Annotated in this window: 52 protein-coding genes; 23 read left to right on the forward strand and 29 right to left on the reverse strand. The window is 60.3% G+C overall.

Annotated elements, in window-relative coordinates:
• Positions 1–139: 139 nt before the first annotated feature.
• The 3 genes from DC522_RS14020 to DC522_RS14030 all read right to left on the reverse strand — a co-directional run bounded on the left by DC522_RS14020 (position 140) and on the right by DC522_RS14030 (position 3,832).
• A complete protein-coding gene (locus DC522_RS14020; RefSeq protein ID WP_116529303.1) occupies positions 140–1,459 on the reverse strand; it encodes an amino acid ABC transporter permease in 1,320 nt (439 codons plus the stop codon).
• A 9-nt stretch (positions 1,460–1,468) separates the two neighbouring features.
• A complete protein-coding gene (locus tag DC522_RS14025; RefSeq protein ID WP_116529304.1) occupies positions 1,469–2,671 on the reverse strand; it encodes an amino acid ABC transporter permease in 1,203 nt (400 codons plus the stop codon).
• A 141-nt stretch (positions 2,672–2,812) separates the two neighbouring features.
• Complete coding sequence (locus DC522_RS14030) at positions 2,813–3,832, reverse strand: amino acid ABC transporter substrate-binding protein (RefSeq protein ID WP_116529305.1); 1,020 nt, start codon at positions 3,830–3,832, stop codon at positions 2,813–2,815.
• Between the two features lie 226 nt (positions 3,833–4,058).
• Between DC522_RS14030 and metC the strand changes: the two genes are divergently transcribed.
• Positions 4,059–5,243: a cystathionine beta-lyase gene (metC, locus tag DC522_RS14035; protein WP_116529306.1), complete on the forward strand. Its 1,185-nt coding sequence runs from the start codon at positions 4,059–4,061 to the stop codon at positions 5,241–5,243.
• Here the strand turns inward: metC and DC522_RS14040 are convergent.
• The 5 genes from DC522_RS14040 to DC522_RS14060 form a co-directional block, all read right to left on the reverse strand.
• Positions 5,240–5,584, reverse strand: coding sequence for a lipid-A-disaccharide synthase N-terminal domain-containing protein (locus DC522_RS14040; RefSeq protein ID WP_116529307.1), 345 nt, complete (start codon positions 5,582–5,584; stop codon positions 5,240–5,242). The two genes, metC and DC522_RS14040, sit on opposite strands and share 4 nt — an antisense overlap.
• A complete protein-coding gene (locus tag DC522_RS14045) occupies positions 5,584–6,315 on the reverse strand; it encodes a glycosyltransferase family 2 protein (RefSeq protein ID WP_116529308.1) in 732 nt (243 codons plus the stop codon). The genes DC522_RS14040 and DC522_RS14045 overlap by 1 nt, the downstream gene beginning before the upstream one ends.
• A gap of 41 nt (positions 6,316–6,356) precedes the next feature.
• Positions 6,357–8,072, reverse strand: coding sequence for a glycosyltransferase family 39 protein (locus DC522_RS14050; protein WP_116529309.1), 1,716 nt, complete (start codon positions 8,070–8,072; stop codon positions 6,357–6,359).
• A 143-nt stretch (positions 8,073–8,215) separates the two neighbouring features.
• Positions 8,216–9,625 (reverse strand): M10 family metallopeptidase, encoded by a 1,410-nt coding sequence (locus DC522_RS14055; RefSeq protein ID WP_116529310.1) that lies wholly within the window; start codon positions 9,623–9,625, stop codon positions 8,216–8,218.
• Positions 9,626–9,743: 118 nt separating this feature from the next.
• Positions 9,744–11,123: a M10 family metallopeptidase gene (locus DC522_RS14060; protein ID WP_116529311.1), complete on the reverse strand. Its 1,380-nt coding sequence runs from the start codon at positions 11,121–11,123 to the stop codon at positions 9,744–9,746.
• 282 nt (positions 11,124–11,405) lie between these two features.
• Between DC522_RS14060 and DC522_RS14065 the strand changes: the two genes are divergently transcribed.
• Positions 11,406–12,569: an RtcB family protein gene (locus DC522_RS14065; protein WP_116529312.1), complete on the forward strand. Its 1,164-nt coding sequence runs from the start codon at positions 11,406–11,408 to the stop codon at positions 12,567–12,569.
• A 21-nt stretch (positions 12,570–12,590) separates the two neighbouring features.
• On the opposite strand, the gene DC522_RS14070 is transcribed toward DC522_RS14065, so the two are convergent.
• Complete coding sequence (locus tag DC522_RS14070) at positions 12,591–13,013, reverse strand: hypothetical protein (RefSeq protein ID WP_116529313.1); 423 nt, start codon at positions 13,011–13,013, stop codon at positions 12,591–12,593.
• Positions 13,014–13,203: 190 nt separating this feature from the next.
• Positions 13,204–13,917: a sigma-70 family RNA polymerase sigma factor gene (locus tag DC522_RS14075; protein WP_116529314.1), complete on the reverse strand. Its 714-nt coding sequence runs from the start codon at positions 13,915–13,917 to the stop codon at positions 13,204–13,206.
• Positions 13,918–14,094: 177 nt separating this feature from the next.
• On the opposite strand from DC522_RS14075, the gene DC522_RS14080 reads away from it, so the two are divergent.
• On the forward strand, positions 14,095–14,589 hold the full coding sequence (locus DC522_RS14080; RefSeq protein ID WP_245444156.1) for a YidB family protein: 495 nt from the start codon (positions 14,095–14,097) through the stop codon (positions 14,587–14,589).
• Here the strand turns inward: DC522_RS14080 and DC522_RS14085 are convergent.
• Both DC522_RS14085 and DC522_RS14090 read right to left on the reverse strand, forming a co-directional pair.
• Positions 14,586–14,834: a PGPGW domain-containing protein gene (locus DC522_RS14085; RefSeq protein WP_116529315.1), complete on the reverse strand. Its 249-nt coding sequence runs from the start codon at positions 14,832–14,834 to the stop codon at positions 14,586–14,588. The genes DC522_RS14080 and DC522_RS14085 overlap by 4 nt on opposite strands.
• A gap of 79 nt (positions 14,835–14,913) precedes the next feature.
• Positions 14,914–15,312 (reverse strand): response regulator, encoded by a 399-nt coding sequence (locus DC522_RS14090; protein ID WP_116529316.1) that lies wholly within the window; start codon positions 15,310–15,312, stop codon positions 14,914–14,916.
• Positions 15,313–15,613: 301 nt separating this feature from the next.
• On the opposite strand from DC522_RS14090, the gene DC522_RS14095 reads away from it, so the two are divergent.
• Positions 15,614–17,890, forward strand: coding sequence for a CDC48 family AAA ATPase (locus tag DC522_RS14095; RefSeq protein ID WP_116529317.1), 2,277 nt, complete (start codon positions 15,614–15,616; stop codon positions 17,888–17,890).
• 257 nt (positions 17,891–18,147) lie between these two features.
• On the opposite strand, the gene DC522_RS14100 is transcribed toward DC522_RS14095, so the two are convergent.
• Positions 18,148–19,350 carry a glycoside hydrolase gene (locus tag DC522_RS14100; RefSeq protein ID WP_116529318.1) on the reverse strand — a complete coding sequence of 401 codons (1,203 nt, stop codon included), beginning with the start codon at positions 19,348–19,350 and terminating at the stop codon, positions 18,148–18,150.
• Between the two features lie 22 nt (positions 19,351–19,372).
• A complete protein-coding gene (locus tag DC522_RS14105) occupies positions 19,373–20,686 on the reverse strand; it encodes a family 1 glycosylhydrolase (protein ID WP_116529319.1) in 1,314 nt (437 codons plus the stop codon).
• Positions 20,687–21,128: 442 nt separating this feature from the next.
• Here DC522_RS14105 and DC522_RS14110 point away from each other — a divergent pair, with 442 nt between their 5' ends.
• Positions 21,129–23,003 carry a glycoside hydrolase family 2 protein gene (locus DC522_RS14110; protein WP_116529320.1) on the forward strand — a complete coding sequence of 625 codons (1,875 nt, stop codon included), beginning with the start codon at positions 21,129–21,131 and terminating at the stop codon, positions 23,001–23,003.
• Positions 23,004–23,078: 75 nt separating this feature from the next.
• On the opposite strand, the gene DC522_RS14115 is transcribed toward DC522_RS14110, so the two are convergent.
• Positions 23,079–25,886: a calcium-translocating P-type ATPase, PMCA-type gene (locus DC522_RS14115; RefSeq protein WP_116529321.1), complete on the reverse strand. Its 2,808-nt coding sequence runs from the start codon at positions 25,884–25,886 to the stop codon at positions 23,079–23,081.
• 922 nt (positions 25,887–26,808) lie between these two features.
• Entirely contained in the window at positions 26,809–26,946 is a 138-nt protein-coding gene (locus DC522_RS34795) for a hypothetical protein (protein WP_165820154.1), read from the reverse strand.
• A 1,055-nt stretch (positions 26,947–28,001) separates the two neighbouring features.
• Here DC522_RS34795 and DC522_RS14125 point away from each other — a divergent pair.
• Positions 28,002–28,478: an opioid growth factor receptor-related protein gene (locus DC522_RS14125; protein ID WP_116529323.1), complete on the forward strand. Its 477-nt coding sequence runs from the start codon at positions 28,002–28,004 to the stop codon at positions 28,476–28,478.
• A 142-nt stretch (positions 28,479–28,620) separates the two neighbouring features.
• On the forward strand, positions 28,621–29,856 hold the full coding sequence (pepT, locus tag DC522_RS14130) for a peptidase T (RefSeq protein ID WP_116529324.1): 1,236 nt from the start codon (positions 28,621–28,623) through the stop codon (positions 29,854–29,856).
• A gap of 39 nt (positions 29,857–29,895) precedes the next feature.
• Here the strand turns inward: pepT and DC522_RS14135 are convergent, their stop codons facing one another.
• The 3 genes from DC522_RS14135 to DC522_RS14145 form a co-directional block, all read right to left on the reverse strand.
• Entirely contained in the window at positions 29,896–31,782 is a 1,887-nt protein-coding gene (locus tag DC522_RS14135; RefSeq protein ID WP_116529325.1) for a bifunctional sugar phosphate isomerase/epimerase/4-hydroxyphenylpyruvate dioxygenase family protein, read from the reverse strand.
• Positions 31,783–31,847: 65 nt separating this feature from the next.
• Positions 31,848–32,516 (reverse strand): GntR family transcriptional regulator, encoded by a 669-nt coding sequence (locus DC522_RS14140; RefSeq protein WP_116529326.1) that lies wholly within the window; start codon positions 32,514–32,516, stop codon positions 31,848–31,850.
• Between the two features lie 5 nt (positions 32,517–32,521).
• Positions 32,522–33,190 (reverse strand): GntR family transcriptional regulator, encoded by a 669-nt coding sequence (locus DC522_RS14145; RefSeq protein WP_116529327.1) that lies wholly within the window; start codon positions 33,188–33,190, stop codon positions 32,522–32,524.
• A gap of 179 nt (positions 33,191–33,369) precedes the next feature.
• On the opposite strand from DC522_RS14145, the gene DC522_RS14150 reads away from it, so the two are divergent.
• The 9 genes from DC522_RS14150 to DC522_RS14190 all read left to right on the forward strand — a co-directional run bounded on the left by DC522_RS14150 (position 33,370) and on the right by DC522_RS14190 (position 41,674).
• Entirely contained in the window at positions 33,370–34,362 is a 993-nt protein-coding gene (locus tag DC522_RS14150; protein WP_116529328.1) for a sialic acid TRAP transporter substrate-binding protein SiaP, read from the forward strand.
• 127 nt (positions 34,363–34,489) lie between these two features.
• Positions 34,490–35,008, forward strand: coding sequence for a TRAP transporter small permease (locus DC522_RS14155; RefSeq protein ID WP_116529329.1), 519 nt, complete (start codon positions 34,490–34,492; stop codon positions 35,006–35,008).
• Positions 35,005–36,306 (forward strand): TRAP transporter large permease, encoded by a 1,302-nt coding sequence (locus tag DC522_RS14160; protein WP_116529330.1) that lies wholly within the window; start codon positions 35,005–35,007, stop codon positions 36,304–36,306. The genes DC522_RS14155 and DC522_RS14160 overlap by 4 nt, the downstream gene beginning before the upstream one ends.
• A 27-nt stretch (positions 36,307–36,333) precedes the next feature.
• On the forward strand, positions 36,334–36,783 hold the full coding sequence (locus tag DC522_RS14165) for a type II 3-dehydroquinate dehydratase (RefSeq protein WP_116529331.1): 450 nt from the start codon (positions 36,334–36,336) through the stop codon (positions 36,781–36,783).
• 5 nt (positions 36,784–36,788) lie between these two features.
• The gene (locus tag DC522_RS14170; RefSeq protein ID WP_116529332.1) at positions 36,789–37,688 is read left to right on the forward strand and encodes a shikimate dehydrogenase; all 900 of its coding nucleotides are present in this window, start codon (positions 36,789–36,791) and stop codon (positions 37,686–37,688) included.
• Positions 37,689–37,897: 209 nt separating this feature from the next.
• On the forward strand, positions 37,898–39,070 hold the full coding sequence (locus DC522_RS14175) for an alpha/beta hydrolase (RefSeq protein WP_116529333.1): 1,173 nt from the start codon (positions 37,898–37,900) through the stop codon (positions 39,068–39,070).
• 483 nt (positions 39,071–39,553) lie between these two features.
• Positions 39,554–39,760 carry a hypothetical protein gene (locus DC522_RS14180; protein WP_116529334.1) on the forward strand — a complete coding sequence of 69 codons (207 nt, stop codon included), beginning with the start codon at positions 39,554–39,556 and terminating at the stop codon, positions 39,758–39,760.
• Between the two features lie 135 nt (positions 39,761–39,895).
• Positions 39,896–40,762, forward strand: coding sequence for a hypothetical protein (locus DC522_RS14185; RefSeq protein ID WP_116529335.1), 867 nt, complete (start codon positions 39,896–39,898; stop codon positions 40,760–40,762).
• 84 nt (positions 40,763–40,846) lie between these two features.
• Entirely contained in the window at positions 40,847–41,674 is an 828-nt protein-coding gene (locus tag DC522_RS14190) for a lytic transglycosylase domain-containing protein (RefSeq protein WP_116529374.1), read from the forward strand.
• Positions 41,675–41,797: 123 nt separating this feature from the next.
• Here the strand turns inward: DC522_RS14190 and DC522_RS14195 are convergent, their stop codons facing one another.
• From DC522_RS14195 to DC522_RS14205, 3 genes are all read right to left on the reverse strand, one after another.
• Positions 41,798–42,625 (reverse strand): carbohydrate ABC transporter permease, encoded by an 828-nt coding sequence (locus DC522_RS14195; protein WP_116529336.1) that lies wholly within the window; start codon positions 42,623–42,625, stop codon positions 41,798–41,800.
• Positions 42,622–43,500 (reverse strand): carbohydrate ABC transporter permease, encoded by an 879-nt coding sequence (locus tag DC522_RS14200; RefSeq protein ID WP_116529337.1) that lies wholly within the window; start codon positions 43,498–43,500, stop codon positions 42,622–42,624. The genes DC522_RS14195 and DC522_RS14200 overlap by 4 nt, the downstream gene beginning before the upstream one ends.
• A 68-nt stretch (positions 43,501–43,568) precedes the next feature.
• Entirely contained in the window at positions 43,569–44,825 is a 1,257-nt protein-coding gene (locus DC522_RS14205; protein WP_116529338.1) for a sugar ABC transporter substrate-binding protein, read from the reverse strand.
• Between the two features lie 245 nt (positions 44,826–45,070).
• On the opposite strand from DC522_RS14205, the gene DC522_RS14210 reads away from it, so the two are divergent.
• The 7 genes from DC522_RS14210 (at position 45,071) to DC522_RS14240 (ending at position 51,283) form a co-directional block, all read left to right on the forward strand.
• Complete coding sequence (locus tag DC522_RS14210; protein WP_116529375.1) at positions 45,071–45,763, forward strand: SDR family oxidoreductase; 693 nt, start codon at positions 45,071–45,073, stop codon at positions 45,761–45,763.
• Positions 45,764–45,776: 13 nt separating this feature from the next.
• On the forward strand, positions 45,777–46,850 hold the full coding sequence (locus DC522_RS14215; protein ID WP_116529339.1) for an ABC transporter ATP-binding protein: 1,074 nt from the start codon (positions 45,777–45,779) through the stop codon (positions 46,848–46,850).
• A gap of 2 nt (positions 46,851–46,852) precedes the next feature.
• Positions 46,853–47,734: a MurR/RpiR family transcriptional regulator gene (locus DC522_RS14220; RefSeq protein ID WP_116529340.1), complete on the forward strand. Its 882-nt coding sequence runs from the start codon at positions 46,853–46,855 to the stop codon at positions 47,732–47,734.
• An 18-nt stretch (positions 47,735–47,752) separates the two neighbouring features.
• A complete protein-coding gene (locus DC522_RS14225; RefSeq protein ID WP_116529341.1) occupies positions 47,753–48,814 on the forward strand; it encodes a D-TA family PLP-dependent enzyme in 1,062 nt (353 codons plus the stop codon).
• A 106-nt stretch (positions 48,815–48,920) separates the two neighbouring features.
• Positions 48,921–49,355, forward strand: coding sequence for a hypothetical protein (locus tag DC522_RS14230; protein ID WP_116529376.1), 435 nt, complete (start codon positions 48,921–48,923; stop codon positions 49,353–49,355).
• A 39-nt stretch (positions 49,356–49,394) separates the two neighbouring features.
• Positions 49,395–50,996: an amidohydrolase family protein gene (locus tag DC522_RS14235; RefSeq protein WP_116529342.1), complete on the forward strand. Its 1,602-nt coding sequence runs from the start codon at positions 49,395–49,397 to the stop codon at positions 50,994–50,996.
• 62 nt (positions 50,997–51,058) lie between these two features.
• Positions 51,059–51,283, forward strand: a complete 225-nt coding sequence (locus DC522_RS14240; protein WP_133239283.1) for a hypothetical protein — start codon at positions 51,059–51,061, stop codon at positions 51,281–51,283.
• A gap of 147 nt (positions 51,284–51,430) precedes the next feature.
• Here DC522_RS14240 and hmpA read toward each other — a convergent pair whose 3' ends face one another.
• The 7 genes from hmpA to DC522_RS14275 all read right to left on the reverse strand — a co-directional run bounded on the left by hmpA (position 51,431) and on the right by DC522_RS14275 (position 56,983).
• Entirely contained in the window at positions 51,431–52,642 is a 1,212-nt protein-coding gene (gene hmpA / locus DC522_RS14245) for an NO-inducible flavohemoprotein (protein ID WP_116529344.1), read from the reverse strand.
• A gap of 164 nt (positions 52,643–52,806) precedes the next feature.
• The gene (locus DC522_RS14250; protein ID WP_116529345.1) at positions 52,807–53,220 is read right to left on the reverse strand and encodes a response regulator transcription factor; all 414 of its coding nucleotides are present in this window, start codon (positions 53,218–53,220) and stop codon (positions 52,807–52,809) included.
• Between the two features lie 468 nt (positions 53,221–53,688).
• Positions 53,689–54,159: an isoprenylcysteine carboxylmethyltransferase family protein gene (locus DC522_RS14255; RefSeq protein ID WP_116529346.1), complete on the reverse strand. Its 471-nt coding sequence runs from the start codon at positions 54,157–54,159 to the stop codon at positions 53,689–53,691.
• Positions 54,160–54,360: 201 nt separating this feature from the next.
• On the reverse strand, positions 54,361–55,404 hold the full coding sequence (locus DC522_RS14260; RefSeq protein WP_116529347.1) for a medium chain dehydrogenase/reductase family protein: 1,044 nt from the start codon (positions 55,402–55,404) through the stop codon (positions 54,361–54,363).
• Positions 55,405–55,485: 81 nt separating this feature from the next.
• Positions 55,486–56,037 (reverse strand): pyridoxamine 5'-phosphate oxidase family protein, encoded by a 552-nt coding sequence (locus tag DC522_RS14265; protein WP_116529348.1) that lies wholly within the window; start codon positions 56,035–56,037, stop codon positions 55,486–55,488.
• 239 nt (positions 56,038–56,276) lie between these two features.
• The gene (locus DC522_RS14270; protein ID WP_116529349.1) at positions 56,277–56,657 is read right to left on the reverse strand and encodes a YkvA family protein; all 381 of its coding nucleotides are present in this window, start codon (positions 56,655–56,657) and stop codon (positions 56,277–56,279) included.
• Positions 56,658–56,683: 26 nt separating this feature from the next.
• Positions 56,684–56,983, reverse strand: a complete 300-nt coding sequence (locus tag DC522_RS14275; protein ID WP_116529350.1) for a hypothetical protein — start codon at positions 56,981–56,983, stop codon at positions 56,684–56,686.
• Between the last annotated feature and the right edge of the window lie 90 nt (positions 56,984–57,073).

A 57,073-nucleotide genomic window follows, 5' to 3' on the forward strand; every position in this document is an offset into this window, starting at 1 on the left:
ACGCTCAGGTTGATGTCGCGCAGCACGTGAAACTCGCCATACCACTTGTGTACGTCGATCATCTGCACGGCGGCCTCGGCTTTCGGGTCGATTGCGGAGGTCTGAACTGTTTGGGATGTCATTGTCGTTGCCATGAAATTTACCGTTTCTGACCTGCTGCGAGGCGTCGCTCGACCCCGAGCGAGTAACGCGACATGCCGAAGCAGAAGATGAAATAGAACAGAGCCGCGAAGGCGTAGCCCGTAAGACCGATGGTTGGCGCGGCCCAGTTCGGATCGATGCGCGAGGCCTCGATCGTCTTAACCACGTCGAAGATGCCGACGATCGCCACGAGGGACGTATCCTTGAAGAGGCCGATGAAGGTGTTCACGATGCCCGGGATCACAATGCGCAGGGCCTGCGGCAGGATGATGAGGATCATCATCTGCGGATAGTTGAGGCCCAAGGACATCGCGCCCTCGTACTGCCCCTTCGGCATGGCCTGAAGGCCGCCGCGCACCACCTCCGCCATGTAGGCGGAGGCGAAGAGCGCCGTACCGATGAGGGGGCGCAGCAGGCGGTCCACCGTCATGTCGCCCGGAAGGAATAGGGGCAGCATGGTGTTGGCCATGATGAGCACGGTGATCAGTGGCACGCCGCGCACGAATTCGATGAAGATCACCGAGGCCATGCGCACGATCGGCAGCTTGGAGCGACGGCCGAGGGCCAGCAGAATGCCGAAGGGCAGCGAGAACACGATGCCAACAGTTGCCACCAGCAGCGTCACGAGAATGCCGCCCCACAGGGAGGTTGGCACATGACGCAGACCGAAATCGATATCCATCAGGGCGAGCGTGACGCCGATCACGGCGACGATGCCGCCTCCGATGATGAGCGCAGGCCGGAGCGGCGTCTTGAGGATCGCTGCCACGAAGGCAAAGAGCGCAATCAACAGAGCCCCGAAGATCAGGAAGCTGATCCAGAACCGGCTGCTGAAATCCGCATTGCCGCCTGTCAGAAGGATGTAGGAGAGAACCGGGAACAGCCAGAAGAAATAGACTGCACCCAGATCGCGCCGCGGAGCCTTCAGCCACAGAAGCCAGCCCACGCCAATGGCCAGCAATGCGAAGAAGATATCGACCCTCCAGCGCTCCGACACGGTGTAGGAGCCATAGGTGAAGTAACCCATCTTCTCGCGGATGAAGGCCCAGCAGGCCCCCGCCTCGCTGCCGCCCATATCGGCGCGGCAGGCGGCACGGTCCGCGCCGCTCCAGACCGCATCGATGAAGAGAAACTTCACCAGCGGCGGAACGCTGACATAGAGGAGGTAGAACACCACCAGGGTCAGCAGGGTGTTGAAGGGACCCGAGAACAGGTTCTCACGAACCCAGGCGATGGGGCCGCGTGTAAGGTTGGGCGGAGGCAGCGCCTCCACCTGCTTGGCGCGGACGAAACGAGGAATATCGACGGTCGTGCTCATCGGATGTCCTTACCGTTCGACGATCGCCACACGGCGGTTGTAGATGTTCATCAGGGTCGAGGTCACGAGGCTGATCGTGAGATACACACCCATGGTGATGACGACCACTTCGATGGCCTGACCCGTCTGGTTGAGCACCGTGCCCATGAAGACCTGCACAAGATCGGGATAGCCGATCGCAACCGCCAGGGACGAGTTCTTCGTCAGGTTGAGGTATTGGCTCGTCAGCGGCGGAATGATGACGCGCATGGCCTGCGGGATGACCACGAGGCGAAGCGTCTGACCGGGCTTCAGACCGAGCGAACCCGCAGCCTCCGTTTGCCCCTTCGAGACGGCCAGGATGCCGGCACGCACCACCTCGGCGATAAAGGCCGCCGTATAGGTGGTGAGGCCGAGCAGCAGCGCCACGAATTCCGGCAGGATCTGCATGCCGCCCGTCAGGTTGAAGGTGCCCTTCCTCGGAAGCTCGAAGCTGATCGGATTGGCGCCCACAATCGCGAGCACGATCCAGGTGAGGATCGGCAGGCCAAGGACGAGCCCCAGGGTCACGAGACCGATGGGGGACTGACGCCCGGTCCTCTCCTGCTGTGCCTTGGCCCAGCGGCGATAAATGAAGCTGCCGACGAGGCCGATCACCAGCGCCGCCGGAATTGCCCACGCATCCGCCGCATAGACCGGGCGTGCCATGAAGAGGCCGCGCGCGTTCAGGAAGAAGCCCGCACCCATCTCGATGGAGTTGCGCGGCTGAGGCAGTGGCCCGAGCACCGCGATGTACCAGAACAGCAGTTGCACGAGCAGCGGGATGTTACGCAGTGTCTCCACGTAGACCATGGCGACCTTCGCCACCATCCAGTTCCTGGACAGGCGGGCAATGCCGATCAGGAAGCCGAGGATCGTGGTGAAGAAGATGCCGATGGCCGACACAATCAGCGTGTTGAGCAGGCCAACGATGAAGGCGTCACCATAAGTCGATCCGGCCGCGCTGAACTGGACCAGCGTCTGGCTGATGTCGAAACCGGCGGTGTTGTTGAGGAAGCCAAACCCGGAGGCGATCCTCGCCCGCTGCAGGTTCTCGATAGCGTTGGTGGCCGCTATCCAGAACAGATAGCCGACGACGACGATGAGAAGGACCTGATAGAAAACTCCACGGACCTTCGGATCGTAGAGAAACGATTTTTTGGGTGGCGATGTCTGGCTGACAACGGTCTGCACTGAACTCTATCCTCCGACGGCAGGCTCGATTGGCCGTCCTCCCCCGTGTTCATGCAATTGTCGCTGCCATGAACGAGCGGCAGTTTTTTTATTAGGAAGCGTCCGGATTTCCGGACGCTCCCATTCTCGAGAAAGATCCGGTTAGCGGACCGGAATGCCGTACTGCAGGCCGCCCTTCGTCCAGAGAGCATTCTGGCCGCGCTTGATCTTCAGCTTGGAGCCCTCGCCGACGTTCTTCTCGAACACTTCGGAGTAGTTACCCACGTGCTTGATGATCCGGTAGGCCCAGTCGTTGGTCAGGCCGATGGCCTCGCCAAACTTGCCCTCGGTGCCGAGCAGGCGCTTGATCTCCGGGTTCTCGGAGGTCTTCATCTGGTCGACGTTCGCCTTAGTCACGCCGAGCTCTTCAGCGTTCAGCATGGCATTGTGCGCCCAGCGGACGATATCGCCCCACTGGTTGTCGCCGTGACGGACTGCCGGGCCGAGGGGCTCCTTCGAGATGATCTCGGGCAGAACGATGTGATCGTCCGGGGCCGAAGCGCGCAGACGCTCGGCGTAGAGGCCCGAAGCGTCCGTGGTGAACGCGTCGCAGCGGCCGGCGTCATAGGCCTTGAAGGTCTCGTCCGAGGTGGCGAAGGCCACGACTTCGTACTTCATATTGTTGGCGCGGAAGTAGTCGGCGAGGTTGAGCTCGGTGGTGGTGCCCTGCTGGGTGCAGATCGAAGCGCCGTTCAGCTCCTTCGCGGAGGAGACGCCGAGCTTCTTGCGGACCATGAAGCCCTGGCCGTCGAAGTAGTTGATGGCCGGGAAGTCGAGGCCGAGCTGCGTATCGCGCGACATCGTCATGGTCGAGTTGCGGGACAGCACGTCCACTTCGCCCGACTGGAGCGCGGTGAAGCGGTCCTTAGCGGCGAGCGGGATGTAGCGCACCTTGGTCGGATCGTCGAAGATCGCCGCGGCGATAGCGCGGCAGAGGTCCACGTCGAGACCCGTCCAGTTGCCCTGGGCGTCCGGCAGGCCGAAGCCGGCGAGACCGGTGTTCGAGCCGCAGGTCAGGAAGCCCTTCTGCTTTACGCTGTTCAGGGTTGCCTGTGCGGAAGCACCCGTCGCGAGCAGGCTCGCCGTCAGGCCGAAGGCAATCGAGATGAGAGCCTTTTTCATGCTGGTATATTCTCCCAATAGTTCCATTCGGCTCGCCTGTTCTTTTGTCCCCCAGCCGAGCCACGGTCAGACCGTTCCACGCCGCATCGATCGAGGCGGCATCAGATCCATCACATTCCATGATTGATCACCGGTCAAGTCTTGATGGAACGCTTTTTCATCAGAGGGTTGACGCCAAGCTGCGCTCGGCATCAGATCAAGCCTCCTTCAGCAAGCCCTTGAACCGATGTCCAAACTTCCTTCAAAGCCTGCCAACCTCGCCGAACGCACCCGCCTCGTTTATGCGGGCCGCGAGCCCTTTGAGCAACATGGTTTCGTGAATACGCCGATCTATCGCGGCTCCACGGTCCTCTACCCTACGACAGACGATCTCTTGCATCGGCGGGGCCGCTATTCCTATGGAACGAAGGGGACTCCGACCACCGAAGCGCTCGAAAAGGCCTGGACGGAGATTACCGGTGCGGCCGGCACGGTGCTCGCTCCATCGGGGCTTGCTGCCGTCACGGTTGCCCTCATGTCGTGCCTCAAGGCCGGCGACCACTTGCTGATCGCCGATTCCATCTACCTGCCGACCCGGCAATTCTGTAACGGGATGCTCCAGAAATTTGGTGTGGAAACCACCTACTACGATCCATCTATCGGCGCCGAAATCGAATCTCTGATGCGCCCGAACACGGCAGCTGTCTTTACAGAAGCGCCCGGCTCCCAATCCTTGGAGATGCAGGACATCCCCGCCATCGCCGAGGTGGCGCACCGTCACGGGGCAGTCGTTCTCATGGACAATACCTGGGCGACCCCCCTGCTCTTCCCGCCCCATGAGCGTGGGGTCGACATCGCCATCGAGGCGGGCACGAAGTATCTCAGCGGCGGCTCGGACCTTCTGCTCGGCATGGTCTCGGCCAACGAGCGCTGCTTCAAGGACCTGCGGGCCACCTACGACGCCTTCGCCATGTGCCCGGGCCCGGAGGATGTGTTCTTGGGGCTTCGCGGCCTCCGCACCATGGCGCTCCGTCTGCGCGAGCATGAGAGGCAGGCTCTCGAGATGGCCCGTTGGCTCGCCGCCCGCCCCGAGGTGGCGCAGGTACTGCACCCGGCGCTTGAAACCTACCAGGGCCATGACATCTGGAAACGAGACTTCAAGGGCTCGTCGGGCCTCTTCTCCGTCATCCTCAAACCCTGCTCGGACAAGGCTCTGGCGGCGATGCTCGATGGCCTCGCCCTCTTCGGCATGGGCTATTCCTGGGGCGGCTTCGAGAGCCTCGTGATTCCGTTCAACTGCGCCAGCTATCGCACGGCAACGAAGTGGGAGCCGGGCGGCCACGCTCTGCGTTTCCATATCGGCTTCGAGGATCTCGATGACCTCAAGCGCGATCTCGATGCGGGCTTCACCCGCCTGCGGGAGGCGGATTAGGTCGGCAGTTCCACCTCAGCCGCCTTCTTCCGTGCCTCCCTCGCGATCAGCATGAGATTGCGGACATAGATAAAGACCGAGAGGGCCTGGCCCGAGATGATGACGATGTCGCGTCGGACGAATCCGTAAATGAGCGTCATCAACCCGCCCGCGATGGACAGGAACCAGAAGCCCATCGGGATGACGCTCTTTTCCGCCTTCTCGCTCGCGATCCACTGCACGATGAAGCGGGCGCCGAAGACGAACTGCGCGAGCACGCCGAAGGCGGCCCAGAGGTCGAAACGGGCGATGACGATATCGTAGAAGTACAATCCGATATCGTGGGACAGGCGCATCAGCATCAGAGAACTTCCTGGGCAACGGGCACGCGGCGGCGGCGCCGGATCAGCCACCACACGCCGACGAGATCGAGGATACCGACCCACAGGCGGTCGAAGAGGCCATAATTGGACTGGCCCGCATGACGGGGCCGGTCAACCACGTCCGCATGGGCGACAGAAAAGCCTTCGCGCTTGACCAGCGCGGGCATGAAGCGGTGAAGAGCATCGAAATACGGCAGGCGCAAATAGACGTCGCGACGGAAAACCTTGAGCCCGCAGCCGGTATCACGCGTCCCATCCTTCAGAACGCGGCCACGTACTCCGTTGGCAATGCGGGACTGCCAGCGCTTGGCGGCACCTTTGCGCCCGACGCGCTGACCGGCGACGAGACCGACAGTCGTGTCTTCAAGAACGGCGGCCATCTGGGGGATGAAGGCCGGATCGTTCTGACCGTCCCCATCGAGCGTCGCGATGATCGGCGCTCGCGCTGCATGGACCCCGGTCCGCACCGCAGCGCTCTGCCCGCAGCTTACCTCATGACGAACGAGGCGCAGCCAGGGCCGCGTGGCACGAGCCGCAAGCACTTGGTTAGCGGTGTCATCAGTCGAGCCGTCATCCACGTAGATCACCTCGAAGGGGGAAAGGGGCGCGCAGGCGCGCTCGATCTCCTCCACGAGGGGCAGGATGTTCAAGGCTTCGTTCTTGACGGGCACCACGACGCTCAATCGCGGAACCGTGTTTAAGTCGTGCATCGGTCAAGGGCCCTTTCAGGGCCCCCTCTTGAGAGAAGAAATCATGGGCAGCCGGTATCGACGGAATAGACGCCGATATCCACACGCTTTCCGCTGTTGATATTGAAACCTGAGACACGGGTCGAGAGCGCAGGAACGAGACCGTTCCGCTCATTCTCGGCCCGGAAGTCGCCTTCGAAGCGCTTGTCCACGAAGGCCATGGCGCAGCTGTTTTCCTTCAGGAAAGCGGAGGCTTCACGCCCTGTATCGAGCATTTTCAAATTTGTGCCGACCAGGAAGACAAGGCTCGGCTCACGATAGCCGAGGGTCGCAACAAACGATTTGCCCCCGATTCTGTGCGCCTCCTCTGCAAGACGCTCCGAAATCTTCAGCGAGCGCAGGTCGAGCTGGACGAAGCCGAACACACCGATCGACAAGCAGATTGCCGACAGGAACCCCGCCCAGAGGCAGCTCAGCATGCGGTTCTTGATGAAGAGCCACCACGCATAAAGTGCGATCACCGAGGCGATTATCATGAACGGCAGGCCCCGATAAGGCAGCGTTCCGTCGAAGGACCAGTTCGCTGCCGACAAGCCGATGGTCAGCCCCACCGGAATGAAAGGAAGAAGGATCGTCGCCAATTTCGCGGCAGGCCGGTGCGGCCCGACGAAGTGGCGGGAGATCGCCATGACGGTCACGATCGCCACCGCCGGAAGCAGCGGCAGGGTGTAGTGCGGCAGCTTCGTCGGAACCGCCTCGAAGACGAGCCAGGAGGGAACGATCCAGGCGAGCGCGAAGGCGACCGGCTCCTCCTTGCGGTGGATCCAGGCGAAGGGCACCGCGATGGCGGCAAGAATCGCGCCGGGCCAGAAGGTGGCGAAGAAGGAGAGCAGATAGAAGCCGGGGGGAGCCCAATGGTATTTCTGGGCCGTGCCGACCTTGCCCAGCATGTCGTGCCCCACCGCCTGCGAGTAGAAGGCGCCGCCGCTCTTGATGGCGATGGCAACGAACCAGGGCAGCACCACCGCCAGGGTGAAGGCGAGACCGAGCCAGGGTCTTAGGGTGAGCAGCCAGCGGGTCGAGCGCTCCTTATAGGAGAGAACGGCCGCCGCGAGGCCGGCGAACATCAGGACCAGAGGTCCCTTGATGAGGATGCCGAGGGCAAAGCCCGTCCAGAAGATCAACAGGGCGCGGCGGGGCAGGACTCCGGCGCCCCGGCTTAAGTAAGCGCGCGCCAAGCCGCCCATGACCGCCACGGAGCAGGCGGCCAGCATGGCATCCGTCTTGGCGAGCCGCGCCTCGACCATGAGGATGACGCAGGTGGCCATCAGCGCCGCTGTCAGGAAGGCTCCTCGCCTCCCGAAGAAGGCCAGGGCCGCCCAATAGGTCAGGAGAACCGTCGCGACGGCGCCGAACAGGGACGGTATACGATAATAAGCAATTGTCTTATGTGCTTGGGGGTCGCCGAGGGCTTTGGCGACCAAAAGGCTGGCGCTCTGCATCCAATAGATGCCCACCGGCTTCTTGTACCGCGCCTCGTCCTGGAAGCGGACATCGACAAAATCCCCCGTCTCCAGCATCTGCTTGGAAGCCTGGGCGTAGCGCGGCTCGTCCCGGTCCATGGGCTGGAGGGAGGTGAAGCCTGGCAGGAAGCAGGCCAGCGACAGCAGCACGAGCACGGCGCAAAGCCTGGCATGGCTGCGCTCCACGAAGCTTGTCAGCTGCTCCGCCGAGAAGCGGCGCAGGGACAGATTCTGCTGGGCGACGGTACCATCCATCAATAACTCCGGAGGCGGACAAGCCTTTGCCGACAGGAAACCGGGCGGGATTTCCCACAAGGGCGCTGATGTCCCCCAAACCCGACGGGAAGTCAAATTGACGGATGGTAGCGGCAAGCGGAAGGCGCTTTGGAGGCCTCTCCTCAGGTGATCCAGAAGTCTCCGGCCGTGATCTTGAGCCCCTTCGGGAGCCATCCGATCAGGACCTGTGGCGCCTGTCCGGTTCCATCGGCATCGTAATAAAGCGTCCCCGAAACCTTGTTGTAGATGATCCGGTCGGAGAGATCGTGAGCCTTCGGCCCGGCCCAGAAGGCCGAGGTCGGAAGCCTGCCGGGCATCCCCAGCTTCGTGAAAACCGCATTCTCCAGAAAGATCGTATCATCGACCGCCGAGAAATCGCCAAGGCGTTCCAGGTTGGTTGTCCGGCTCGGCCGCGTATTGAACAAAAAAACGTCTCTGCCTGTCCCGCCCAGGAGGGTATCCATGCCCGCACCGCCAACCAATGTGTCGTTGCCTTCGAGGCCGGACAGGCGGTCGGGACCGCCTCTGCCTTTGAGAACGTTCGCGATCATGTTGCCGATGATAATGTCGCTTCCGGAGCCGCCGATCGCGTTCTCGATCAGAGAACGCAAGTCGCCTTGATAAAGCAGGCTGTTGGCGATGTTGCCGCGCGCAAACCGGAGAAACCCAAGTTGCGCAGTCTGGGCGAGTGTCAGAGATGACCATTCGCCCGGGCGCAGGTCTACCTCCAGGCCGGTGGTGTAGTTCGAGAAGTCGTATGTATCGATCCCGCCGCCGTCCCAAATGGTCGTGAAAATCCGATTACCGCCCGGAGCGGCCTGCCCCGCACCATTGATGAATTGCTGCCCGGTCAGCGGATTCCAGCGGTAAACCGTGTTGCTGCTGTTGGTGGTGAAATCCGCTCCGTACATGTGCTGGACGGCGGCGATGTCGTACATCATCAGCGACTGGGCATAGCCCCAGGTCTCGTTCTCCATGATCGTACCGGCTGCTCCTACGTAGGAGCGGTACGTCATGACGGAGTATTCCATGGAATCCTGCTCCGGCGCCAAGGCTCCGAAGCCGTAAGGCTCATGTCCGTGCTTCATGCCGAGCGCATGCCCGATCTCATGCATGAAGACATAAAACCCATAACTTCCGGCCCTGACATCAGCGAATGAGCTCGAAGATGCTCGAAACCACGCGTCACCGCCATACTCTGCCTCTGCCGGATAATAGGCCCATGCCGAAGCCGAAATGTTTGCCGACGCGAGGCGCACATCCGCATGGTTATTCTCGTCCTCCTGTATCTCCGTAAGGTCCAGGTTTGTGAATGATGCAATCATCGCGAAGATGTTGCGCGCCGCCGTGGATTGCGCTTCGTTCAGCGGCAGAAAGCCATTTTTCGGCTCACCGCCAACATAGCTGGAGCCGTAATGTGAGGAACTCTCAGGAAAGCTGAATGTGAGGCTCAACGTGCCCCAGCGAATGCCTGACAGAAGAGCATCTAGATTTTGATCGCCACTTTCTATGACGGATGCAGTCGTCGCCATACCTGATCTCCCCGCAAGGGTTCGATCAGGAAGCTTGGCGTTTGCGAGGCTTATTGAACTATTCGCCCGAGGTACCTAGTCTTCAAATAGGTATAAAAGCTTACACCTCGGAATGGTCCTACACGATGGTGAAATCGGCAGAGGTCATCTTCAGGTCCGTTGAGACCTGGGCGAACTGGACGGAAGCCGTCTTCCCTGTTCCGTCAGCATCGTAATAGAGCCCGCCTTGAGCGGCATCGTAGACGATGCGGTCCGTTGAATCGTGCGCCTTAGCGCCTTTCCAAAAGGCTGCTGCCGGGAGCTTTCCGGCGTTTCCCAACTTCGTGAACACCGCGTCTTCCAGATAGATCGTATCGTCCGCGACGGAGAAATCGATAAGCTGATCGCGGTTAGAGCTGCTCGGTGCGGTATTGAAGAAGAAGATGTCTTTCCCCGCACCACCCCAGAGCATGTCATTGCCCTCACGCCCATAAAGGCGATCGGCGCCATTCCCCCCTTTGAGCTTGTTGGCTGCGGCGTTTCCCGTGATCACGTCATTGCCCACGCCACCATTGGCATTTTCGATCAACGACCGGGGATCGCCTTGATAAGTTAGTGCGTTCGCGATGTTGCCGCGCGCATAATGCCCCTCACCCAGTTGGGCGATTTGCTCTGTCGCGAGACGGGACCACTGGCCGGGACGCAGATCCACTTTGAGGTTCGCGGCATAATTGGAAAAGTCGTAGGTGTCGTTTCCACCGCCATCCCAAACAGTCATGAAGATGCGATTGTCGCCTGGAGTCTCCTGTCCGATCCCGTTGATGAATTCCTGCCCGGTTGTTGGGCTCCAGCGATAGACCGTGTTGCCGGCATTGCTGGTGAAATCCGCCCCATACAAGTGTTGAAGGGCAGCGATGTCGTACATCATGAGCGACTGGGCATAGCCCCAGGTCTCGTTCTCCACATACTCTCCGGCTGCGCCAACGTACGACCTGTAGGTCATCACTGAGAATTCCATGGAGTCATGGGCAGATGTCATCGCTCCGAAGACATCGGTCTCGTTTCCATGCTTCAGGCCAATGGAGTGAAGGATTTCATGGATGAAGCCATAATAGTCATAGCTTCCCAGCACCGGATCATCGAACAAGCCGTTGGAATTGCCGAACCAAGTATCCCCGCCTTCGTCAGCCGGTTCCGGCATATATGACCAAGCCGTCGATGGCGCATCCGACTTGGCAAGCCGTAAGGTTGCGTGAGTTGTGGATGTCTCCGTCATCTCGGTGAAGGTCAGGTTGGTGACCGCGGCGATCATCGCGAAGACCTGGCGTGCAGCCTCACGCTGGTCCTCACTCAGGGCGGCAAAATTATCCTGGGGCTCCCGAAACCTGTAATCCTCGCCGTAAAATGATGCCCTGGTCGGGAAGCTGTAGGTGAGATTCAAATCACTCCAGCGCGAACTCCAAAGAACGCCATCGATATCCTGATTGCCTGTCCGCGCGACTGAAACTGTAGCTGCCATGCTTATCCTCGAAGAAACCGTCTTTTTTAGAGCATGGCTTGGGGGGCAGATTGATATCTCATAAGGGGTAGAAGCGGATTTTTGCTAGAATTAAATTCAGAGTCTTAAGCAAATTTGCGCAACGCCTTAGCTTAATAGCTTACGGTGTGAAATTTACTGCTCCCGACGCATCACCCAAATGCCAAGCTAATACTTCCTCTTGCCCGAGGATCGGAGCAGAATTCTCGCAGGAACGTGTCCTGGGCCATTCGGTTGACAGCAGAGGCGTACCTGAGAGCTCACATGAACACCCGCATCTATGGCGAGCATGACGAGAAGACAATTCAGCAGCTGAACCGCTGCATGCAGGCTGGGAGCGCGGCCAAGGGCGTGCTCTGCGCAGATGGACACCTGGGCTATGCGCATCCCATCGGCGGAGTGGTGGCCTACGAGGAGCACATCTCCATCAGCGGCGTGGGCTTCGATATCGCTTGCGGCAACATGGCGGTGCGCCTCGATACCCGGTACGAGGACATTGCCGGACAAGCCGGGAAGATCCTGAGCGATATCGTAAAGACCATCAGCTTCGGCATCGGGCAGAAGAATGCTGTCGCGGTCGATCACGAACTGTTCGATTCTCCCCTCTGGGATGAGGCGGGTGTCCGCGACGTGAAGAAGATGGCGTCCCAGCAATTGGGCACGGTTGGCTCGGGCAACCACTACGTCGATCTGTTCGAGGATGAGGAGGGCTTCGTCTGGATTGGCGTGCATTTCGGCTCCAGGGGCCTTGGGCACAAGATCACGACCAAGCACCTGGCGCTTGTCGGCGCGAAGAACGGCATGGAGGTCGACCCCGCCCTCGTTCACCAGGACAGCGAGATCGGGCGTAGCTATCTCGCCGGTGTGACACTCGGCGGTCTCTATGCCTATGCCGGACGTGAGTGGGTGGTCGAGCGCGTACGCCAGATCATCGGCGGCACAGTCACGGATTCGGTCCACAACCATCACAACTTCGTCTGGCGGGAGAACCATGGCGGACGCGATTACTGGGTCGTACGCAAAGGCGCGACGCCGGCTTTTCCCGGACAGCGCGGGTTCGTCGGCGGCTCCATGGGCGACGATGCGGTGATCCTGAATGGCGTGGAAAACGAGCAGAGCGCCGACAGCCTTTACTCTACCGTGCACGGTGCGGGCCGTCTCTTCGGGCGCATGGAGGCGAAGGGCAAGAAGAACAAGAAAGGCGAATGGGTTCGCCCTCCCCGCTTCACCCGCGAGGAGATGGATTCATGGCTGCGAGAAAAAGGCGTGCTGTTGCGCGGCGGAGACGTGGACGAAAGTCCCATGGTCTACCGTCGTCTCGAAGACGTGCTCGCCTATCACGGCGACACGATCGAGGTCGAGCACACCTTGCGCCCCTTCGCTGTGGCCATGGCAGGCCCCGGCGAGTTCGATCCTTACAAGGATTGAAAACGCGCCGAGGCCTTGCCCTTATCGAAGCCAGCCGAAGTAGAGTGACCACAGGCTCGGAGAGCGGATGCCGCGCACCCGACGCGCTGCCTCTTCGGCTCGCATGAATTGACCGCCATGGCACGAGCAGAGCACGATATGCGCATCATGTTCGGAGATCTGGAAGAAGTTCACCGCGTCGCCGAACCGGTCGCTCAGCAGGCCTGCCGTCCGAAGCACCGGATCGGTGAAAGCGACCGTCAGAGCGGAATTATCGGCGCGCATGGCAAGGCGCACCGCCTTCGGCTTCCACTCGATCTCGTCAAGGGTTCTGAGAAGGCGATCGGGCTCCCGTTCGAGAAGCTCCGCCCAGCGATCCAGGCGTTCTCGCTTCGACAGAACAGGAACTTCCGAGGGTTTCAGATCGGCAACGTGACCGAGTTCAGACAGAGGTCTGTGTTCCATGCTCCCCTCCTTGGCAGAGAAGCGTTTATGAGCACCCACCAGCTGTCAGCTCAACCATGAAACCTTAGGAAAAGTTCAGGAGCACAACCGTTCTAGCCGCTGATATTTTAGGCAGTCGAAACAGATGCTCCGCGCAGGCATGGGCGAGACCACCCATGCCAATACGCGGAGCATCTTTGAAAATTCAAGATCAAGCGTCGGCGGCATGGCTATGAAGCCGATCCCCTGCGACTCCCATCAATTCAGCCAGGCGGTTTCGAGCGCGGTTCACACGGCTCTTGATGGTGCCGACCTTCACGCCGAGAGCTTCTGCCGCATCCTCATAGGACATGCCTTCCGCACCGATCAGGATGATCGCCTCCCGCTGCTCCTGCGGCAGCTTGTCAAGAGCGGTGGACAGATCCTGCAGCGCGAGCTTGTCCTCCTGATCCGGGATCGCAATCATGCTCGCGGCATGCGCGCCATCTCCATCCTCGACCTCGCGGCTGGTCTTGCGGTGGGTCGAGTAGAAGCCGTTGCGCAGAATGGTGAAAAGCCAAGCCTGAAGATTCGTGCCAGCCTCGAACGTCTCCTGCTTCGTCAGCGCCTTGAGTACGGTATCCTGCACCAGATCCTCGGCCTGGTCGAGCTTGCCGGTGAGTGACAACGCGAAGGCGCGGAGATTCGGCAAAGCCTCCATGACACCATCGATAAAAGCCTGATCCACAGGCTCCGTATGCGCGCGGATGACCTGCGCGACGCGCTCGGCAAGCTTGGCCAGATCGCGCGGCAGCTTGTCCTCGGCCGGGTCGCCATAAAGCGCACGGAGCTGCTTGCCGAGATGAAGGCGCACAGCCGCGCTCAAGGCCGCACCGGAGGCGGCCGAGGGGGTGTTCTGAGAAAGAGTTTTGGTCTTATCGGGCATGACCGACTATCTGGGGCGGCCGCGGCGTATTTAAATATCCGAGCGACAATTCGACCGGTGAATTTTTGCGTCACGACGTAACTCCGAAACTGGTTCTGCCTCGGCTCCACGAAGCAATCTCGGCCGGAACCCTTTTCCCGTCCGGGCTGTTCATGTTCGATCATCAGGAGCAATCACATGAGCAGCCGTGGCTTTCCTTCCATGACCGCCCTTCTGGGCCTTCTTGCCATCGCCGGTTATCAGAATCGGGATAAAATTGCAGAGATGCTGCGCGGCGGGCAGCAGCCAGGCGCCCCCGGGCGACCGGGCCAACTGCCGGGACAACAAACAGGTGGCCTCGCAGGTGGCCTCGGTGGTCTTGGAGGCCTCGGAGGATTGCTGGGTGGCATCGGAGGTGCCGGTGCAGGTGGCCTGCTGAGCGGAGGCCTTGGCGAACTCGTCGACCGCTTCCGGCAGAATGGCCAAGGCGACGTCGCCGATTCCTGGATCAGCACCGGCCCGAACAAGGAGATCGCGCCGCAGCAGCTCGAGCAGGCTATCGGGCCCGATGTTCTGGCGACGCTGACACAACAGACTGGCCTCTCGCGAGAAGAGATTCTGGCCCGCCTGTCGCGTGATCTGCCTAACGCCGTCGATCAGTACACGCCAGAGGGTCGCATTCCGACAACCTAAAGCCGTTCCTGTCTTGCACGCTGGCGGCGCCCCCACCAGACAACAACGCGGCGGCGCAGCCGGCGTGCGACCGGCAGGTCGATGGACAGCACGATGATCCCAAGCGGGACCATCCAGAAGCCGAGCACGGGCAAGAACCCGACAATTCCTCCCACCACCAGCGCAGCGCCGAGGCTGATCCTGAGGACCTTTGATCGCGGCAGGGCAACATGACGCCCAGCGAAAGCAACCCGCGGCTTGGTCATGCACAGCCCTCCTCTCTCATGAAGCCATCGGGAGAGATGAAAATTTCTTGGGTCAAGTTGCTTGGGTCAAGTCGAGCTTTCACGCTTCCAAGGTCCTCGGGACCATGGCTTCTTTCAAGGCCTTAACGAGAGCCTCGGAGCGGATCGGTTTTTGCAGGAAATGTGTGCCCTCCGGCAGATCGCCGGGCTTTGGCGCCACTTTGCCGGAAATCACCAGAACACCCACGTCTGGCCACGCCTGCCGGACGAGCCGGGCGAATTCAAATCCATCAATGGAACCCGGCATGTTCACATCGGTGAGCACGACATTGATGTCCGGGCGTTTCTTAAGGAGATCGAAGGCCTCGTCCGCGTCCTGCGCCTCAACGACCCAAAACTCGGCGTCGCGCAGGATTTCCACCTGCGTCAGGCGCACGAGAAGCTCGTCCTCCACCAGGAGAACGACAGGCCTGTTCAGGATCTCGCGGCGCGGCTTCATACTGCTGGAAACGGGCGACTCAATTCCAGGTTCCCGCCATCTGCTCACGACGGAGCGAGTTCGGAATAATGCCTTGCCTGGCACAATTGTTTCCCTCGCACTCAGAACCTGAGACCTATCAACGCCTCCCGGCTGGCCATACCCGCAACAAATCGAGTGATGTGGCGTTTGACCTGCGGATTCATCGGCAAAGGCAGCCCGGGACATTTCCAACGCGCGGTTCCTCGATGAACCGATGTCTCGCGCAATGTGATTGCGCCTATCCCGCCTGACCGGCCACTCGGATGACAGGAACGAAGCTATGACAGACGATGGGCAGATCGTACGCCTTCAAGTCGCGAATGCCCGCCCGGGCGATGCTGGCCGCGGCATTGCCCGCATGAGCCGCCAAGCTCTTGCAGAGATCGGCCTGCAGGAAGGCCAAGCCATCGAGATTATCGGCAAGAGGCACACGACCGCAATCGCTGTTACGCCCTATGCCGAGGATGAGGGCCTGAACATCGTTCGCCTTGACGGCTTGCAGCGCGTCAACGCCGGCGTCGGCAGCGGTGATTATGTGGAGGTCAAGAAAGCCGAAGTTCGCCCTGCCACCCGCATCGTGCTGGCTCCGGCTCAGAAAGGACTGCGCCTGCAGGGCTCCGGCGACGCATTGCGGCGGACCTTCTACCAGCGTCCGCTGACAGCGGGAGACGTCATCTCGACCTCCGTCTACTCACCTAATGCGGCCGATCCTAGGTTTCCCGAGGAGTTGCGCGGGCTGTTGAACATCCCGGCTTACGGGTTACAGGAGATCCGCCTCGTCGTCGTCTCAACGCAGCCCCGCGGCATTGTTCAGGTGACGGCTGAAACCGAGGTCGATCTTCGTCCGCAATTCGAAGAACCGAAGGAAGCACGCCGTGCGGACGTGACCTATGACGATATCGGCGGCCTTGGAAACACCGTCGACCAGGTGCGCGAAATGGTGGAGCTTCCTCTCCGCCATCCGGAGCTCTTCCAGCGCCTCGGCATCGACCCGCCGAAAGGCGTCCTGCTCTATGGCCCTCCGGGCACCGGTAAGACCTTGCTCGCGCGCGCCGTCGCCAACGAGACAGAGGCGCAGTTCTTCCACATCGCAGGCCCGGAGATCATGGGTCGTCACTATGGCGAGTCGGAGCAACGCTTGAGGCAGGTTTTCCAGGAAGCGCAGCAGAACGCGCCTGCGATCATCTTCATCGACGAGATCGACAGCATCGCGCCGAAGCGTGAAGAGGTTACAGGCGAGGTGGAGCGGCGCATCGTGGCGCAGTTGCTGACCCTCATGGACGGGCTGGAGCCGCGTCAAAACATTGTCGTCATCGGCGCAACGAACCGTCGTGAAGCCATTGACGAAGCGTTGCGCAGACCTGGGCGCTTCGATCGCGAGATCGTGATCGGCGTTCCGGATGAATCCGGTCGCCGCGAGGTTCTGGCGATCCACACGCGCGGCATGCCGCTGGCAGAAGATGTGAATCTGGATGAGATCGCGCGAACAACTTATGGCTTCGTCGGCGCGGATCTCTCCGCCCTTGCCCGCGAGGCGGCGATGGACTCGCTGCGACGGATCCTGCCGAACATCAATCTCAAGGATGGCATCCCTGCGAACGTGCTGGAGAACCTGCGTGTCAACGGACAGGATTTCCAGAATGCTCTCAAGCGCATTCAGCCTTCCGCGCTGCGCGAGATCATGATCCAGGTGCCCAATGTCACCTGGGACGACATCGGAGGCGTGGAAGAGGCACGGACGCGGCTGCGCGAAGGCGTGGAACTCCCCCTGAAGAGCCCGGAATCGTTCCGCCGCCTGGGGATACGGCCTGCCAAGGGCTTCCTGCTCTTCGGTCCTCCGGGCACAGGCAAAACCCTTCTCGCGAAAGCAGTCGCCCGCGAGGCTCAGGCGAACTTTGTCGCGACGAAGTCATCGGACCTTCTCTCGAAATGGTATGGAGAGTCGGAGCAGCAGGTGTCCAGGCTTTTTGCCCGTGCCAGGCAGGTTGCTCCCACTGTCATCTTCATCGACGAAATCGACTCGCTGGCGCCGGTGCGCGGCGGTGGACTGGGTGAGCCCGCCGTGACGGAGCGCGTGGTCAACACGATCCTGGCCGAAATGGATGGGCTCGAGGAGCTGCAAGGCGTCGTCGTGATGGCGGCCACGAACCGACCCAACCTGATCGACCCTGCCCTCCTCCGTCCAGGTCGCTTCGATGAGCTGATCTACGTGCCGGTGCCTGACGCACAGGGACGACGGCACATCCTCGGCATTCATACGAAGTCCATGCCGCTGGGTGCCGATGTGAATCTCGACACGGTGGCTGAACGAACCAGCCGCTTCACGGGGGCGGATCTTGAAGACCTCACCCGAAGAGCTGGCCTGCTTGCCCTGCGCGAGTCCCTGGAGGCGCAGAACGTGACCATGGCGCATTTCGAGCGGGCTCTTCGGGAAACACGCCCCTCGGTTACGCCGGAAATGGAGCGGGAATACGAAGACATGGTCCGCACCTTGAAGCAGGAAGGCCCGCAGCGACAAGCGATCGGCTTCCTACCGTTGAGACAAGCCGCCGAGTAGGTATTTTGCGGAACATCCTATCATGCGCTCCGTTGGCTTGCTGCCCATCAATGCTCGATGAGCCGAGCCAATGGAGGCCGAGCAATGAAACGATCGGACATGGCAAAACAGGGCCGTGGCCCTGAGGACTCACAGAAAGCCAAACACGGCGGCAATCGTGCCGGCGAACACATGAGGGATTCAGCCAGTCAATCTGGAAAGAGCAGCCAGGCCGCAGGGAAGGACCCTCACCGGGGAAGCCGTTAGGTCCGGACAGCTCACTCGGCTGCCATCTGCCGGCTGATCGGCTTTGCTCTGTTCGAAGCGGCGAGCAGGGCATGGTGGAGTTCGTCCACGTGTCGCACGGACCGTAGTGCCTCGAGCATGGGCCCGCAGATCAGCCGCTTTCCACAAGGATCGCAATGGCAGACGGGATCCCAAAGTCCCATCGGCGTCCAAGTATCGGGATCGTGCCATTCCGGCATGCCGAGGATCGGATAAAGGCACACACCTCGCAGCGGAACACCCTCGCGCAGGAGAACCTCCGCCTCCTGCGCGACCTCATGCAGCCATTGGCTGCGATGATCGCCGATATGGCTCGTCTCGGTGATCATCACTTCGCCACCGTAGCGGTCCCAGACCGAGCGAACGAGATTGCTCAAGGACCATCGCCGCGGATCATCATCTGTGAGCGGCGGGATCACACCGTCTTCTCGCGGGGGTCCGCCCCATTCCCACTGGTTCGTCCAGTAGTAGTTGATGCCCACCACATCGAGATGCTCACGGCTGCCGCCGAGTTCGGGCAGAAGGCGCCCGCACAGCATGTCCCAGCTCTGAAAGACGAGACGCTCGTTGAAGTCACGCGCCTCCTCTTCCAGATCCGGGCGATCAACGGGAGAAGCGACCCGGCACAAAGGATCGACATTGATCATGCGCGCGCCAGGACAGGCGGCCCACAGAGCATTGATGCCTTCGATGGCCGCTCGCGTGAGCGTCACCTTGAGATCCCAACCGCGTCCCGTCACGTGGGGGGCGAACAGGCCCTTCTCGCCGCCCGCATAGGCCATGAAGGAAGGCTCATTCACCGGCGTGAAGGCGCAGGTGCCGTCCGTCCGTACACCGATGTAGCGTCCGACCGCATAGCAATAATCGGCGAACCGCTTCGGGAACTCCTCGCTCCAAAGATCAAGCCCTTGCGGATAGCCGTAGTGGAAAAGGTCCCAGATCACCTCCACCTCATGGCGGCGCGCAGCCTCCACAAAAGGCTCCACAGTCGAAAAGTCATAGCGCCCGTCCCCCAGATCAACGAGCGGCCAACGGATGGTTTCGCGGGCTCCATGAAGGCCGAGGTCCGCAAGCTGCCGGTAATCCTCATCGACGGTTTTGTCATGGCCTGTTGCGACGATCTGATCGAACCATTGACCATGCCGATTGTACCCGGTCGATCCTTCGAACCCAGCCAGAAAGAAGCTTCGAAACATTCGGCTTTCTCCCCCTTTAGGATCACCGCATTGCGGCTACAGGAGACGCGGCTCCCGTCAGCAGGCCAACAGCCTCTGTCCCACCCCTGACAAGCTCCTGGTAGGCATCCACCGCACGTGTCCGTACCCGGCGCAACGGATCCGCCTCGTCCGGAAGGATGTCCCACAATCCCATTGCCGCCAGATGCTCCGTCACTGGGCGGCGGCCCTGGCGATAGGCCCAGGTGACCAGAGAAAACATCGGCCACCACGTGTATCCGACGAGCGGAATGCCCTCCGTGCGCAATTGCCGTGTGGCTGCGACCGATTGGTCAAGCCAGTCCAGCCGGCGCCGCAGAGACCCCATGGAGGCCGTCTCGGAAATCATCAGCGGCGCACCATAGCGCGCGGAATAAAGCCGTCCGAGACGGGTGATAAGGCTGGCGCCCGCATAGGGCATTCGGATGCGAAAGCGGCCTCCGGCGTCCCGCAGTAGCTTCTTCTGCGTGAACATCGGGTAGAGATTCATGCCGATGACCGGTAGTCCGACGGCATTCTCGAGGAAGTAAACGAGATCGTCCTCTCGTGCGCCGTTTTTCAACAACCACGGGCACAGCGGATGGCGCTCGTCGATCCGTCCCGCGACGAGATCAAGCGCAAGGAAGACGATCTCCTGCCGGCGCCGTGCCTCATTCTCGAAGGTGGGATCGTCCGTGTCGAAGAGATCAGTGGCATCGACGAAATAGGGCACGATCTCAGGATCGACGCTTTCCAGCGCTTTGACGGTCTCGACCATGCCCTTGGCAATAGCCAGCATCAGTGCGACGAATCCAGGCCAACTGCGCCGGAACGGCGGCCACCAGCCGAGACGCCCGCAATACCACCCCGTGATGCGCGGCTCGTTGAGAGGCGTATACCAGGTGATGCGTCCCTTGAAGCGCTCTGCGAGACGCCCGGCATACTCGGCGACGAGCTTTGGATAATCCGGGTGGAGGAATGCTCCTTCAATCCATGCCGGCAACCCGTAATGGACGAGATCGACCTGCGGGTCGACACCCAGATCCAGCAGGCGCTCCAGTGTCTCGTCGGGAAAGGTCCAATCCCAGGTGCTCGGCTCGGGTTGGATATGATGCCACGGCACACCGTAGCGCGCGCAAGGCACGCCGAGTTCGGCGATCAGTCCAAGATCCTCGCGCCAACGTTCGTAATGGCCCGTCAGTTCGTACTCGTCCAGGGTCCGCCCGGTCACCGGATGCGGAGCCGTGATGAAGGTGTCCTCGATGCCGGTGGACCACCAGAATGCATCAGGCGCAGTCAAACGTTGAAGCTGAGATCGGGTCGGAAGTGCTGGGGTCATGCCGGGGCCGTCCCTTGAGCGTCAGTGCTTCCACTGCAGCACAGCGGTTGGGCCGCGGACGAACCTCGGCCGCACGAGATCCAAGCTAGGAAACGGCTCACATGCAGGAAGGTTTCATCACAATCCGCTTTTCAAGAACGGAGACTGGCCTCGTGCGTTAACCAGCCAAGAGCAATCGGGCTTCCTTCGAGGGGGAGGTAAGGCCATGGCTGTCCCGAGGCACCCATCCCATCGTCAGCGGCAGGCCAATCCCAAGTTCAAGCCGGTTGAGAGAATAAGCAGCAGGCCGATCGGTCATGCAGAGACGCCGGCCCCGCAGCAGCCCGCCGACCATCGCAATCAGCTTCCTCAGCAGGAGCAGCCCTGCACAGAGACCTTGAAACTCGTCACTCCGCCTGCCGATCACCGGTTCAAGAGAGGACGTTACTGAGTGGATGATACAATGACTGAGACGATCTCCCCGGCAGACCTCCACCCGCGCCCCCAATTGCGTCGGGAGCGCTGGATCGACCTGTGCGGAAGCTGGGGCTTCGCCTTCGACGATGACAATCGTGGCTTCGCAGAGGGCTGGTTTGACAATGCGGCGCCATTCGGCCGCGAGATCGTGGTGCCCTTCCCTCCCGAGAGCGCACGATCCGGGGTTCACGAGACCGGCTTTCACCCTGTGGTATGGTATCGTCGCGAGATCCGTGTCGATGAATCAGACCGCCGGAATCGTCTTCTGCTCCATTTCGGTGCCGTCGACTATAAGGCCTCCGTCTGGGTCAATGGCCGCATGGCGGTCGAGCATGTCGGCGGACAGACGCCGTTCTCCGCGGATATCACTCCGCTGCTCCTTCCCGGTGAGACACAGGTGATCGTCGTGCGCGCCGAGGACGAGCCGAGAGATTTGCAGCAGCCGCGCGGCAAACAATATTGGGAGGAACATCCTGGCTACATCTGGTATCATCGCTCCACGGGCATCTGGCAGCCGGTATGGCTCGAGCCGGTTCCACATGTTGCGGTTTCTGAGCTGCGCTGGACGCCCGATGTCGACCGCTTCGGCGTGGGGCTGATCGTCAGGTTGGATCGTAAGCCTCCCGACGGCTGGCGCATGCGCGTGCAGCTGAGAGGCGACCGCCCGACACACTCTCTCGTGGACGATACCTGCTTGCTCTCAGGTCGCGAGATCCGCCGGGTCCTCCTCCTCGACATCAACGATGCGGCAATCCGACGTCGCCGGACCCTGCTCTGGGCCCCGGAGCATCCCAACCTCATCGAGGCCACAATCGAACTGATTGACGAGAGTGGTGCCGTCGTCGACCGTGTCGAAAGCTATTTTGGTCTGCGCCGGATTGAAGCCCGAGATGGCCGCTTCATCATTAACGGTATCCCGATCTTCCTGCGACTTGTCCTGGCGCAGAACTACTGGCCGGATTCCCTCCTCACTGCTCCCGACGCGGATGCGCTCAAGCGGGAGGTGGAACTCGCCCAATCGCTCGGCTTCAATGGCGTTCGCATTCACCAGAAGATCGAGGATCCCCGTTTTCTGTACTGGTGCGACCGGCTCGGCATGCTCGTTTGGAGCGAGGCTGCCAATGCCTATGTCTATTCCGACCGCGCTGCGGAGATGCTGACCCGCGATTGGCTGGAGGCCATCCGCCGCGACTACAATCATCCCTCAATCATCACCTGGGTGCCTCTGAACGAGAGCTGGGGCGTTCCCGACCTTGACCGCTCGGCCCAGCAGCGTGATTTTGTGCGGGCGCTTTATCATCTTACAAAGGCAATCGACCCTACCCGCCCCGTGATCGGCAATGATGGCTGGCAGCATGCGGTTGGCGATGTCTTCGGCGTCCATGATTATGCACCCACCGGCGAGATGCTGCGGGAACGTTATGCGGACCGCGAGACCATCGCCCGCACGTTCCGAGAGGTGCGCCCCCACCATCACCCGCTGCTCGGCGAGGGTGTCGAGATCGAGGACGAACCGATCGTCATCAGTGAGTTCGGCGGGCTTGGCTTCGTGCCTCAGGCTACCGAAGACTGGTTCGGCTATGGCCAGTTTGCCAGCGCTGACGATCTTCTTGCGCGCTATGAGGAGCTTGTCGATGCCCTGCTCTCCTCCACGGCGCTCGCAGGCTTCTGCTACACCCAACTGACCGATACCGCCCAGGAAACCAACGGCCTTTTCACCGTCAACCGCAAACCGAAATTGGATGTCGAACGGCTGCGCGCGATCAACAGCCGCCCCTCGAAGGCGGTGCCGAGCGAGATTCTGGATGTGTTGATCAAGCGGGAGGTGGAGCGGCGACGGCGTGAGCGCGGACAGGAATAGACAACCTGAGTCAATACAGAACATACCGACGAAGAGTGAGATTGGCGCCCTGCATCGACTTTTTCTCGAACGCCGTCAGTCCTGCCCCCGGCGGATGATGAGCTTGCTCAGCTCGCGAAGCCACAGAACCGAGCTTGCAATGGCAATGCAGAGCAGCCAGTCCTGAAGGCCCAAGCTGACGGTCGAGAACGCCTGCTGCAGGAATGGAACGTAGATCACCACGACCTGCAAGAGGAGCGATGCACCGACGGCGAACCAAAGCCAATGGTTCATGAATAGCCCCTGGAAGGCACTGTGCTCGTCTGAGCGCGCGTTGAAGACGTTGAAGATCTGAAACAACATCAGTGTCGTGAACGCCATGGTCTGTCCGTAGCGCAAGGTGCCGGATCCTTCAATCAGTCCACCGGGGAGCGAGGCATCGAGAACACCCAATGTGCCGATTGCCATCACAGCTCCCACGAAGAAAATTCCAACCCACATTCGCACCGTGATTACTCCCTCGCCTCGTGGGCGGGGAGGCACCTCCATGATCTCTCTCTCGGCTGGATCAACGCCAAGGGCGAGAGCCGGCGCGCCATCAGTCACAAGATTGATCCAGAGGATCTGTGTCGCCAGGAGCGGCAGAACCACACCTCCGGCGTTATCCGGAACGAGGCCGATGACATCGGCCAGGAGCACACCGAAGAACATCGTCATCACCTCGCCGATGTTCGACGACAGGAGATAGCGCAGAAACTTCCTGATGTTGGAGAAGATCGCACGCCCCTCCTCCACGGCGGCGACGATGGTTGCGAAATTGTCATCGGCGAGCACCATGTCGGATGCCTCCTTCGAGACGTCGGTTCCCGTGATCCCCATGGCAATGCCGATATCGGCAGTCTTCAGGGCCGGTGCGTCGTTGACGCCATCTCCTGTCATCGCGACGGTCGTGCCACCGCGCTGCAGAGCCTTGACGATCCGCAGCTTGTGCTCTGGATTGACGCGGGCATAGACCGAGACCTCCTGGACGGCGGTATCGAGCGCCTGGTCTGGCATCTTCTGGAGTTCGGCCCCTGTCAACGCGCGCCCATCCGAGGCGATGCCGAGTTCCTCCGCGATGACCGCAGCCGTTTTCGGATGATCACCCGTAATCATGATCGGCCGGATTCCGGCACGCTTCGCCCGTGCGACCGCCTGCTTCGCCTCCTCGCGAGGGGGGTCGATCATGCCGATCAGACCGAGGAAGATCATTTCTTTCTCGATTTCCTCGTCAAAATCTTCGCTGCTGAATTCCTCCTTCGGCAGCAGGCGGAAAGCAACACCGAGAGTTCGCAACGCCTCTCCTGCAAGATCCTCATTACGCTTGAGGATCTCGGCGCGACGCTCTTCCGTCAGGGGCCGTGCATCTTCGCCCATGAATTCCTCCGTGCACCGGGCCAGAAGGACGTCCGGCGCGCCCTTTGTGAATGCCAGAAAATGCCCCTGTCGTTCGGCATCGCTGTGAAGCGTGCTCATCAGCTTGCGCTCGGATGAAAAAGGAACCTCGGCGATCCGTGCGAACCGTGCGTCGAGGACTTCCACCTCCAATCCCGCTTTTCGGGCGGCAACGATCAGGGCGCCTTCTGTCGGATCCCCCTGAATGATCCAGCGACCGTCCCGCTCCTGCAGCACGGCATTGTTGGCCCGGTCGACAGCCGCGAGGGCTCGTACCACTTCTGAGTGGAGAGCCCCTTCAACAGGCTCACCTCCGTTCTGCGTGACCCGTCCCTCAGGTGCGTATCCTGTCCCCTCGAAGCTCACGCTTCCACTCGCCGTCACGACACGACGGACCGTCATTTCATTCTTGGTGAGCGTGCCCGTCTTGTCGGACGCGATAACATTCGCCGAGCCCAGCGTCTCCACCGCCGCAAGATGGCGCACGATCGCATTCCGGCGCGCCATCCGCTGCACGCCGAGCGACAGGACGGCCGTCACGACAGCCGGCAATCCCTCCGGGACAGCCGCAACGGCGAGCGCGACGCCCAGAATGAGAACATCGAAGATGGCCGAGAAACCGCTGATGTCCTCGACGAAGAGGATTGTCGCGATCATGACGATGGCAATCGCCACGACCGTCAGGCCCAGCATCCTGCCGACCCAATCGAGTTCCTTCTGCAAGGGAGTGGAACTATCCGGAGCCGTCCTCAGCATTCCGGCGATGTGCCCCATCTGCGTCTGCATGCCGGTTGCCGTGACGACGGCCTTTCCGCGTCCATAAGTGATGGCAGTTCCGCTGAAGACCATGTTGCTGCGATCGCCGAGACCGACCTCGTCCTGAAGCGCCGCAACGTCCTTCATGACCGGCAGGCTTTCGCCTGTGAGGGCCGCTTCCGCGGCGTGAAGGCTCGTGGCTTCGATCACGCGCCCGTCCGCCGGGACGGTATCGCCTTCCTCGAGGAGCAAGATGTCACCGGGCACAACATCTCTGGCCAGGATACTTTGACGGGTTCCGTCGCGAATGACATGAGCATGAGCCGCCGACATCCGATTGAGGGCCGCGAGAGCCTTCTCGGCCCGTGACTGCTGAACATAACCCATCACTGCGTTGAGCAGGACGACGACGAAAATCGCCAAGGCTTCATAGGGCAGCGCGGTGTCGCGCTCGTGGAACCACAGCACTGCGGAGATGGCCGTTGCGATGAGCAGCAGAACAACGAGCACATCCTTGAACTGGAGCAGGAACTTTCGCCATTCCGGCACCGGCTTCTCTGCAGTCAGTTCATTCTCACCGTAGTGTCTCAGGCGTTCCGATGCCTCCTGCTGACTCAAGCCGTGCCGGGCATCTGCCTTGAGCTGCGCCAGCACGTCGTGGACGTGCTGGCGATAGGCTGCGATTTCGCCGTGCAGCTCGGGGGTGGAACGCATGCTCTTGTCTCCTGCCGCTTGTTCGATGGATCGACCCGAGAGCCTTGTCGCGCCCGATGAGACAATGTTCGCGAGGCGCCGGTGGCATCCGTGTGATCCCACAGCCCTACTCCTATCAATGGCAGCCACATTCTGGCCGTACTGCCAAGCCAGCATTCACCCCCTGAACTGTTGATACAAATCGTGCAGAAAAGGCCGAGACAGTAGAGCATGCGAGATACTCAGCGTTTGTCACCATCGCCCGATACGCCTCCTTCATTGCATCAGCTCGAGCGGACGCTCGTGGCATCGATCGCTCTCATGAAACGCATCAGGCGCGAGAGGCGGCGTTCCACGCGTCGAGACATCAGCGTGCAGGGCGAAAACCAATAAAGCTGTTCCTACAACCTCTTCGAAGTGAGCATCGCGAAGACTGTTCATAGTCTGTAACATCAGAGCCTCCTTATCTGCCGATTAATCTGACAAAGGCAGGTCAGGAGGCTTTTCCATTCTAGGCCGAACCTTTACTGTCCGGCGATCCGACCTTTCATCTACCGATCCTTAACCCCCTCAGGTTATACAAGCTTCGGTTTTACGGGTTGCATGGACTGCCAGCAGGGGTTAGCAAGGCTCCCGCATGATTTAATCACCCAACAACTTCGGAGGTGCCTGAATGCCCCACGAAGCGTACTGTGTTGCGTATCGCGATAGGCGATGGTCTGTTCTTCACCAAGGCCGGGACCTTGGAGCCTTTTATTTTCGAACCAATGCGCTGAAATTTGCCGTGACCTTGGCGCACCGCGCCGGCGCATCCGCCCACCAGAACGTCTATGTTCTTGATAGCGATGGACTTCTCTATACTGCTTGGAACTGGACTAGGGATCTCATCAGTCTGGACGCTAAGCCCACTCACTCAGCGCTCGTTTGACGAGCGCCCCCCATCCTACTCAGGAGCAAAGGCCTGTCGAACTGGCCTCAGCTCCATCCGCCCTTCGCGCCCGAGCCTGATGATCTTCAGGGCAGGTGGCGCGATGAGGCCCGCCAGCGAGACAATCACCGCACAAGTCAACACTGCCGCCATGGGAACCCCTCCGCAATCTCGGTCAGGCGAATCTGCCCGTACGGAAGAGAGCTTGGGACCGCAGGCTTGCGGGAGGCTTGCCAACACTTCATCGGCATTGACCTAGAGCATCGGATCCAAACGTGGATTTGCACTTTTGGGTCCGATGCTCCCTTCTAGAGAGAGCGCATCGTTTCGAGCGGAAACCGGATCCACTTTTCCGCACGATGCTCTAGAACCCGAGGCATTTTGACTGAGACGGGCATCGTTCTTGTCGGGGACCACGGATTCGATCTGGAACAGTCCCTACGCACTCCCATGTGCGGCAAGTCACAGACAGTCATATTACGTAAGGTAAGAATAGATCATCTAAGGATGATCCCCATGGCTCACCACATTGTGCCGTTCGGACTAGGAGTAATCGCCCCTCTGACGCTGATCAGTTGGCTTCTTTTTCACTGATCGACCCACGCGCGGTCCGTTAACTCCTTCTCTACCTGCCCTATGTAATCCTTTACATAGATCGTATGACGGTGGACGGTGTTAGGTGACAGAAGAAGAAATTGAAGCCGTTGCCCACGAACTCGCAAAAGTGGGTGGTTCTACCTGGTACCCAGGGCGCTCCAGCGGCCCGATCCTGAGAGCTGTTGGCAAGCGGTATAAGGACAGAGCCCGCGTGGCCATCGCCGCCCTCGATCGCTTCAGAGCCGCAAGAGATGCTGCAGCATTGCCGAATAGCGCCGCTCCCAATCAGGGAAATCTCAGCGAGAATTCTGCCTTGGAGGACAAATTTCAGGTTGGCACGATCGTCGTGTATCGCCCTCCAGGAGATCAACGAGCTTTGTCCTGTAGGATCGAGAAGATAGAGGCTGGGCGAGCCTATCTGGTCCCTATTCCCCACCGCCCCATCGGATGGGTCTCTCTGGGAAGCCTTGAGCCTCTGGAGCCGTAAGCCGCTTTGTTCGTCTGAGGGGACACACAGCAGTGATGCCGTCGGCCCCAGGGCCATGCGATAACCCCGGCTATCGTGTTAGACTTCGTCTACAGTCTCATGGCACCGGCATTGGAGACGGCGAATGTCTGAGTCTTCGTCTGGCCCCCTTCACGCCTACCTTGCTGGCACTGGATGCGATCACCGAGGGCGATATGCAGCCGATGTTCTCGGCTTCTCCAACGAGCAGCTCGAAGCCGTGCATGACTACATTCAGTGGCTGTTTCCTCTTCCGAGCCGCAGCGCCGCCCAGCCCAGCGCTCCCGTTCTGACAAGTGCGGAAATCGAAGCCATCCGGGCAGATCGCCGCGCGTCCGATACTCTCCTGAAAGCAACGGAGCGGATGCTCCGCTTCTACCGCGAGACGAACGATTGGCTCAGGTGGCAAGACCATAATCATCTGCGGATCACGCGGATCATCAACAGCCTCCGCCTGCTCGCCGAACCGGATGCGGCGTGCCGGTTTTACGAGGCTATTCTGGCCCTGCATGATGCGGCTGGAGCCCCTGTCAATCATCAAAGCCTTCGCTACTGGGCCGAGGCGGCGGAGAATAAGCCCTGAGGGCGTGCCTCAAGGCTCCATCGCGAAGCACTGAATGGACGATAAATACGCTCGAAACGACGGATTTCCTGACAGCCCATTCCCGAGACGGCTTTGCCTCGCTACAAATCCATCGTTCCTTTCGCGATTTGGATCTTGACCCATGGCCGCCAGCGTTACAGATCGTTTTCTCCGTTACGTCGTCATTGACACCCAGTCCGACGCCGCATCCCCGACCCAGCCTTCGACCGAGAAGCAGAAGAAGCTCGGCCGTCTGCTGGTCGAGGAACTCCTCGAGATCGGCGTCTCCGATGCGCATCTCGACGAGCACGGTTATGTCTATGCGACCATTCCGGCGAACACTCCAAAGAACAACGTTCCTGTCATCTGCTTCTGTGCTCATATGGATACGGCACCGGATTTTTCCGGCACCAACGTCAAGCCGCAGATCGTCAGGAACTACCGGGGCGGCGACATCCGGCTCCCGGGCGATCCCAGCCAGGTCATTCGGGTGGCCGACAATCCCGTGCTGAATGATCTGATCGGCCACGATATCGTCACCTCGGACGGGACCACACTCTTGGGCGCGGACGACAAGGCCGGCGTTGCCGAAATCATGGCCGCCGCCGAGTTCCTGATCAAGAATCCGGACATCAAGCACGGCACGATCCGCATCCTCTTCACCACCGACGAGGAGATCGGCCGCGGCGTCGACAAAGTCGACCTGAAGAAACTTGGCGCCGATTTCGGCTACACGATGGATGGCGAGACTGCCGGCACGATCGAGGACGAGACCTTTTCCGCCGATGCGCTCGAGATCGCCATCAAGGGCGTGGCAATCCATCCGGGTTTCGCCTACGGCAAGATGGAAAACGCCATCAGGATTGCCGGCGCCATCATTGATCGCCTCCCGAAGGACATGGCGCCTGAGACGACGAAGGACCGTGTAGGCTTCATTCATCCCACCGGCGTATCCGGTGTGATGGAAAAGGCGAACTTGAGCCTCATCATCCGCGACTTCACGGAGGACGGCCTGAAGCACAAGGAGGCGCTGCTGGAAAACATCACCAAGGAGGTGATGAAGGATTATCCGGGTTCCAGTTACACTTTCACCCTCAAGGAACAGTACCGCAACATGAAGGTCGTGCTCGACCGGCATCCGGAGATCGTAGAGTATGCAATAGAAGCGATCAGGCGCGCAGGCATCGAGCCTGAGCGCGGCAGCATTCGGGGTGGCACGGACGGTTCGCGCCTCTCCTTCATGGGACTGCCCTGCCCCAATATCTTCGCCGGCGGCCATGCGTTCCATTCCCCACTGGAATTCGTCAGCAGCCAGGACATGGAAAAGGCGGTGAAGACCATCGTCGAACTCGCCAAGCTCTGGGAGGAGCGCGCTTAAAGCGCCTCCTCGCCTTGGAGCCAGCTGAGGGACTGCGTGTCAAAGGCCAGCGGGCACCGTATTGGATGCGAGGCGCGTCTGCGAGGCAAGGCGGATCGGCGCATTGGCAGCGCCATACCCGCGGTATGCACGCCGCTCCACAATCTCAAAGAAGAAGCCCCCTTCCAGAGTCCTGGTGTAAACCTGGAAGTACTCGGCAGGACCTTCACGGTCATACAGGATATTGGCCGAGCGCATCCGTTCGACATCTTCGGCGGAGAGGTCCGTTCTGACTTCGAGATCGTCGTAGTAGTTCTCCGGAATGGGCAGGAGGTCCACTCCGTTCTCCTTCAGGCAGGCGACTGTTTCGAAAATGTCGTCTGTCCTCAGGGCAATATGCTGCACTCCCGATCCGAACAGCTCGGTCAGGAATCGAGACGACAGGGTACGTTGGCTCTGCGAGGCATTCAGGATCAGACGGAGAGAACCATCAACGGTCTCAATGGCCTGGCTCTGCACGACGCCGCCTGGATCGATCACGGTCTGAACCGGCGTCTTCTGCACGTCGAGGAGCGATGTATAGAACAGAAGCCAAGTCAGCATCTCTTCGTAATGCATGGACTGGGACACGTGATCGAGACTGGTCAGTCCGGCTCCCTTGAAGTCCTCGGCATCGACAGGCTCGAAATCCACATCCCAAAGCCGATCGAGCCCACTCTTCTGGTCCACGAAATACAGCAGGCTCCCGCCAAGTCCGCGGACCGCCGGGATATTCGTCTCCCCCGGCCCGACCGGCTGCTGGAACGGCTGGTCGAGAAGCGTGACGGCCCGGCTCACGGTTCCGGGCGCGTCATCGACGCGAAGAGCCAAGGCGCACACGGACGTTCCATGCGTGATATTGAAGGAGTGAGCAAATCCTTCTTTGTCCGAATTCACGACGATGTTGATGTCGCCCTGTCGCCAGCGCGTCACGGCCTTGGAGCGGTGAATCCCGGCCTTGCGGAATCCGAGGCCTGTCAAGATCTGCTCGAATCCAACTGCGCTCCGTTCATCGACTGCGAACTCGACGAACTCGACGCCGGAGCAAGCAGCTTTCGGTGGAAGCTCAGGCAGATCGGGTATCGTCGATCCCGTCCGCCGCCGGAGCTCATCGAGCATGACAATGAGAGAGCGCTGCCCATCGATGGCGACATTGCGCGCTGAGCCTGCCCGAAAACGGTCATTGAAGATTTCCAATGATAAAAGTCCGTCGAAGCCAGTTGCATGCAGGGCGAGCATGAAGTCGTCAACCGGGAGATCGCCCTGCCCCGGGAAGCAGCGGTAATGTCGGCTCCATGAGAGATAATCCATGTCGAGTTTCGGTGCATCGGCCATCTGCACCAGGAAGATCTTCTCGGGAGGAATGGAGCTGATCGCCGACAGGTCCGTCCCGCGAGCGAGAATGTGGAAGGAGTCGAGCACCAGCCCCACTGCAGGGTGATTTGCCCGTCGCACGACCTCCCAGGAGTCGCGATAATCGTGGATGTGACGTCCCCAGGAGAGAGCCTCAAAAGCCACGCGCATGCCGCGCTTGGCGGCGCGTTCCCCAAGTTCGTGGAAGTCAGCGGCTGCCCGCTCGATACCCCCGAGAGAGTCCGGCGAGACATTGCTGCACACCATGAGCAGGTCGCAGCCGAGTTCCTGCATGACGTCGAACTTGCGTTCAGCTCTGGCAAAGACCTTGGAGCGCTGCGGCTCTGGCATGCCCTCGAAATCGCGGAAAGGCTGAAGGGTGATGGTCTTGAGGCCCAGACCTTCGATCATGCGCCGCGCATCGACCGGCGTGCCGTTGAAGGAGAGCAGATCGTTCTCGAAGATCTCGACGCCCTTGAACTGGGCGGCCGCAATGGCCTCAATCTTTTCGGTGAGAGTGCCGCTTAAACAAACCGTGGCGATGGCGGTGCGCATGCTCTTGGATCCAGTTCCCTCATGGTTTTTAGGCGAGCGTTGCCGTCCGGCTCGCTCCTTCTCGGTTATTTGATTGTTCCGGTCGCGAGCGCATGCTCGACGCCGCCAGCGACGTGGCGCGTCAGCACCTCACAAGCCCGTGCAGCGTCCCTCTCCAGAGCACATTCCAGCAGAAGCCGATGCTCCTCTGCAGCGATCTCCCCGCGATAGCTCAGGGCGATCATCTGATAGCGGAGATATTTGTCGAAGACTGCGGCATGAGTGTCGATCAGCATCTTCGATCCGCAGGCGGAGATCAGCGCCTGATGGAACTGCCAGTCATACTGCTTCCACTCCTCGGTCTGGCTTCGATCTCCTTCAGCCATCCGCTCTTCCATGCGTGCCAGCCGGTGGTGCGCAGCGACGACGCGCCCTTCCCATTCCATATCGCCGGCCCGGAAGGACTGCTCCAGGGCGCGACATTCCAGCAATTGCCGGAGGTCTGCGATTTCCCGCAAGTTCGCGATGGAGACGGGCGCGACCTCGAACCCTTTCTGACCCTCCGCGACGACGAGGCGTTCGGATGAGAGCCGGCTCAGGATCTCGCGTAGCGTGCTGACGCTTGCACCATAGTCGGTTTTCAGCTGCTCCAGCTTCAGCTTCCTTCCCGGAGAAAGACGGCCGAATACGATATCGGTCCGGATCTTGTGATAGGCGCTTTCGCCTATGCCCTGAAGTTGCGGGTTCGTCGCCATGTCATTCATCGCAGGGCACCGCTGTCTAAGGTGTAATCCACGCACCCGTTCACATGCCGGCTGAGAACTTGGCAGGCACGCTCGGCATCGCGGGTCAGAGCGCAATCCAGGAGGAGCTTGTGCTCCTCGGCAGCTATTGCTCCACGAAAGACGACCGCCACCATTTGATAGCGGAGGTACTGGTCGAAGACTCCGCCATAAAGATCGAGAAGGGTCTGCGAGCCGCAGGCCTCGATGAGAGTTTGATGGAATTCGCGGTCATACCGCTTCCAGAGCTCCATGCCGGCGGTCTCGCCCGCCATCATGCGCCGCTCCATGACCGCCAGTTTGTAATGGGCGGCGACGACACGGCTTTCCCATTCCAGATCGCCGGCCGCGAAGGATAAGGGAAGCGCGTAGGTCTCCAGGAGCAGCCGCATCGACGCCACGTCCTGAAGCCCCTCGGGCGAAACGGGAGTGACACGAAAGCCGCGCTGCCCCTCCGCAATCACCAATCCTTCCGACGACAGGCGGCTGAGGATTTCTCGAACCGTGCTGATGCTCGCGCCGTAATCCTTTGCCAAACGGTCGAGCCGGAGCCTGCCTCCGGGCGCAAGGCGCCCGAAGACGATATCAGCCCGAATCCGGTCATAGGCCCGATCCGCAATCGATGTCGCTAAAAGCTCGATACTCATCCCGCCACGCTTGCGATCACTCTCAGCCCCTCCCCACAGGGTAGACAGGCCCAACGGTTATCCGACTTAATGTAAAATATCAGATGATTTTAAAAACGCCTATTGATTTTGCAAATATCTGAGCAGATAGTTCGACCTAAGACGCAAAAAATGCGCACTGCCCTTTAGGAGAGGAACACATGCCACTCAGCATCAACCGCCGTGTACTGATGGCCGCCGGCGCGGCCTTTCTGGCTTGGAGCATGGGCGGGCCAGCCGCCGCACAGGCGCCTTCCACCTTACGATTTTCGGCCGTCTTCTCGGACCAGGACATCCGTGCCGAGATGATGAAGCGCTTTGCCGAGGACATTAAGGCTCAAGGCTTCACCCTCCAGCCCTATTACGGCGGCACCCTGTTCAAGCAGGGCACTGAGCTCGTGGCGATGCAGCGCGGCAACCTGGAGATGGGTAACATCGCGCCGCAGGATATCTCCAACCAGATCCCCGCCTGGTCCATCGTGACATCCGCCTATCTCTTCCGCGATGCAGATCACCTGAAAAAGGTGTTCGCGAGCGATGTCGGCCAGCAACTCAAGAAGATGGCTTCGGATAAGCTCGGCATTCACATCCTGGGTCCGACCTATTTCGGCGCTCGGCATGTCGGTCTGAAGCCGAACAAGAAGATCAACACGCCGGAGGATCTTGCCGGAATCAAGCTGCGCATGCCCGGCGGCGATGCATGGCAATTCCTTGGTCAATCGCTCGGAGCGAATCCCACGCCTATGGCTTATGCCGAGGTCTATACCGGCCTGCAGACCGGAGCCATCGACGGGCAGGATAATCCGCTGCCGAACGTTCAGAATATGAAGTTCTACGAGGTGATGTCGCAGATCGCCCTGACCTCGCATCTCGTCGGCTTCGATCTTCTGGCCGTATCCAACAAAGTCTGGAACGCAATGTCGCCGGAGAAGCAGGCGGCCTTCCAGGCCGCGGCCGAGAAGGCGATCGAGTGGAGCACGCAGGAGCACCTGAAGAAGGAGGCTGAGCTTGCTACCTTCTTTAAGGAGAAGGGTCTCACTGTCTACACGCCTGACCTGAAGGCCTTCCGCGATTTCGCGCAGAAGAAGTATCTGGCCTCCGACCTCGCCAAGAGCTGGGAGCCGGGCATGCTGGATAAGATCAACGCCATGTGAGGCTTTAGCCGAGGAGCTGTCGTGACATCATCGTTCGACAGCTCCCTGAGCAGCATCGGGCCCCTGGCGGTAAGCAGCCTCATTCGCACTGATAGGCGCCTTCTTTTTAAGGAAGGAAAATCTTGTCATGACTGCATGGGTACGACACATTGGCCCCTGGCTGGCACGGCGCGCCGAGAACGTCGCAGCCCTCATGTTGGCCTTGATGTTCCTGGCCTTTCTCCTGCAGATCGCCTTCAGATATGCCCTGAATCTCCCGATCGGCTGGACGCATGAAATAAGTGTGATCCTTTGGATCTGGCTCGTCCTGTGGGGCGCCTCGTTCGTTATCAGGGAACGGGAGGAGATTCGCTTCGACATCATCTACGGAGCCGTTGGTCCCGGTCCGCGCAGGGTCATGTGCATCATCACCGCCCTGATATTGATCGCTCTCTACGCGATCTCACTCCCGGCCGTCTTCGACTACGTCACCTTCATGAAGGTGGAAAAGACCGGCTACCTCAAAATCCGTTTCGACTGGCTGTTTTCGATCTACATCGTCTTCGTCGTTGCTACCATCATCCGCTACATCTGGTTAGCCTGGCAGGCCATGCGTGGCGTCGCGCCCGACGAGTTCGATCCTACTAAGGCGAGTTCCGGCGTATGAACCTGGCAAGCCCCTTCTCGCTCGCGCTGGTCGCGATCACATTCCTTGCCTTTCTCGGCCTGCCCATCGGCCATTCGATGATCGCAGGTTCAATCCTTTACCTTCTGCTCTCTGGCCTGGATATGGGAACCGCCGCAGAGCAGATCCTGAACGGCATGTACTCCAACTACGTGATCCTCTCGGTTCCGTTGTTCATTCTTGCCGCCGAGTTCATGAACATCGGCAGCATGACCGACAGGCTCATGACGTTCTGCAACGCTCTTGTTGGCCGGTTCAGGGGCGGGCTTGCGCATGTTAACATCCTGCAGAGCATCATCTTCGCCGGCATGTCAGGTTCTGCGATTGCAGATGCGGCCGGAACCGGGCGCATGATGCAGGTCATGATGACTCGCGATGGCCGCTACGCGCCGAGTTACGCCGCTGCCGTCACGGCCGTCTCCTCGGTCATAGGCCCGATCATTCCACCATCCATCCCGATGGTGCTATATGCACTCGTCTCCGATGCCTCCATTGGTTTTCTCTTCCTCGGCGGGATCATTCCGGGATTGCTGATGGCAGTCAGTCAAATGATTATCGTGGCCGTCACAGCCCGGCGCAGGAATTTCCCGGTCGAGAAACCCGTTCCCCTACGCAAGCTCCCTCGAGTCACCTGGGAGGCTTTCCCGTCCCTCATGATGCCGGTTGTGTTGCTCGGCGGCATCTACACCGGCGTCATGACGCCGACCGAAGCCGCCGCCGTCGCAGCTGCATATGCACTGATCATATCGGTAGGGCTTTATCGCAGCGTGAGCTGGCGCGACTTCTACAACTCGCTCGCTGTCAGTGCTCGCACATCGATATCCATCGGCTTGCTGATCGCGGGATCACTGGTGTTCAACTATGTCGTCACTGTCGAGAATATTCCCGAAGGTGTGAAAGCCATTCTCTCGGCCTGGGAACTCTCACCCACCGGCTTCCTGATCCTGGTCAATGTCCTGCTGCTGCTCCTGGGGTGCGCGCTTGAGGGAACGGCGATCCTTCTCATCGTCGTGCCGGTCTTCATCCCAACGGCTCAGGCACTTGGTATCGACCTTGTGCATTTCGGGGTGGTGGTGGTCGTCAACATCATGATCGGACTGATCACACCTCCCTACGGCCTGCTCCTGTTCATCATGGCGAACATTTCAGGGGAGCCGTTGCGCAATATCGTCCGTGACACCCTGCCGTTCCTTTTTGCGATGATCGTGGCCCTGGCCATCCTAACCTTCGTGCCGGAAACCGTGCTCTGGTTGCCCAGGATGTTCGGATATCAGGGATGAACGGACTCAATTCGAGAGAAGCTATCGATGAGCAAACCAATCTACATTCTCAATGGGCCGAACCTGAACCGCCTCGGGACCCGCGAGCCTGAGATCTACGGGCGGACGACTTTGGCCGAAGTCGAGGCTATGTGCCGCGCAGCTGCACCCGAACAAGCAATCGTCTTCCGGCAGTCGAACCGCGAATACGAGATCATTGATTGGGTCCATGAGGCCATCGACGAGGGCAGTGGGATCATCATCAATCCGGCAGCCTTCACCTTCACCTCCATGGCCATCATGGATGCCCTGAAGATGTTTCCTGGCCCTATTGTCGAGCTGCACATCTCGAACATCCACCGGCGCGAGCCGATCTACCACAAGTCCTATGTCTCCCCAGTTGCGACTGCCGTCATCGCGGGCCTTGGCACGGAGGGCTACCCGATTGCGGTCAAAGCAATGCTCAATATGAGTTCCAAAGCGGCAGCGAGCGCCTGACGCCCATGACGAGAGAGCTATCGTCGGCAGCCGACAGAGAACGCGAAGCGCAAAGCCTATGGACATGGCCCTCTGTTCTCGTCGGATTGGTGGGGGCTGGTATCCAGGCCTCACGCACCCCACGCCTCCATGAGCGTGAGGGCGCCGAACAGGGCTTGCGCTACGTCTACAAGCTGATCGATCTTGAGGTGCTGGGTCTCGACGAGAGTGCTCTTCCGGAAGTCCTGGCTGCAGCCCAGCGGTTCGGCTTTGCTGGACTCAATATCACCCATCCCTGCAAGCAGGCCGTGATACCGCTTCTTGATGGATTGTCACCCGATGCAGCCGCTCTCGGGGCGGTCAACACCGTGGTACTGAAAGACGGCAGGCGTGTGGGACACAACACGGACTGGTGGGGATTTGCGGAGAGCTTCAGGCGCGAACTGCCTGACGTCCGAAGAGATCGCGTGGTTCAGTTCGGTGCCGGCGGCGCTGGAGCAGCCGTTGCGCATGCTCTGCTGACTCTCGGAGTCGGCGAGATCACTCTCATCGACACACATGAGGAGCGCGCCCGCACTCTTGCGGCAGCGTTGAGCGAGCGCTTCGGTGCGGGATGCGCCTCCGCGACATCCGGTTTCGCGGAGGCAATGGCCAAAGCCGACGGCATGGTGAATACGACCCCGCTCGGAATGGCGAAGTATCCCGGCATGGCGGTGCCTGTGGAATTGCTGCGCTCCGATCTCTGGGTCGCCGACATCGTCTACTTCCCGCTTGAGACGGAGCTGTTGCGCCAGGCCCGAGCACGCGGCTGCCGCACCATGTCCGGCGGCGGCATGGCCGTTTTCCAAGCTGTCGGAGCTTTCCGCCTGTTCACGGACCGGGAACCAGACGCCGCGCGCATGCTTCAGCACTTCAACGAGATGTAATTGTAGGCATACACAGGAACCAGCTTCGCACAACGTGACATTCAGATTTCATAGGATGGCTACAGCAGCATGCCGAGTTGTGGCTGAGCACTCGGAAGATGGGATTGCAGGCGAGATTACTCCGCGCCCGAAACACTTCCCTGCCATTCTCGGCCTGCTGACACTTGGCTGTGGACGTGAGACACTGGCTCCGCACGGAGAAACGAGCCATGGCGCAAGTTGTGACGGTCTATTTTGGGACCAATCGCATGCCGCTCACGGACGCGAGCGGCGGCACCATCATCGACTTCGGCTCCGAGCTTGGGCCCATCGACGGCACCGCCATTCGCTTCGGCAGCGCTCAGGCAAAGGTCACCGCAACGAGTTCCAGTTTAATCCCAGGCTCGCTTTACGTCGCTCAGGAACAACTCTACGGCCCTTCGATCCGGCGCGGCAGCCGAGATATCTTCGAAAAGCTCCGGCAGGATATGCAGGAGGGAGGGCGGCCGACACTGGTCGTGATCCACGGTTTCTCAAACACGTTCAAGGATGCCATTGAGCGGGCCGCCACGATCATCGACTTCTACGGCATCGATGCGAACGTGTTCTCATTCACATGGCCGTCCATCGGCACGCCTCTGCCCACACCCCTGCCCTACACAGACTACTTTCATGACCGCGGCACCGCGCGGGCGTCCGGAGTGGCCATCGCCCGCACGATGCGTATCCTCTACGACTTCATCGATAATCTTCCTCGCCGAGACATCTGCCGACAGCCACTGCACCTCATTTGCCATAGTATGGGCAATTATGCCTTCCGGTATGCGGTACAGGCCTTGATGCAGGTGCCCCAGGGCGAGCCACGCGAGTACATCCGGGCATCGGACGCACCTGCCACGGATGCAGAAGATCGCCCCTTTCCTGCACTGGTCGCCATGCCAACAGAGGCCCCGGATCCCAATCGCCTGCGCCGGACGTTCGACCAGATCATCCTCGCCGCAGCGGACGAAGACGAGGATGCGTTTGAAGATGCCAGGGAGTTGCGATACCTGCCCCGTCTCGGCAATCGCGTGACAGTCTACCACACTCAGGAGGACTGGATTCTCTCGACCTTGAGTTCGGTCACCAAATTCAACGGTCCGCGCCTTGGGGTGAATGGGCCGGAGAACATGGCGATGATCAGCGACAAGGTCGCTGCGATCGATGTCAGCGACGCCATTAGCCCGAGGCAGGACTTCCAGAGCCATCAGTACTATCGGATTTTTCCAGCGGTGCGCGACGACATTGTCGCCGTTCTGATGGGTGCGCGGCAGGACAAGATCGCAAACCGGGACCGCACCGACACTCAGCGCTATCGCCTCCAGCTCCCATCGAGAGGCCGACGCAAACCTGGTCCGCGATAAGCCCCTAGACAATCAAACTATCCCGACCCTATGCGATTGAGGAAATCCGGAGTTTTAGGCGTATCAAAAGGACGGACTCCCGCTATGCCCCGCGCCACTCCTCCGAGGCTTCCACTTGGTCGGACATGGGCTATGCCTGGGCCACGCCTACCAGGCCGGGAGGTGCTCCCCATTCCGAAATCTGGCGCGCAGACGGAAAGCCCGCTCGCGATAGGAATTAAATTCTCAAGCCACTCCGCCCGAACCACACCGGCGAGGATGCCTCCACCGCCGTGCACAGCACAGCTTTAGACAGGTTGCCGTGGTGTGGGCAGAATATTGTGACGGGGTGGACGAACTTGCTTGATCGCTTGCGACAAGGACTTGGCATTCTTGACGAGAGGCTCGCGTAGAAAGCACCCGCCGCCCCAGATGGTAAGCCTTTTGATCCTTTGACGGCGTGGTCTCCAAAACGCACATTAGCTCCTTCTGGAGCGAGGTGTGATGATGCCCGTTGATCGTATGATGCTGAGACAGGCCCTGAACGAACTCGTGAGGCTGAAGGGTGGCGCAGAGAACCCCACACGCTTCCTCGCCCGGCTCTATAGCTCCGCGCTGCACGAATGGGCGGGACAGCTCGGCGTGGATCAGCACAAGCTCAATAAGCTGGTTCACATCAAAGAGGCAATTTCAGAACGCCGGCTTCATTAGGATGACAACGGTCGGGGAGATATCGCCGCCTCTTCAATTCGATCGCTGGCGGTTTTGGCTCTTCCCCAGCCATTTCCGTCCCGGAGGCTGACGTGTACACTAGGCCGTCCGATCTCGTTTGGAACGGAGGCGGCTATGGCCTGCTTTCCCGCCAGAGCTCTCGGGATAACCGGCTTCCTGCTGGCTCTCCTCTGCCTCCCGGCCCATGCTGACCCATTCTTCGTGCGGGTCTACGGCAGGACCTACAAGATCGACCCTCGGTATCCGTCTGACGAGCAGAAGGGCCCGAAGCCCCAGGAGGCGATGGAAGCCCTACCCTCCGATCTCGCAAAAGGCCCTGGGTTCAGGCCATCGCACGAACAGGTCCTGGCCGAGGTCGAGGAAAGGCTCTGGATCGCACAAAACCAGCTCGATCATGCATTGGGGAAGGAAACCACCTCCCCTGAGCGGCAAAATGCCGGACCCGACCCGAAGGCAGTCAATCAGGAGTTCACAGAATCTCCCGCGACGGGAGCGACATCGAGCCGTTCGTCGAAATTGCAGAAGGTCTTTGACCAGCGCCGAGCCCTGAACATCCTTGCGCGTGAGCTGAGGCGATCCATGGACCTGCCTGTCAGGACGCCTGAAACGGGGTTCTCCCGGCCGAAGCTGTCGCCCGAGATTGAGGCTAGCTACCGCGCTCTCAGTTTCGATCCCTTGGAGGCCTATTACGGTTTCAGGCGCGTCAAGGCAGCCTTCCGCTCCGGCGATATCGAACTCCTCGCTCTGGTCGCCCACTATCCCCTGACGGTGACGGGAAAGGCCAAGCGGACCATACGCACCCGCGAGCAGCTTCGTGCAGCGAAGGACACGGCCATGGACCCGCGCATCCGAGATATTGTGGCGAAATCCACCTTCGAGACGGTCTTTGTTCGGGACAAAGGGATGATGCTTGGAGCGGGAGAGGTCTGGATCACCCACAACAAGACACGCTTCGGACTGGGAGCCATTAACCTCCAATGAAGGTTATCCTAGCGATCACGCCCCATGAAGCCGGTGTGACACGAGAGTATTGCGCCGATCCAATGCATGCGAAAGGATCCCGAAATGACTACAGGCGACCCGATAAAGATTATTGCCATCACATCCTTATCCTTGGTGCTCCATGCAGGATCAGTGAACACAGCGAGAGCCGCGCAGTGCGGCAGTACGGCGGCCGGCTTTGAGACATGGAAGCAGCAGTTTGCCAACGAAGCGAGAGCAAGAGGCGTCAGCGCTCCGACCATCACAGCTCTCATGGAAACCACCTATGCGACGGCGACCATCGCGGCTGACCGTGGTCAGAAAAGCTTTCGTCTATCACTCGATCAGTTTCTCGCCAAGCGAGGTGGCTCAGTCATTATCGCGCGCGGGCGCGCGCTCAAGCAATCCCATGCAGGTTTATTTGCATCCATTGAACAACGCTTCGGCATCCCACCGGGACCGCTCTTGGCTATCTGGGGGATGGAAACAGCCTTTGGGCGACAACGCGGGAACCAGAACACACTGTCGGCTGTAGCGACGCTCGCCTATGACTGCCGCCGGTCGGCCTACTTCACCGAGCAGCTCTACGCCGCCCTGACCCTGATTGATCGGGGCATTCTTTCGGCCGACGCGCGCGGCTCCATGCATGGTGAAATCGGCCAGACCCAATTCTTGCCCAAGAGCATCCTGAACTACGGCACCGGTGGCAATCTCGATAACGCCGCAGACGCGCTGATCTCGACGGCAAATTTCCTCAGAGCCCATGGCTGGCGCGCGGGCGAAGGCTATCAGCCCGGTGAAGCCAATTTCAAGGCGATCCAGGCATGGAACGCAGCTCCCGTCTATCAGCGGGCTATCGCACTGATCGGCCAGCAGATTGATGGAGGTGAGGCTACTTCTGCAAGACGCTGATGGGCGGATGTTTGGGATGGCGCTCATTTCTCAGCAATCGCCCCTGTCCTGCCATCACGGTATCGTCCTCATGGGCTTACAGGCAATCGCGACACGACTTCTTCCTTCAACTCTTGACAGGCATTATTTCACTGCGCCGAGCGCAAGGCCCCGCACGAGGTAGCGCTGAAGCCAGGCGAATGCGACGGCAACGGGAATGGTCGCTGCGAACGTGGCCGCCATCACATGATGCCATTCGACGGTGTAACGGCCGGACACCAATGAGAAGATCTGGATAGGGAGCGTGTAGCTATCCTGCGAGCGCAGCAGGGTCAACGCGATGACGAATTCGTTCCAGGCATTGATGAAAGTGAAGATCGCCGTCACGACCATCGCCGGGATGGCAAGCGGCAGAAATACTTTCACCAGGGTCTCGGCGCGCCCTGCTCCTTCCATCCAGGCAGCTTCCTCCAGATCGAGCGGAATGGTGGCGAAGTAGCTCTGCAGCATCCAGACCGAGAAGGCGATGTTGAAGGCCGCATAGACGACCGTCACCGCATTGATGCTGTCGATCAAGCCCAGCGACACCATGAGACGGAACAAGCCGACCACAAGAACGATGGGCGACAGCATCTGCGTGACCAGCAGGAACTGGCGGTAAAACTCACGCCCTTTAAAGTCGAAGCGCGTCAGGGCATAGGCGGCGGGGATAGAGACGATCAGCGAGCCCAGAGTCGCCAGCACGGAGACGTAGAGCGAGTTCTTCAGGGCATTTCCGAAATTGGTGGCGACCCACATGGTCTGTAAATTCTCCCAGGCGATCCGGGAGGGCCACCAGGTCGGCGTCAGCACTTCGGTATTGGGTTTGAGAGCCGTAATCAGCATCACGGCAAAGGGAAAGAGCGCGGCGACGACAACCGGCGAGAGCACGAGCCAACAGATGATGGAGCGGCGGAGCTTGGAAGAGTTCATGCCTTCACCCCGCGGTGGGTAGTGAGCCGCACATAGATCAATGTGAAGATCAGGAGAATGCCGAACATCACCAGCGAGACGGCGGAGGCCTCGCCGAGCTTTCCAAGCCTGAAACCGACCTTGTAGAGATAGGTGACGAGGATATCGGTGGAGTTCGCCGGCCCACCCTGAGTCATGGCCCAAATAATCGGGAAGGAGTTGAAGACGTAGATCGTGTTCAGCACGAGCGCGATGTTCAGAAACGGGGTGATGAGCGGCAGCGTGATGTGCCGGAACTGCTCCCACCGCCCTGCCCCTTCCAGGGCCGCGGCCTCATAAAGATCGTCAGGAATGGACGAGAGGCCGCCAAGGATGATCGTGACCGTAAAGGGGATGGTCACGAGGATGCCGATGAGGATCTGCATCGGGAAGGCCGTGCTCGCCTCGGCAAGCCATTGGATATTCTTATCGATGATGCCGAATTCAAGCAGGGCCGAATTCAGCATGCCGCTTTCACCCGACAGCGCCCAGCGCCAGACGATGGCGGTCATGGTCAGTGAAACCGCCCATGGCAGCATGACGATCACACGCGCAAGATCGCGGCCATAAAAGTCCTCGTTCAGCACGAGAGCGACGGGAACGGAACAGATGATGGCGCCGCCGACCACCGCGACGGTCCAGATTCCCGTGCGCCAGAGCGAGGCGATGAAATTCGGGTCGTCGAGCAGCGCCCTGAAATTCGCCATGCCGACAAAGTCGCGCAACTGGCCGAAGCGGTTCACGCTATGGCTCGCGATCTGCGCCAGCTCATTGACGGGCCAGATGACGATAAGGGCTGCCAGCACGAAACTGGGGAGAATGAGGACGTAGGGTGCAACCACACGCTTCGAGGTCATAAGCATTCCGCTGACTGAGCAAACAGCGTGAAGGGGCCTGGCCCGATGGCCCGGCCCCTTTGTCGAGACTACTTTTTCAGGACCGCATTGGCCTTGGATGCGGCCTCCTTCAGCGTCGGCTCGATCTGGCCCTGGCCGAGATAGATCCGCTGCAGCGCCGATGTGGTGGTATCGGCAATCTCCTCCCAGCCCGCGATTACAGGCGCGAAGCGGGCGGTCGGCAGAAGGCTCGTGAACACCTTGAGATCAGCATTCTCCACGAAGTACTTGTCCTGCGCTTCCGCCTTGGTCACCGGCAGGAAGCCCTCATTGACCGTGAACTTCACGCGTTGCTGCGGTTGGAACAGGAAGTCGAGGAATTTGAAAGCCTCGGCCTTGTTCTTGGAGTTCTGGAACATGATGACGGAGTCGGTCACGCCGTAAGTGCCCTGATCGCCACCGGGTCCTTTCGGGATCGGTGCCACGCCGTATTTGAGGTTCGGCGCCTCGTCACGGATCTGGTTGGCAAGGAAGGGCGCCGTCATCATCATGCCGATCTTGCCCTGCTTGAACAGGTTCTGCACGTCCTCGCGGGCATAGGAGGTCACGCCCGGCTGCGTGGCGCCCTGATCGATGAGGCGCTTGTAAAGAGACGCGGCATCGATGGCAGCCTTCGAGTCGAGCCCCGACATGCCGTCCTTCACGATGTCGCCCCCGAAGGACCACATGCCGTAGTAGAAATAGACGTCGGTCTCGACTTCCTTCCCCTGGAGACCGAAGCCATAGACACCGTTACCCAGCGCGGAGATCTTCTTGGCATAATCCTCCAGCTCCGCCCAGGTCTTGGGCGGCTCGGAGAGGCCCGCCTTCGCGAACAGATCCTTGTTGTAGTACATCGCACGCGCGGAGGCCGCGATGGGCAAACCGTATGTCTTGCCGTTCATCACCGAGGGCGTCAGGAAGGTCTCGATGAAGCGCCCCTTGATCTCGGGAGTCATGTAGCTGTCGAGCGGCTCCGCAATTCCCTGCTGGACGAAGTCCACGAGCCAGCGCGTACCGATGATCGACAGATCCGCATTGGCGTTGGCCGAAATGTCGGTGGTCAGCTTCTGAAGCAGGTTGTCCCACGGCACCACCTCGAACTGGATCTTGATCCCCGGATTGGCCGCTTCGAAGTCCTTGGCTACCTGCTCGAAATAAGGGCCGGTCTTGGCCGAATATTCCGCGACGGTGACACGGACAGTGCCCGCATTGGCGCTCGCGGACAGGGCGATGACGCCGACACCTGCAACCGCAAGTCCCTTGAGGCTGAAGAAGGTGTTCTTGTTGAATGTTTTCACGTGCATGTTCCCTCTGCTAGGGCCGCACACCTTAGAAAAGCAGCCCGGCAACGAGCATTGTTGTGAAAGAAAATTACTTAGGCAAGGGAATTATTGCGTATATTCCTGGCTTTTATGTTGCTAAATTTCATAAATCGCTCCAGCCTTAGGGACACCAAAGGTTAGAAGCAGTTCGGAGCAAGTCGTTGGCAAACAGCTTGGAAGGCCGCTTGGCCGTGATCACGGGTGCAGGCGGCGGCATTGGTGTCACGATGGTCCAGCGCTTTCAGGAGGCTGGAGCAAGGGTCGTCGCCTGCGACATCTCGGAGGAGGCCCTCCGATCGTTGGACGTGGCCCACAAGGAAACCTTCGACCTCAGCAATGCTGACGCGTGCAGGAGAGCCTGCGAGCGCATTCAGTCGCAGGTCGGCCTGCCGGACATTGTCGTCAGCAACGCAGGCTATACGCGCGCGGAAACCCTCGAGCAGGTCGACGAGCGTGTCTGGAACTTTGAACTCGACGTGAATCTCAACGGGGCCCGCAATTTTACCGCTCCCTTCCTCGAACCCATGAAGGCGAGAGGCTCCGGCGTGTTCGTCTTCATCTCATCCGTGAACGCCCTCGCCCATTTCGGAAATCCTGCCTATGCGGCAGCCAAAGCCGGTCTTGTGGCCTATGCCCGAGCCATCGCGACGGAATGCGGAGTCCATGGCATCCGGTCGAATGCGATCTGTCCGGGTTCCGTACGCACGCATGCCTGGGACCACCGGATCACGAAGGATCCTCACATTCTTGAGAAGGTCTCGCGCCTCTATCCCCTCGGCCACATGGTCTCCCCTGTTGACGTAGCGAATGCGGCGGTATTCCTGGCCTCGCCTCTCTCGGCCGGGATCACGGGCGTCTCTCTTCCCGTGGACGGCGGTCTGACGGCAGGCAACCTGCCCTTTATCGATGCAATCCGGTGAGAGGAGCTTTCCGATGGCCGATCTCCACCTCGACAACGTCAAGAAGCGCTACGGGGCTCTCGATATTCTCCATGGGATCAATCTTGCCGTCGAAGACGGCGAGTTCGTCGTCCTCGTCGGTCCGTCGGGATGCGGAAAGTCCACCCTGCTGCGCATGATCGCCGGATTGGAAACAGTTTCCGATGGCGAGATCCGCATCGGCGGCCGGCGTGCCAATGAGGTGCCGCCGCAGAAGCGCAACATCTCGATGGTGTTCCAGTCCTATGCGCTCTTCCCTCACATGACTGTGAAGGACAACATCACCTTCGGCCCGCGCATCCGCCGCGAGAATGCGCAGGAGACGGAGGAGAAGCTGAAACGCGCGGCTTCCATGCTGAATCTCGGAGCCTACCTCGACCGGCGCCCCGGCCAGCTCTCCGGCGGCCAGCGCCAGCGCGTCGCGATGGGGCGCTCCATTGTCCGCAGTCCCGATCTCTTCCTGTTCGATGAGCCTCTCTCCAACCTGGATGCGCAACTCAGGATGCAGATGCGGACGGAGATCAAGGCACTGCACCACAAGTTCAAAAGCACGATCATTTATGTGACGCATGATCAGATCGAGGCCATGACCATGGCCGACCGCATCGTCGTTATGAATGGCGGGCGCATCGAACAGGTCGGCACTCCTCTCGAGCTCTACGATCGTCCGGCCAATCTCTTCGTGGCAGGATTCCTCGGCTCCCCGGCGATGAGCTTCATCGATGGAACGATGCTGAGGTCGAGCCAGAGCGCGTCCGTTCGCCTCTCGGACGGCGCCATGGTGCCGGTTGCGAGCACATCCGCACCCAATGGCGCCAGCGTGATCCTTGGCATCCGGCCGGAACACTACCGGCTCGATCCCGCGGGTCCGATCCGGCTTGTGGTGAATGTCATCGAGCCCACTGGTTCGGAAAGTCACATCTACGGGCATGTCGGCACTTCGGAAGTGCGGGCGGTCTTTCGGGAGAGAATTTCCGTCGGCCCTGGCGAGACGCTCAACCTGTCCGTTGAACCGGAAAAGGTCCACCTGTTCGATGCGAACACCGGCATGCGCCTTCCGGGAGCCTGAGTGTGAAGGCGACACAGGACATCATCACCCGCGTTCGCCGATGGTCCGAGGACGGCTCCAAGGCGGAGCGCAGGCTTGCGTCCATGATCTTGAGCGACCTCGCCTATGTGTCCAAAGCGCCGATTGCCGACATCGCAAGTCGCGCAGGCGTGAGCGAGCCCACGGTGACGCGCTTTGCAAGAGCGCTCGGCTGCGAGGGCATTCGCGACTTCAAATATCATCTCGCTCAAGCTCTGGCCGTCGGCGGCAATTATCTCAATCCTACCCCCCTGCAGCGCGAGGAGCGCGAGGAACGTGTTCTTGCGGCTGTATGCGGTGGCGCCGCGACGGCGATCGAGCGCCTGCGCTCCAGCGTCGATATGGAGACCATCGGCTTGATTGCCGATCATATTTCCACGGCGCGCTCGGTATTGTCCTATGGTTCTGGAGGCAACTCCTCCATCATGGCGACGGAGCTCCATAACCGGCTCTTCCGTCTCGGCCTGTCCGTCATCTCTCACAGCGACGGTCAGATGCAGAGAATGACGGCTTCAGTGGCGACGCCGGAAACAGTGGTGATCGCCTTCTCGATCTCCGGCTACTCGCCTTCGGTGGTCGACTCCATGCGCATCTCCCGTCATTACGGAGCAAAAACCATTGCCGTGACCGCACCGGGATCGGCCTTGGCCCGGGAGGCCGAAATCCTCCTGCCATTCTCGGTGCCGGAAGACAGCAATCTCTACAAACCCAACTCCGCCCGCTATGCGATGATGGCCATCGTTGATCTGATCGCGATGACCACGGCCGAAGCCATCGGTCCCTCCGTTCTCGAAGGGCTTCGCCGCATCAAGCACAGCCTCGCAGCGGTGAACGTCAACGATCCCCGATTGCCCCTTGGCGACTAGAAGAAGTCGGATTTTGCAATGACCAAGATTCATGAGCTGGATACCCCCGTCGTGCTGATCGACCTGGACCGCGTCGAAGCCAATCTCAGGCGCGCACAGGACTACGCCGATACCCATGGGGTGAAGCTGCGCCCCCATATCAAGACCCACAAGCTGCCGCAATTCGCCAAGCGCCAGATGGAGCTCGGCGCCATCGGCATCACTTGCCAGAAAATCGGCGAGGCCGAAGTAATGGCGGATGCCGGGATCACGGATATCCTCCTTCCCTACAACATTCTCGGCGAGCCCAAGCTGAAACGTCTTCTGGCGCTCGCCAAGCGCACATCCATCAAGGTCACAGCCGACAGCACCACCACCATCGACGGCTATTCCAGGGCATTTGCAGGCTCCGGCATCACCCTTTCCGTTCTCGTGGAATGCGACACGGGCGGCGGGCGCGTCGGCGTCCAGACGCCCGAGGAGGCGCTCGCCCTCGCCAAACGCATCGCCGGTTCGAACGGATTGCGTTTTGCCGGTCTGATGACATATCCCGCGAAGGGCATGGCCGCGCAGGCGAATGCCTGGTTGGAGCGCGCCAAGGCCCTGCTTAATGAAGCAGGCCTCCCACCTGAGATTGTCTCGACTGGCGGAACTCCGGACATCTGGCAGAGCGGCGAGAACCGCGCAGCCACGGAATACCGCCCCGGCACCTATATCTACCTCGACCGCTTTCAGGTTCAGGAAGGCGTCGGCAGCTTTGACGATTGCGCGCTCACGGTCTTCGCAACCGTCGTCTCGCGCCCCACCGACACACGCGCGATCCTCGACACCGGCTCGAAAGCGCTCACCAGCGACACTTTAGGCCTTCAGGGCTTCGGCCGCATTGTCGAGTATCCTGATGCTGCCATTGTGTCTTTAAGCGAAGAGCACGGGATCGTTGATCTCACGCATTCCGCCACAAGACCTGAAGTCGGCGAGATGGTTCGCATCATTCCGAACCATGTCTGCCCCGTATCGAACCTCTTCGACGACGTGACATTCGTGCGCGGCGATGACGTGATCGATACGGTTCCAGTCGCGGCTCGCGGCAAGGTTACCTGAAGCGGCTCCCCCCTCTCCTACCCCAATCCCGGAGGTTCCCGTCGTGAAATCCCACACGCAAAATCCGTTCTCCGAAACCGACCCGGATCGCCGCGAAATCTGGACCATGCTGGTCGAGCGCGACATTGACGCCTTTCTCGCAGCCGATTGGTCGATGGTGGATTCCGATTTCCGCCGTGAAGGGTTTCTGGGCCTGCATGCGCACAAGTCGGAACTGCCCGACAGCTGGCGTCTCGATTTTCCAGACCTGGAAACCTACCGGGACGAGTGGCTGCGCCAGGCGAAAGCATCGCAGGCTGTCGACTATGCCGAGCCCGTCCGCGACGCTCTGTTTCGCGCCACCAACATGCGCGACATCGATTTAAGGGGCGATACTGCCGTCTGCCACAAGAAATTCGACGGAACCATCGCCCTGAAAGATGGCGGTGTCGATGTGCTCAGCTGGCAAACCTTGTATTTCTGCGCCCGCCTCGACGGGCGCTGGAAGATCACGGGCTTCGTTGGATACATGCCGTTCCCGATGGGAAAGCCCCGCGGCTGAACCAGGCCGACTTTTCTTAAACTTCCGGCTGAGAAGACGATGACGCAAAACTGGCTGATCCGAAATGCCCGTATCATCGACGGCACGGGAGCCCCCTGGTTCCGCGGCGACGTGCAAGTGGTCGGCGGGCGGATTGCCGGCGTCGGCGCGAACCTGAAGGTGGAAGCGAATGCGACGATCGTCGATGCGCAGGATCGCTATCTCGCGCCCGGCTTCATCGACGCCCATTGCCATGACGACCTGATCTGCCTTCGCGACCCGGATCGCCCTGAAAAGGCGCTGCAGGGCGTGACCACCGTCGTCGTCGGCAATTGCAGCTTCTCGCTCTATCCGGCACGCGGACAGTCCCGCGAGGATCTGCGCAAACACTTCTCAGGCTTGCTCGGTCAGACGGCACCGGATGAGATCTTCGACGACTTCGCGGATTACCGCGAGCGCCTTCATCGGGGAGTAGCCATCAATGTCGTTTCCCTCGTGGGCCATGGGGCACTGCGTCTCGCGGTCATGGGCTATGAACGCCGCGCCGCGACACCGGACGAGATCGCCGCGATGGAAACTCTTCTCGATCGGCAGCTTGAGCAAGGCGCCATCGGGTTGTCCCTTGGACTGGTTTATCCCCCGAGCGCCTTTGCGGCTCTCGACGAGATGGTGGCGCTGGCCAAGGTGGTGAAGGCTCGCGGACGGCTGATGACTGCGCATGTGCGCAGCTATGAGGATGGGCTTGTTCCAGCAATCGAGGAGTTCATCGAGATCCTCCGGCAATCCGGCGCGGCGGGCCTCCTGTCGCACCTTCAAGCGGCGGGGCGCCCGAACTGGGGCCAGATTCCCTGCGCCTTGGAGACCCTGGAGGCGGCGCGACAGGAAGGCATCGACATCAGCTTCGACATGTACCCCTATCCGGCAGGCAGCACCTACCTTCTGCAGCTGCTTCCGCCTGCCGCCCTCGATGGAGGGCTCGACCAACTGAAGCAGAAACTGCGCGATCCTGATGTGGGCCCTGTCCTGCGCCGTTGGGTCGAGAACGGCGGCCCGGCCTTCCACGGTCAGAGCAAGCTGTCCCTGATCGGTTGGGAGAACGTGCGCATTTCCGGCGTCAACAATCCGGCACTCAAGCCTCTGGAAGGCCTGAACATGCGCCAGGCCGCCGACCACGAGGAAACCGAGCCTTACGATCTGTTCATCCGCCTGGTTGAGGAGGACGAAGGACAGACCGGCGTCATTCTTTTCCAGCTCGATGAAAACGATCTGCATGCTGCGTGCTGCCACCGGCTGTATATGGTGGGATCGGATGGCCTGCCGCGCCCCGGCACGAAACCTCATCCGCGCGCCTTTGGCACGTTTCCGCGTATCATCGGCCCCTTGCGCCGGGACAAAGGCTGGTTCTCCATCGAGGATGCCGTTCGGCGCATGACATCGATTGCGGCGCAGCGCTTCTCTCTGCAGGATCGCGGTTTGGTGCGACCTGACATGATGGCCGATCTGGTGCTGTTCGAAGAAGGCGTGACAGACCAGGCCACCTTCGACGCATCGACCCTTCTGCCTTCCGGCATTACCCATGTCTGGGTCAATGGAGAGGCCATTGTGCGCAACGGTGCGCCGACAGGAGCCCGACCGGGCCGGATGCTTCAGGCATCAGTGTGAAAGCACCGATGCCAGGCACTTTCGCGGTTCATGCGCTCAAGCAGCAAACATGAATGCAGTCAATGCGAATGATCTATCACAGAACCGGCAATCTCCGAGCCGTCCAACTCCTGCTCGGCGATACCAAGATCGAGAGCACAGTCGAGTATATCGGCATTGATGTTGATGATGCGCCGGTGATTGCCGAGCAGTTTGGTGTCAAAACGTCAGCGGCGGCTATTGACCAAGCCGCCTCACCCGCCGATCCTACCAGCCATCATAAAGCAAATGACCGGCGAGTAACATGAAGCAACCTTGGCTCACTGGATCGAAAGGTCTCCACGGCTTATTGCATCCATGTTGAGCCTGACCCATAGGAGCTTCCCGACCGAACGGGCAACGGGCACCCAGTTACCCGTTCAGCATTTGGGATCCAACGGATTTCGCCGCAGCCTTCAGGCAGTCAGGATCTCGTCGGCAGGCCCGAAGAACTCGTAGTGAATACGGTCTGACCGGACCCCCGTCAGCGCCAGACCACCCACGAATGCGCGCAGGAATGGCCGTGGACCGCAGAGGTAATAGTCAGCCTCGCCCAGTGGCGTGTGAGCCTGAAGCCACTCCACGCTGATCAGCCCCTGGTGATCGAAGTCGTCGCCCTGCCGATCTTCCGGCCGCGGTTCGACATAGAAGACGGTTGCCTGGATGTTGGGATGGGCTTCAGCCAGAAACCGCACGCGGTTCTTCATGGCGTGGGTCGCGCCGTTCAGGGTGCCATGCACGTAATGGACGGCAACATGCGGATGCTGATTCGCAACCGCCTCCAACATGCTCATCATTGGTGTCAGCCCAACCCCGCCGCTCAGCAGAACAACGGGGCGAGGGGACTCCTCGTTGAGGAAGAACTCGCCGGCCGGCGGCGCCACCTTCAGGATCTCTCCGACCTCGGCTTGGTCATGCAGCCAATTCGACGCGATGCCCTGCGGCTCGCGCTTCACCGAGATCCGGTAGGTCTCGTCGTTGGGCGCACTGGAGATGCTGTAGTTCCGCTTCAGCGGGTGTTGGCCGGGAATATCGATCCAGAACGTGAGATACTGGCCCGGCTGGTGACGCAGGACAGGCTTTCCGTCCTCGGGGCGCAGCACGAAGGACGTGATGATCTCGCTCTCGCGCTGTTTGCTTTCGATCCTGAAATTGCGCCAGCCGTTCCATCCGCCGGGTGCGTTAGCCAGGCTGTTGTAGACGGCTCCCTCGCGTCCGATCAGCACGTGGGCGAGGAACCAGTACGCTTCGCCCCAGGCAGCCAGGATCTCGTCGGTGGCGGCGTCCCCGAGCACGTCCTTGATCGCCCCGAGCAGCGCTTCGGCAACGTAAGGATAATGCTCAGGCAGGATGTTCAGCCCGACATGTTTCTGCGCGATCCGCTCGACGGCAGGCGCGAGAGCACCGAGATTGTCGATGTTCTGCGCATAGGCCAGGATCGCGGTGGCGAGCGCCTTGGGTTGCGAGCCGGTCTCGCCATGGTGGGACTGGTTGAACAGGTCACGGATGGCCTCGTTCTGGAACATGCGCTCGTACATGCGCTTCGTGATCGCCAGCCCATGCTCCTGGAGAGCCGGCACGGTGGCCTTCACCAGATGAATGCTCGTATCGCTTAATGTGTTCGTCATAGGATTACCCTTGATGCTTCATCGAGAGGTAGTGGAACGATCTGGCCATCTGACCAACGGCACGTCAGGCTCGGCTTTCATGGCTTGTCATCAGCATTCAGGGCATCTGATCTCGGCCCTCATTACCGGGCGTAGATGCCGTCACGAGATGACGACAAATCCAATTATTCCTTCGGGAATTCGCATGAGCGCGGCCAAGCGCAGGCCGCACCGAATAGTGTCGCGTAGATGCAGTCTGTGAGTGTGTTGCCCAGGAGAGGCTTTTCAAGCACATCCCGGATTCCGGAGCGGAGAGCACAGTCGAGCACGTCATGAGCTGCTCCGGACGTGACGAGGATGACTGGGTAATTGCAATGGTGCTCCCGAAGCTTGGCCACTAGCTCTACTCCATTCATGCCGGGCATGTTATAATCAACCACGAGACACCCGCATTCAGGGAGGGTCGGCTCAGTCAACAGATCGGTACTGCTCTCGTAGACTCGAACGTCCAAGCCTTCCAATTCGAGGGCAAACCTCAAGGATTCCCGGACGGCTGCGTCGTCATCCACCACAAGGACGACGTTGGTATGTTCGGACATCGTCAAACCCAACTAATGCCGTGTTCCGGCCAAATCCGTTTTGCGTTTTGCTATGCCATGAGCGTTACCCCACGTGGCCTTGGCACTCCATTCCGGGAATATCCTTAGAATCCAACACAACTGATCAGGGTCCGGTTCGGGTCAGATTCTGCAGTTCCCTATCCTTCACGGACGTCTGCTTAAGTCGGGCGAGCAGACCAAGGCGTGACCTCCGAGAAGTGTTATGACCTGACGTTAAGTTTGGTCGCCATGAGCGCCAGACGCCAACTTCGAAACGTGCCACTGCGGCCTGCCCTGGTGAATGCACCGGCCTGCAACGCCAAGCCGTAGACGTGGATCGGCCGGACATAGCTGTTCTCTGCCATCACGCTGCTACGTTTCCGAATAATCGTCCACCAGCCGGAATCTGAAGCCGTAGCGTCTTGGGAGCGGCGCTGTGGCACCGGGCCCAGATCCATCAGGGTGGCGCTACAGCCAGCGTCTTACGCGCGAGCGGTAGCCACGGTAGACATCGCCGAACTTGCGCTCGAGATAGGCTTCTTCGCGGGCCACGACGCCGTAGCGGATGACGATCGCGAAGGGCACCAGCGTCATCAGCAGCCAGAGATTGTCGAACGCAATGGCCAAGCCGATCAGTCCCAGGAACATGCCCAGGTAGATGGGATTGCGCGTGAAGCGGTACGGTCCGCTCTCGACAATGGTGGTGGTCGGCAGATTGGTGGGGACGTTCGAACCGGCCTTGGTGATGGTAACGATGGCCCAGACGGCCAGCGCCAGCGCGAGGACGAACACCATTCCGCCGAGCCAGCCTGCAGGCTGGCCGACCGGCAAGAATGATAAGGGCATGAGCCAGTTGAGCGCAAACCCAACAATGACGGCAAGCCCCCAAGCAAGCGGCGGCCGAATAATGACCTGAGCGGTATCTGCCGTGTCAGCCATAGCGGGACGGTGAACTCAAGGTCTTTGTCTACGTCACTTGCAGAATACCATCAAACTGCTTCCAGTGCTGACTCACAATCCGGGACCCTCATGTCCCTCAACCTGCGGGGATTGAGCACACCAGTTCTGATCCATGGAATTCAGTATGAGGCCACAAGCCGATCAGCATAACCAAGCTCATGAGTGGCTGAATTCGGCTCCTCAGGACACCGGCCAATTGCAAACCAGCACGAGCTTGCCCTTCACCGATCCCTGGCCGAGCAATTCGTGCGCGCGACGAGCCTCGCTCAGCGGAATCCGCCCGGCGATCATGGGCCTGATTTTCCCGTCACGAAGCAGATCAAGCAGCGCGCTCAAATCCTCACGAAACCATGCTGGGTTCCACCGTTTCACGTTCTGGATGCTGTAGGGGAGGATACGTCGTCTGCCGGGCGAAAGGAGGGCGCGGAGCGCGTACCACGCCGGCCGCACAATGCCGCGAAACCGATAGCGCAAGCCACCTGCCAGCACACCCTTCCTGAGAAATGAAGTGAAGCCGTAAACGATGACACGGCCGCCCGGCCTCAGAGCCTGGAACGAGCGCCAGACATTGGCTTCGCCAACTCCGTCGAAGACGACGTCCACGCCTTCACCTGTCAGGCGGTGAATCTCTTCGACAAAGTCGGCCTTTTGATAGTCGATGGGCGTGGCGCCCAGGCTGGTTACGGTCTGATGAGTGGCCAGCGATGCGGTGCCATACATTTCCAAGCCTGCCAGGCGGCCAAGTTGCAGCAAAGCCGTGCCGACGCCTCCGGCCGCACCATGAATGAGCACCCGCTGACCGGGTGCGACATGCGCGGTGCGATGCATCATCTGATAGGCCGTGATGTAGTTAAGCACGAGACTAACGGCCTCGGCGGGATCGAGGCCATCCGGAACAGGAGTGATCTCACTTTCCGGCAGGCAGATATACTGGGCGTAGCCGCCATGAATTGGCAGAGCCGCAACCATCTGGCCGACAGCTGCTCGCGACGCGTCCGGTCCGGTCTTGTCCACCTCCCCCACGATGTCCCATCCCGGCGTGAACGGAAGGGGCGTTTTTTCCGGATGCAGCCCCTCCCGCATCAGCAAGTCCGCAAAGGACACGCCGGCAACGAGCACGCGCACCCGCACCTCGCCGCGCTCCGGCTCCGGCGTCTCCTCCTCGACGGTTTCCAAGACTTCCGGCCCGCCATGACGGCGAACGATAATCCGGAGCGATTTCATGGCAGGCCTCGTCCAGGTTGTGACCCCTGGAGCCTCCCAGCGTGTTGTAGGCCCAGCGGATGGAGCGAGACGGTCCGCGGCCTATCGCGACGTGGTTCGTGTCCACGCGGGCGGATCGCTGGCCGGGAAGGACTCCAGGTCGGCCTCCTCAACGATGTCGGGAGCCTCTTCCAGAGCGTCGGGAACGCTGACCAGGTCGGTGTGCCCGAAGCCCTTGGAGTAATCGAGCACCGAGATGACGGTCGGCGTCACGCGGAAGATGCGGACCTCTTCCGGGCTCGGCATTGGCCCTGGCAGGGAGACCTGCTCCGGATACTTCCGCATGAGCATCTGCATCACCTTGCCCGCCTCGGCGTGGTCGGTCACCGCCTGTGCATGCCCCGCCATCGACAGGCCGGCGATGGCCATGATGTCAGACGTGTCATGGTCAATTGTCAGCGACACGCGATCATCCCGCGCCAGATTCGCGGCTTTCTGGCTGTCCAGGCCGCACAGAAAGTAGAGGGTGAGGCCCTCGTTCGCGTAGCCGACAGTCGTCGCCTGCGGCCAGCCGTCGGGCCTAAGGGTGGCAATCGTCATAATCCGATGCTGGTCCAGCAGCGTCAGGATCTTCTGTCTGATTTCCTCGTTCATTGGCCGCCTCCATGATGGCGCGCAATCCATCGCGGCATGGGCAATTATACGCCTGCCGGGTCCTCTTGTCTGCTTTGAGTCGAACCAGGAAATCCCCTGCCCTTCAGGAGCGTCCGGCGTTCCCATCTTGAGCGGACATTCAGCTTGCTTCCGAGATGTACCAGGAGGAGGCGTTTGGAGCTCGTTCCATGGCTTCTATGCTCTGGAAACTCTCCAGATCATATCTCCCGGAAAGCCGCTCAGGGAACAGGCGTAGGCCATAAGGCCCACAGCAAGAACGCCGCCGCCGTTATCCAGAGGCCTATAATCACCCCCGCTGCCACTCGGCTGGTCGGGCGTTCGGATCGTCTCTGCGCCTCCTTGCGGAACTCCGCCATGAGCGGATCAGGGATCATCTTGATCACGAGGAAGATCGCAACAGGCAGGATGATCACCTCATCGAGATAGCCCAGCACCGGGATGAAGTCGGGGATCAGGTCGATTGGGCTGAGCGCATAGGCAGCAATGAAAGCCGCTACGGCCTTCACATACCAAGGCACCCGCGGGTCGCGAGCGGCGATGTAGAGGGCAACAATGTCCCGCTTGATCCGCCGCGCCCAGTTTCTCAGCCGCGGTCCCATTCCTGTCCTCTCGTCCATCCCCGGTACTACTCTTCTGTCTGCAACTGACAGCGCGTGCACACCGCCATTTCCAGGGGGATTGCCGGGCGAAGAGCCGGGATAAAATCCGCGATGATCAGGAACCCGGCCCCGACCGTGAGCACGCCGTTATGTCCCAGCCGCCCCGAGAGGGTGCCGGCCGGACAGGCCGCGAGGGCATAGAGGATGTTCATCACCACCATGACGGTGGGTACCAACGCCAGCGGCAAGCCCACATTCTGCGAGCGCAGCACCAGGAATGCATCGCCGAACCGGGTCAGTGTCAGGATAGCCGAAATTCCGACCACGGCCGAGAAGGGACCGGACAGGCATCCACGTCCGCAAGCGCAAGCGCTGTTTCAGGCTCCTGAAGCCCAGGATATCATCGAGACAGCTAA

The organism is Microvirga sp. KLBC 81 (genome assembly GCF_003075415.1).
Taxonomy (GTDB): Bacteria; Pseudomonadota; Alphaproteobacteria; order Rhizobiales; family Beijerinckiaceae; genus Microvirga.

What these genes read in the sequence shown, in the direction of transcription:
- DC522_RS14055 (WP_116529310.1), bottom strand. Translation starts at nt 9,625, where the DNA reads ATGGCGACGACTGCATCCGTCATAGAAAGTGGCGATCAAAATCTAGAT.
- DC522_RS14235 (WP_116529342.1), top strand. Translation starts at nt 49,395, where the DNA reads ATGACGCAAAACTGGCTGATCCGAAATGCCCGTATCATCGACGGCACG.
- DC522_RS14270 (WP_116529349.1), bottom strand. Translation starts at nt 56,657, where the DNA reads ATGGGACCGCGGCTGAGAAACTGGGCGCGGCGGATCAAGCGGGACATT.
- hmpA (WP_116529344.1), bottom strand. Translation starts at nt 52,642, where the DNA reads ATGACGAACACATTAAGCGATACGAGCATTCATCTGGTGAAGGCCACC.
- DC522_RS14200 (WP_116529337.1), bottom strand. Translation starts at nt 43,500, where the DNA reads ATGACCTCGAAGCGTGTGGTTGCACCCTACGTCCTCATTCTCCCCAGT.
- DC522_RS14020 (WP_116529303.1), bottom strand. Translation starts at nt 1,459, where the DNA reads ATGAGCACGACCGTCGATATTCCTCGTTTCGTCCGCGCCAAGCAGGTG.
- DC522_RS14125 (WP_116529323.1), top strand. Translation starts at nt 28,002, where the DNA reads ATGTCTGAGTCTTCGTCTGGCCCCCTTCACGCCTACCTTGCTGGCACT.
- pepT (WP_116529324.1), top strand. Translation starts at nt 28,621, where the DNA reads ATGGCCGCCAGCGTTACAGATCGTTTTCTCCGTTACGTCGTCATTGAC.
- DC522_RS14070 (WP_116529313.1), bottom strand. Translation starts at nt 13,013, where the DNA reads ATGGAACACAGACCTCTGTCTGAACTCGGTCACGTTGCCGATCTGAAA.
- DC522_RS14230 (WP_116529376.1), top strand. Translation starts at nt 48,921, where the DNA reads ATGCTGGTCGAGCGCGACATTGACGCCTTTCTCGCAGCCGATTGGTCG.
- DC522_RS14135 (WP_116529325.1), bottom strand. Translation starts at nt 31,782, where the DNA reads ATGCGCACCGCCATCGCCACGGTTTGTTTAAGCGGCACTCTCACCGAA.
- DC522_RS14155 (WP_116529329.1), top strand. Translation starts at nt 34,490, where the DNA reads ATGACTGCATGGGTACGACACATTGGCCCCTGGCTGGCACGGCGCGCC.
- DC522_RS34795 (WP_165820154.1), bottom strand. Translation starts at nt 26,946, where the DNA reads ATGGCGGCAGTGTTGACTTGTGCGGTGATTGTCTCGCTGGCGGGCCTC.
- DC522_RS14145 (WP_116529327.1), bottom strand. Translation starts at nt 33,190, where the DNA reads ATGAGTATCGAGCTTTTAGCGACATCGATTGCGGATCGGGCCTATGAC.
- DC522_RS14165 (WP_116529331.1), top strand. Translation starts at nt 36,334, where the DNA reads ATGAGCAAACCAATCTACATTCTCAATGGGCCGAACCTGAACCGCCTC.
- DC522_RS14180 (WP_116529334.1), top strand. Translation starts at nt 39,554, where the DNA reads ATGATGCCCGTTGATCGTATGATGCTGAGACAGGCCCTGAACGAACTC.
- DC522_RS14080 (WP_245444156.1), top strand. Translation starts at nt 14,095, where the DNA reads ATGAGCAGCCGTGGCTTTCCTTCCATGACCGCCCTTCTGGGCCTTCTT.
- DC522_RS14205 (WP_116529338.1), bottom strand. Translation starts at nt 44,825, where the DNA reads ATGCACGTGAAAACATTCAACAAGAACACCTTCTTCAGCCTCAAGGGA.
- DC522_RS14140 (WP_116529326.1), bottom strand. Translation starts at nt 32,516, where the DNA reads ATGGCGACGAACCCGCAACTTCAGGGCATAGGCGAAAGCGCCTATCAC.
- DC522_RS14195 (WP_116529336.1), bottom strand. Translation starts at nt 42,625, where the DNA reads ATGAACTCTTCCAAGCTCCGCCGCTCCATCATCTGTTGGCTCGTGCTC.
- DC522_RS14210 (WP_116529375.1), top strand. Translation starts at nt 45,071, where the DNA reads ATGGTCCAGCGCTTTCAGGAGGCTGGAGCAAGGGTCGTCGCCTGCGAC.
- DC522_RS14115 (WP_116529321.1), bottom strand. Translation starts at nt 25,886, where the DNA reads ATGCGTTCCACCCCCGAGCTGCACGGCGAAATCGCAGCCTATCGCCAG.
- DC522_RS14060 (WP_116529311.1), bottom strand. Translation starts at nt 11,123, where the DNA reads ATGGCAGCTACAGTTTCAGTCGCGCGGACAGGCAATCAGGATATCGAT.
- DC522_RS14030 (WP_116529305.1), bottom strand. Translation starts at nt 3,832, where the DNA reads ATGAAAAAGGCTCTCATCTCGATTGCCTTCGGCCTGACGGCGAGCCTG.
- DC522_RS14215 (WP_116529339.1), top strand. Translation starts at nt 45,777, where the DNA reads ATGGCCGATCTCCACCTCGACAACGTCAAGAAGCGCTACGGGGCTCTC.
- DC522_RS14075 (WP_116529314.1), bottom strand. Translation starts at nt 13,917, where the DNA reads ATGCCCGATAAGACCAAAACTCTTTCTCAGAACACCCCCTCGGCCGCC.
- DC522_RS14045 (WP_116529308.1), bottom strand. Translation starts at nt 6,315, where the DNA reads ATGCACGACTTAAACACGGTTCCGCGATTGAGCGTCGTGGTGCCCGTC.
- DC522_RS14110 (WP_116529320.1), top strand. Translation starts at nt 21,129, where the DNA reads ATGACTGAGACGATCTCCCCGGCAGACCTCCACCCGCGCCCCCAATTG.
- DC522_RS14190 (WP_116529374.1), top strand. Translation starts at nt 40,847, where the DNA reads ATGACTACAGGCGACCCGATAAAGATTATTGCCATCACATCCTTATCC.
- DC522_RS14085 (WP_116529315.1), bottom strand. Translation starts at nt 14,834, where the DNA reads ATGACCAAGCCGCGGGTTGCTTTCGCTGGGCGTCATGTTGCCCTGCCG.
- DC522_RS14250 (WP_116529345.1), bottom strand. Translation starts at nt 53,220, where the DNA reads ATGTCCGAACATACCAACGTCGTCCTTGTGGTGGATGACGACGCAGCC.
- DC522_RS14260 (WP_116529347.1), bottom strand. Translation starts at nt 55,404, where the DNA reads ATGAAATCGCTCCGGATTATCGTTCGCCGTCATGGCGGGCCGGAAGTC.
- DC522_RS14050 (WP_116529309.1), bottom strand. Translation starts at nt 8,072, where the DNA reads ATGGATGGTACCGTCGCCCAGCAGAATCTGTCCCTGCGCCGCTTCTCG.
- DC522_RS14255 (WP_116529346.1), bottom strand. Translation starts at nt 54,159, where the DNA reads ATGGCTGACACGGCAGATACCGCTCAGGTCATTATTCGGCCGCCGCTT.
- DC522_RS14040 (WP_116529307.1), bottom strand. Translation starts at nt 5,584, where the DNA reads ATGCTGATGCGCCTGTCCCACGATATCGGATTGTACTTCTACGATATC.
- DC522_RS14265 (WP_116529348.1), bottom strand. Translation starts at nt 56,037, where the DNA reads ATGAACGAGGAAATCAGACAGAAGATCCTGACGCTGCTGGACCAGCAT.
- DC522_RS14150 (WP_116529328.1), top strand. Translation starts at nt 33,370, where the DNA reads ATGCCACTCAGCATCAACCGCCGTGTACTGATGGCCGCCGGCGCGGCC.
- metC (WP_116529306.1), top strand. Translation starts at nt 4,059, where the DNA reads ATGTCCAAACTTCCTTCAAAGCCTGCCAACCTCGCCGAACGCACCCGC.
- DC522_RS14095 (WP_116529317.1), top strand. Translation starts at nt 15,614, where the DNA reads ATGACAGACGATGGGCAGATCGTACGCCTTCAAGTCGCGAATGCCCGC.
- DC522_RS14240 (WP_133239283.1), top strand. Translation starts at nt 51,059, where the DNA reads ATGCGAATGATCTATCACAGAACCGGCAATCTCCGAGCCGTCCAACTC.
- DC522_RS14090 (WP_116529316.1), bottom strand. Translation starts at nt 15,312, where the DNA reads ATGAAGCCGCGCCGCGAGATCCTGAACAGGCCTGTCGTTCTCCTGGTG.
- DC522_RS14160 (WP_116529330.1), top strand. Translation starts at nt 35,005, where the DNA reads ATGAACCTGGCAAGCCCCTTCTCGCTCGCGCTGGTCGCGATCACATTC.
- DC522_RS14185 (WP_116529335.1), top strand. Translation starts at nt 39,896, where the DNA reads ATGGCCTGCTTTCCCGCCAGAGCTCTCGGGATAACCGGCTTCCTGCTG.
- DC522_RS14065 (WP_116529312.1), top strand. Translation starts at nt 11,406, where the DNA reads ATGAACACCCGCATCTATGGCGAGCATGACGAGAAGACAATTCAGCAG.
- DC522_RS14100 (WP_116529318.1), bottom strand. Translation starts at nt 19,350, where the DNA reads ATGTTTCGAAGCTTCTTTCTGGCTGGGTTCGAAGGATCGACCGGGTAC.
- DC522_RS14170 (WP_116529332.1), top strand. Translation starts at nt 36,789, where the DNA reads ATGACGAGAGAGCTATCGTCGGCAGCCGACAGAGAACGCGAAGCGCAA.
- DC522_RS14175 (WP_116529333.1), top strand. Translation starts at nt 37,898, where the DNA reads ATGGCGCAAGTTGTGACGGTCTATTTTGGGACCAATCGCATGCCGCTC.
- DC522_RS14105 (WP_116529319.1), bottom strand. Translation starts at nt 20,686, where the DNA reads ATGACCCCAGCACTTCCGACCCGATCTCAGCTTCAACGTTTGACTGCG.
- DC522_RS14225 (WP_116529341.1), top strand. Translation starts at nt 47,753, where the DNA reads ATGACCAAGATTCATGAGCTGGATACCCCCGTCGTGCTGATCGACCTG.